Source organism: Manganibacter manganicus (genome assembly GCF_002075885.1).
In the GTDB taxonomy this organism is placed as follows: domain Bacteria; phylum Pseudomonadota; class Alphaproteobacteria; order Rhizobiales; family Rhizobiaceae; genus Mesorhizobium; species Mesorhizobium manganicum.
This window is the reverse complement of the sequence record NZ_MDET01000004.1, coordinates 1-55,799: the sequence shown is the minus strand read 5'-3', so window position 1 is coordinate 55,799 and position 55,799 is coordinate 1. Positions and strand designations below refer to the sequence as shown.

General features: G+C 61.9%; 55 protein-coding genes (1 of these 55 running past the window's edge). 30 read left to right on the top strand and 25 right to left on the bottom strand.

Annotated elements, in window-relative coordinates:
* Positions 1-290, bottom strand: the 5' portion of a protein-coding gene (locus BFN67_RS03880) for a hypothetical protein (RefSeq protein WP_080918301.1). The gene continues 22 nt to the left of window position 1, outside the view; 290 of the gene's 312 nt are visible here — the first part of the coding sequence; its start codon is at positions 288-290; the stop codon falls past the left edge of the window.
* A 154-nt stretch (positions 291-444) separates the two neighbouring features.
* Entirely contained in the window at positions 445-1,338 is an 894-nt protein-coding gene (locus tag BFN67_RS03875) for a branched-chain amino acid aminotransferase (protein ID WP_080918300.1), read from the bottom strand.
* 209 nt (positions 1,339-1,547) lie between these two features.
* On the opposite strand from BFN67_RS03875, the gene BFN67_RS03870 reads away from it, so the two are divergent.
* The 3 genes from BFN67_RS03870 to BFN67_RS03860 are packed head-to-tail and all read left to right on the top strand — an operon-like array spanning position 1,548 to position 4,275.
* Positions 1,548-2,072: a MarR family winged helix-turn-helix transcriptional regulator gene (locus BFN67_RS03870; RefSeq protein ID WP_080918299.1), complete on the top strand. Its 525-nt coding sequence runs from the start codon at positions 1,548-1,550 to the stop codon at positions 2,070-2,072.
* 23 nt (positions 2,073-2,095) lie between these two features.
* Entirely contained in the window at positions 2,096-2,815 is a 720-nt protein-coding gene (locus BFN67_RS03865) for a response regulator (protein ID WP_080918298.1), read from the top strand.
* 47 nt (positions 2,816-2,862) lie between these two features.
* Positions 2,863-4,275, top strand: coding sequence for an ATP-binding protein (locus BFN67_RS03860; RefSeq protein ID WP_080918297.1), 1,413 nt, complete (start codon positions 2,863-2,865; stop codon positions 4,273-4,275).
* 74 nt (positions 4,276-4,349) lie between these two features.
* Here BFN67_RS03860 and BFN67_RS03855 read toward each other — a convergent pair whose 3' ends face one another.
* From BFN67_RS03855 to BFN67_RS03845, 3 genes are all read right to left on the bottom strand, one after another.
* Complete coding sequence (locus BFN67_RS03855) at positions 4,350-4,709, bottom strand: tRNA-binding protein (RefSeq protein ID WP_080918296.1); 360 nt, start codon at positions 4,707-4,709, stop codon at positions 4,350-4,352.
* Positions 4,710-4,714: 5 nt separating this feature from the next.
* Positions 4,715-5,215 carry a type III secretion system chaperone family protein gene (locus tag BFN67_RS03850; protein ID WP_080918295.1) on the bottom strand — a complete coding sequence of 167 codons (501 nt, stop codon included), beginning with the start codon at positions 5,213-5,215 and terminating at the stop codon, positions 4,715-4,717.
* A 322-nt stretch (positions 5,216-5,537) separates the two neighbouring features.
* Entirely contained in the window at positions 5,538-5,840 is a 303-nt protein-coding gene (locus BFN67_RS03845) for an accessory factor UbiK family protein (RefSeq protein ID WP_080918294.1), read from the bottom strand.
* A 124-nt stretch (positions 5,841-5,964) separates the two neighbouring features.
* Here BFN67_RS03845 and lgt point away from each other — a divergent pair, with 124 nt between their 5' ends.
* The 6 genes from lgt to BFN67_RS03815 all read left to right on the top strand — a co-directional run bounded on the left by lgt (position 5,965) and on the right by BFN67_RS03815 (position 11,609).
* Positions 5,965-6,831 (top strand): prolipoprotein diacylglyceryl transferase, encoded by an 867-nt coding sequence (gene lgt / locus BFN67_RS03840; RefSeq protein WP_139789020.1) that lies wholly within the window; start codon positions 5,965-5,967, stop codon positions 6,829-6,831.
* Positions 6,828-7,916, top strand: a complete 1,089-nt coding sequence (locus tag BFN67_RS03835; protein WP_080918293.1) for a class I SAM-dependent methyltransferase — start codon at positions 6,828-6,830, stop codon at positions 7,914-7,916. The genes lgt and BFN67_RS03835 overlap by 4 nt, the downstream gene beginning before the upstream one ends.
* Positions 7,917-7,993: 77 nt before the next feature.
* Positions 7,994-8,782, top strand: coding sequence for a peptidoglycan editing factor PgeF (pgeF, locus tag BFN67_RS03830; RefSeq protein ID WP_080918389.1), 789 nt, complete (start codon positions 7,994-7,996; stop codon positions 8,780-8,782).
* Positions 8,782-9,933: a M24 family metallopeptidase gene (locus tag BFN67_RS03825; protein ID WP_080918292.1), complete on the top strand. Its 1,152-nt coding sequence runs from the start codon at positions 8,782-8,784 to the stop codon at positions 9,931-9,933. The genes pgeF and BFN67_RS03825 overlap by 1 nt, the downstream gene beginning before the upstream one ends.
* Before the next feature lie 52 nt (positions 9,934-9,985).
* Positions 9,986-10,546 (top strand): hypothetical protein, encoded by a 561-nt coding sequence (locus tag BFN67_RS03820; RefSeq protein ID WP_080918291.1) that lies wholly within the window; start codon positions 9,986-9,988, stop codon positions 10,544-10,546.
* Between the two features lie 127 nt (positions 10,547-10,673).
* A complete protein-coding gene (locus BFN67_RS03815) occupies positions 10,674-11,609 on the top strand; it encodes a ribose-phosphate pyrophosphokinase (RefSeq protein WP_080918290.1) in 936 nt (311 codons plus the stop codon).
* 23 nt (positions 11,610-11,632) lie between these two features.
* Here the strand turns inward: BFN67_RS03815 and BFN67_RS03810 are convergent, their stop codons facing one another.
* Positions 11,633-12,454, bottom strand: a complete 822-nt coding sequence (locus BFN67_RS03810; protein ID WP_080918289.1) for an AraC family transcriptional regulator — start codon at positions 12,452-12,454, stop codon at positions 11,633-11,635.
* Between the two features lie 114 nt (positions 12,455-12,568).
* Between BFN67_RS03810 and BFN67_RS03805 the strand changes: the two genes are divergently transcribed.
* The 7 genes from BFN67_RS03805 (at position 12,569) to BFN67_RS03775 (ending at position 18,080) form a co-directional block, all read left to right on the top strand.
* Positions 12,569-13,780, top strand: coding sequence for an MFS transporter (locus tag BFN67_RS03805; protein ID WP_080918288.1), 1,212 nt, complete (start codon positions 12,569-12,571; stop codon positions 13,778-13,780).
* Between the two features lie 222 nt (positions 13,781-14,002).
* Positions 14,003-14,644, top strand: coding sequence for a 50S ribosomal protein L25/general stress protein Ctc (locus BFN67_RS03800; RefSeq protein WP_080918388.1), 642 nt, complete (start codon positions 14,003-14,005; stop codon positions 14,642-14,644).
* Positions 14,645-14,671: 27 nt separating this feature from the next.
* Positions 14,672-15,403 carry an aminoacyl-tRNA hydrolase gene (pth, locus tag BFN67_RS03795; RefSeq protein ID WP_080918287.1) on the top strand — a complete coding sequence of 244 codons (732 nt, stop codon included), beginning with the start codon at positions 14,672-14,674 and terminating at the stop codon, positions 15,401-15,403.
* 84 nt (positions 15,404-15,487) lie between these two features.
* The gene (ychF, locus tag BFN67_RS03790; RefSeq protein WP_080918286.1) at positions 15,488-16,591 is read left to right on the top strand and encodes a redox-regulated ATPase YchF; all 1,104 of its coding nucleotides are present in this window, start codon (positions 15,488-15,490) and stop codon (positions 16,589-16,591) included.
* 99 nt (positions 16,592-16,690) lie between these two features.
* Positions 16,691-16,999: a YMGG-like glycine zipper-containing protein gene (locus BFN67_RS03785; protein WP_080918386.1), complete on the top strand. Its 309-nt coding sequence runs from the start codon at positions 16,691-16,693 to the stop codon at positions 16,997-16,999.
* 149 nt (positions 17,000-17,148) lie between these two features.
* Positions 17,149-17,613 carry a MaoC family dehydratase gene (locus tag BFN67_RS03780; protein ID WP_080918385.1) on the top strand — a complete coding sequence of 155 codons (465 nt, stop codon included), beginning with the start codon at positions 17,149-17,151 and terminating at the stop codon, positions 17,611-17,613.
* Positions 17,610-18,080, top strand: coding sequence for a MaoC family dehydratase (locus BFN67_RS03775; RefSeq protein WP_080918285.1), 471 nt, complete (start codon positions 17,610-17,612; stop codon positions 18,078-18,080). The genes BFN67_RS03780 and BFN67_RS03775 overlap by 4 nt, the downstream gene beginning before the upstream one ends.
* 358 nt (positions 18,081-18,438) lie before the next feature.
* Here the strand turns inward: BFN67_RS03775 and BFN67_RS03770 are convergent, their stop codons facing one another.
* From BFN67_RS03770 to BFN67_RS03745, 6 genes are all read right to left on the bottom strand, one after another.
* Positions 18,439-18,984 carry an adenine phosphoribosyltransferase gene (locus BFN67_RS03770; RefSeq protein WP_080918284.1) on the bottom strand — a complete coding sequence of 182 codons (546 nt, stop codon included), beginning with the start codon at positions 18,982-18,984 and terminating at the stop codon, positions 18,439-18,441.
* Between the two features lie 193 nt (positions 18,985-19,177).
* Positions 19,178-20,041: a cytochrome c1 gene (locus BFN67_RS03765; RefSeq protein WP_080918283.1), complete on the bottom strand. Its 864-nt coding sequence runs from the start codon at positions 20,039-20,041 to the stop codon at positions 19,178-19,180.
* Positions 20,042-20,069: 28 nt separating this feature from the next.
* Complete coding sequence (locus BFN67_RS03760; RefSeq protein WP_080918282.1) at positions 20,070-21,371, bottom strand: cytochrome b; 1,302 nt, start codon at positions 21,369-21,371, stop codon at positions 20,070-20,072.
* Positions 21,372-21,387: 16 nt separating this feature from the next.
* Positions 21,388-21,948 (bottom strand): ubiquinol-cytochrome c reductase iron-sulfur subunit, encoded by a 561-nt coding sequence (gene petA, locus BFN67_RS03755; protein ID WP_080918281.1) that lies wholly within the window; start codon positions 21,946-21,948, stop codon positions 21,388-21,390.
* 356 nt (positions 21,949-22,304) lie between these two features.
* Complete coding sequence (locus BFN67_RS03750) at positions 22,305-24,191, bottom strand: ABC transporter ATP-binding protein (protein WP_080918280.1); 1,887 nt, start codon at positions 24,189-24,191, stop codon at positions 22,305-22,307.
* Positions 24,188-26,074: an ABC transporter ATP-binding protein gene (locus BFN67_RS03745; RefSeq protein WP_080918279.1), complete on the bottom strand. Its 1,887-nt coding sequence runs from the start codon at positions 26,072-26,074 to the stop codon at positions 24,188-24,190. Before BFN67_RS03745 ends, BFN67_RS03750 begins: the two co-directional genes overlap by 4 nt.
* A 419-nt stretch (positions 26,075-26,493) precedes the next feature.
* On the opposite strand from BFN67_RS03745, the gene BFN67_RS03740 reads away from it, so the two are divergent.
* Positions 26,494-26,955 (top strand): tRNA (cytidine(34)-2'-O)-methyltransferase, encoded by a 462-nt coding sequence (locus BFN67_RS03740; protein WP_080918278.1) that lies wholly within the window; start codon positions 26,494-26,496, stop codon positions 26,953-26,955.
* Between the two features lie 117 nt (positions 26,956-27,072).
* On the opposite strand, the gene BFN67_RS03735 is transcribed toward BFN67_RS03740, so the two are convergent.
* Complete coding sequence (locus BFN67_RS03735) at positions 27,073-27,330, bottom strand: hypothetical protein (protein ID WP_080918384.1); 258 nt, start codon at positions 27,328-27,330, stop codon at positions 27,073-27,075.
* 98 nt (positions 27,331-27,428) lie between these two features.
* Between BFN67_RS03735 and hemF the strand changes: the two genes are divergently transcribed.
* On the top strand, positions 27,429-28,343 hold the full coding sequence (gene hemF, locus BFN67_RS03730; RefSeq protein WP_080918277.1) for an oxygen-dependent coproporphyrinogen oxidase: 915 nt from the start codon (positions 27,429-27,431) through the stop codon (positions 28,341-28,343).
* A 103-nt stretch (positions 28,344-28,446) separates the two neighbouring features.
* Positions 28,447-28,632 (top strand): DUF1059 domain-containing protein, encoded by a 186-nt coding sequence (locus tag BFN67_RS03725; RefSeq protein WP_080918382.1) that lies wholly within the window; start codon positions 28,447-28,449, stop codon positions 28,630-28,632.
* Positions 28,633-28,757: 125 nt separating this feature from the next.
* Here BFN67_RS03725 and BFN67_RS03720 read toward each other — a convergent pair whose 3' ends face one another.
* From BFN67_RS03720 to BFN67_RS03710, 3 genes are read right to left on the bottom strand one after another with little or no spacing between them, the layout of a single operon-like run.
* Positions 28,758-30,026: a CCA tRNA nucleotidyltransferase gene (locus BFN67_RS03720; RefSeq protein WP_080918276.1), complete on the bottom strand. Its 1,269-nt coding sequence runs from the start codon at positions 30,024-30,026 to the stop codon at positions 28,758-28,760.
* Entirely contained in the window at positions 30,023-30,667 is a 645-nt protein-coding gene (locus tag BFN67_RS03715; RefSeq protein WP_425349733.1) for a CoA pyrophosphatase, read from the bottom strand. The genes BFN67_RS03720 and BFN67_RS03715 overlap by 4 nt, the downstream gene beginning before the upstream one ends.
* Positions 30,667-31,296 (bottom strand): DUF1285 domain-containing protein, encoded by a 630-nt coding sequence (locus BFN67_RS03710; protein WP_080918275.1) that lies wholly within the window; start codon positions 31,294-31,296, stop codon positions 30,667-30,669. Before BFN67_RS03710 ends, BFN67_RS03715 begins: the two co-directional genes overlap by 1 nt.
* Before the next feature lie 158 nt (positions 31,297-31,454).
* Between BFN67_RS03710 and BFN67_RS03705 the strand changes: the two genes are divergently transcribed.
* From BFN67_RS03705 to BFN67_RS03685, 5 genes are all read left to right on the top strand, one after another.
* The gene (locus BFN67_RS03705; RefSeq protein ID WP_080918274.1) at positions 31,455-32,459 is read left to right on the top strand and encodes an AAA family ATPase; all 1,005 of its coding nucleotides are present in this window, start codon (positions 31,455-31,457) and stop codon (positions 32,457-32,459) included.
* Entirely contained in the window at positions 32,459-33,376 is a 918-nt protein-coding gene (locus BFN67_RS03700) for a DUF58 domain-containing protein (protein ID WP_080918273.1), read from the top strand. Before BFN67_RS03705 ends, BFN67_RS03700 begins: the two co-directional genes overlap by 1 nt.
* Complete coding sequence (locus BFN67_RS03695; protein WP_080918272.1) at positions 33,373-36,192, top strand: DUF4159 domain-containing protein; 2,820 nt, start codon at positions 33,373-33,375, stop codon at positions 36,190-36,192. Before BFN67_RS03700 ends, BFN67_RS03695 begins: the two co-directional genes overlap by 4 nt.
* Positions 36,193-36,196: 4 nt before the next feature.
* Positions 36,197-38,266, top strand: a complete 2,070-nt coding sequence (locus BFN67_RS03690; protein ID WP_080918271.1) for a hypothetical protein — start codon at positions 36,197-36,199, stop codon at positions 38,264-38,266.
* A gap of 126 nt (positions 38,267-38,392) precedes the next feature.
* The gene (locus BFN67_RS03685) at positions 38,393-39,256 is read left to right on the top strand and encodes an aminoglycoside adenylyltransferase domain-containing protein (RefSeq protein ID WP_158083467.1); all 864 of its coding nucleotides are present in this window, start codon (positions 38,393-38,395) and stop codon (positions 39,254-39,256) included.
* A gap of 172 nt (positions 39,257-39,428) precedes the next feature.
* Here the strand turns inward: BFN67_RS03685 and BFN67_RS03680 are convergent, their stop codons facing one another.
* The gene (locus tag BFN67_RS03680) at positions 39,429-39,650 is read right to left on the bottom strand and encodes a hypothetical protein (RefSeq protein ID WP_080918269.1); all 222 of its coding nucleotides are present in this window, start codon (positions 39,648-39,650) and stop codon (positions 39,429-39,431) included.
* Positions 39,651-39,684: 34 nt separating this feature from the next.
* Positions 39,685-40,143 carry a hypothetical protein gene (locus BFN67_RS03675; protein WP_342587433.1) on the bottom strand — a complete coding sequence of 153 codons (459 nt, stop codon included), beginning with the start codon at positions 40,141-40,143 and terminating at the stop codon, positions 39,685-39,687.
* Positions 40,144-40,211: 68 nt separating this feature from the next.
* Between BFN67_RS03675 and BFN67_RS03670 the strand changes: the two genes are divergently transcribed.
* Complete coding sequence (locus BFN67_RS03670) at positions 40,212-40,928, top strand: response regulator (RefSeq protein WP_080918268.1); 717 nt, start codon at positions 40,212-40,214, stop codon at positions 40,926-40,928.
* Positions 40,925-42,331, top strand: a complete 1,407-nt coding sequence (locus tag BFN67_RS03665) for an ATP-binding protein (RefSeq protein ID WP_080918267.1) — start codon at positions 40,925-40,927, stop codon at positions 42,329-42,331. Before BFN67_RS03670 ends, BFN67_RS03665 begins: the two co-directional genes overlap by 4 nt.
* Positions 42,332-42,375: 44 nt before the next feature.
* Here BFN67_RS03665 and choV read toward each other — a convergent pair whose 3' ends face one another.
* The 7 genes from choV to BFN67_RS24270 form a co-directional block, all read right to left on the bottom strand.
* The gene (gene choV, locus BFN67_RS03660; protein ID WP_080918266.1) at positions 42,376-43,557 is read right to left on the bottom strand and encodes a choline ABC transporter ATP-binding protein; all 1,182 of its coding nucleotides are present in this window, start codon (positions 43,555-43,557) and stop codon (positions 42,376-42,378) included.
* Positions 43,554-44,408: a choline ABC transporter permease subunit gene (gene choW, locus BFN67_RS03655; protein WP_080918265.1), complete on the bottom strand. Its 855-nt coding sequence runs from the start codon at positions 44,406-44,408 to the stop codon at positions 43,554-43,556. Before choW ends, choV begins: the two co-directional genes overlap by 4 nt.
* Before the next feature lie 419 nt (positions 44,409-44,827).
* A complete protein-coding gene (locus tag BFN67_RS03650) occupies positions 44,828-45,775 on the bottom strand; it encodes a choline ABC transporter substrate-binding protein (RefSeq protein WP_080918264.1) in 948 nt (315 codons plus the stop codon).
* A gap of 246 nt (positions 45,776-46,021) precedes the next feature.
* On the bottom strand, positions 46,022-47,710 hold the full coding sequence (locus BFN67_RS23865) for a hypothetical protein (RefSeq protein WP_139789018.1): 1,689 nt from the start codon (positions 47,708-47,710) through the stop codon (positions 46,022-46,024).
* A 10-nt stretch (positions 47,711-47,720) separates the two neighbouring features.
* Positions 47,721-49,043 carry an HlyD family type I secretion periplasmic adaptor subunit gene (locus BFN67_RS03635; RefSeq protein WP_080918261.1) on the bottom strand — a complete coding sequence of 441 codons (1,323 nt, stop codon included), beginning with the start codon at positions 49,041-49,043 and terminating at the stop codon, positions 47,721-47,723.
* On the bottom strand, positions 49,040-50,764 hold the full coding sequence (locus tag BFN67_RS03630) for a type I secretion system permease/ATPase (RefSeq protein WP_080918260.1): 1,725 nt from the start codon (positions 50,762-50,764) through the stop codon (positions 49,040-49,042). Before BFN67_RS03630 ends, BFN67_RS03635 begins: the two co-directional genes overlap by 4 nt.
* Positions 50,765-50,848: 84 nt before the next feature.
* Positions 50,849-51,100, bottom strand: coding sequence for a hypothetical protein (locus tag BFN67_RS24270; RefSeq protein ID WP_158083466.1), 252 nt, complete (start codon positions 51,098-51,100; stop codon positions 50,849-50,851).
* A gap of 105 nt (positions 51,101-51,205) precedes the next feature.
* Between BFN67_RS24270 and BFN67_RS24265 the strand changes: the two genes are divergently transcribed.
* The 4 genes from BFN67_RS24265 to BFN67_RS03605 all read left to right on the top strand — a co-directional run bounded on the left by BFN67_RS24265 (position 51,206) and on the right by BFN67_RS03605 (position 55,573).
* The gene (locus tag BFN67_RS24265) at positions 51,206-51,682 is read left to right on the top strand and encodes a hypothetical protein (RefSeq protein ID WP_158083465.1); all 477 of its coding nucleotides are present in this window, start codon (positions 51,206-51,208) and stop codon (positions 51,680-51,682) included.
* A 548-nt stretch (positions 51,683-52,230) separates the two neighbouring features.
* A complete protein-coding gene (gene rpsU / locus BFN67_RS03615; RefSeq protein WP_080918258.1) occupies positions 52,231-52,494 on the top strand; it encodes a 30S ribosomal protein S21 in 264 nt (87 codons plus the stop codon).
* A gap of 123 nt (positions 52,495-52,617) precedes the next feature.
* A complete protein-coding gene (locus BFN67_RS03610) occupies positions 52,618-53,757 on the top strand; it encodes a DUF2333 family protein (RefSeq protein ID WP_080918257.1) in 1,140 nt (379 codons plus the stop codon).
* A 136-nt stretch (positions 53,758-53,893) separates the two neighbouring features.
* On the top strand, positions 53,894-55,573 hold the full coding sequence (locus tag BFN67_RS03605) for a formate--tetrahydrofolate ligase (protein WP_080918256.1): 1,680 nt from the start codon (positions 53,894-53,896) through the stop codon (positions 55,571-55,573).
* The last annotated feature ends 226 nt before the right edge of the window (positions 55,574-55,799 follow it).

Genomic DNA, 55,799 nt, shown 5'->3' with positions numbered 1-55,799 from the left:
ATCGCGCCGACGATGCCGGTCAGGATAGCGCCACCACCCACACCGCCGACGATGTTCTGCAGATTCAGGGAACTACCAAGCCCGCCGACTGCGTCTGCGACGCCACCGGCATCAACAGCCCCGCCACTCATCAAACTGCCGAGAATGGCCGCGCCGCCGACGCCACCTATCGCGCCGCTGATTATCTTAGGAAGTTGTCCCATCGCCGCCTGTTTGATTGCTGCGCCGACGGCTTGGCCGCCGATAATGCCGGTAATGACTTGAACGATGATCGGAAGTAGAGTTTCCATAATGCTAGTCCCTCCATAATCGCCAGCCTCCGAGGCCGACGCTTCATCAGACGCCGTTTCCGATGAAAGTCAAATGAGCGGAAGCTGAAATAAAAGGAGACACCTTAAGACTGTTTGATGCTATGTCTAAGGCGCTGTTCCTACATATATTTTATCACTCCGCAGCAATCGCTTTCGTCGGTTTCACCGTATTCAGATAATCGTCCGTCAAGGTGCTCGTAATATCTCCGACCTCGAATCGGTAAGGACCGATTTCGGCGACCGGCGCGACTTCCGCCGCCGTGCCGGTCAGGAAACACTGCTCGAAACCTTCCAGTTCATCGGGCATGATCGCCCTTTCTTCCACGTCAAGCCCGCGCGCACGGGCAAGGTCAATGACCGTGCGGCGCGTAATGCCATCAAGGAAGCAATCGGCCTTTGGCGTGTGCAACCTGCCATCCTTGACAAAAAAAATGTTGGCGCTGGTCGCTTCCGCCACTTGCCCGCGCCAGTCCAACATCATGGCATCGGCATAACCTTTGGCCTCGGCTGCATGCCTGGAAATCGTACAGATCATATAAAGACCAGCGGCCTTTGCCTTGGACGGCGCGGTTAGTGGATCGGGCCGACGATACTCAGCAATATCGAGTCGCAACCCCTTGAATTTTTGCGCGGGGTCGAAATAGGCCGGCCAAGGCCATGCGGCAATCGCGCAATGGATGCGGCTGTTTTGCGCCGAAACCCCCATTTGATCGCTGCCGCGCCAGGCGATCGGGCGCACATAAGCGTCGTGCAATCCCTGCTCTTCAAGAAGTTTACGACAGGCATCGCCAAGTTGCGCAACCGAATAGGGAATCTGGAAACCGAGAAGACGTGCCGATTCATGCAGTCGTTCTGTATGTTCGGTCAGCTTGAAAATCTCGCCATCATAAGCACGCTCGCCCTCGAACACCGCACTGGCATAGTGCAGGCCATGCGTCAGCACATGAACTCTGGCATCCGCCCATTTGACGAATTCGCCATCCATCCAGATGAGACCTTCAAGTTGGTCAAAGGGAACTGAAACCATGATAACCTCCGGGCAGGCGCCTCTACATGCACGAACCACAAAAATACGGAGCAGGTACCCACGCCGAAAAATTCCGAAACCACGCTCCGGGCTTGCCTTTTCGGTCGCAATCGGCCCTAAAGCTTGCCAAAAATTACGGCGAGTTGAAAATTATGTCAATAATACTGACATAATTTTGAGTTCGACGATTTGTGCTACTCTGGGGAACCATGGCAAAACCATACGACAACGAAGCCGAGCCGATCCGAACCGCCATCACCAACGAAGACGGGATCGATTTCTCGGTTATCGAATTGCTCTTTTTTGCCTATCGCGATTTTACCTCCGATCCTGACGCGATTCTGGCCGACTATGGTTTTGGGCGAGCGCATCATCGTGTGCTTCACTTCGTCAATCGGCGGCCGGGACTGACGGTGGCGGAATTGCTCGACGTCCTGAAGATTACCAAACAGTCGCTCGCGCGCGTCCTCAAACAATTGATCGACACCGGCCATATCGTGCAGATTCAGGGCCCACGCGACCGCCGGCAGCGCGAGCTTTATCCGACAAGGAAGGGTCGAAAACTGGCCCTTGCGCTGGCGAGGCCACAGTCACGCCGCATCCGTGCTGCACTGGAAGATGCAGGTGCCGGTGAACGGGGATCGATCGAGCAATTTCTCAAGGCCATGGTCAATCCCGAACTTAGGGCACAGATCGACATTCTACCGGTAAACGCCGACAATGGCTCACAATAGATACGAACATGTCAGGGAAAAACATGGAAAGCCATGAGCGATCCGACTATTCGCCAGCACCGGATGATGATGCCCCCCATCTGCTGGTCGTGGATGATGACACCCGTATCCGCAATCTGTTGAAGCAATATCTAACCGAAAATGGTTTTCGCGTAACTGTTGCGGGCAATGCCGATGATGCACGACGTAAGCTTGTCGGCCTCGACTTCGATCTTCTTGTGCTCGACATCATGATGCCTGGCGAAAATGGAGTCGACCTGACACGCGCCCTGCGTGGTGAAAAGGACGTACCAATCCTGATGTTGACTGCACTTTCGGAAACCGACAGCCGCATCACCGGCCTCGAAGCCGGCGCGGACGACTATCTGTCAAAGCCTTTCGATCCTCGCGAATTGATCTTGCGCATCAATAACATTCTACGGCGCGGCGGACCTGCCGCGACGCCCAAGGTCGAACAGCTTGTTTTCGGTCCCTATACTTTCCAGATTGCCAAGCGCGAGTTGAAACGTGGCGGCGAAGCCCTGAAGCTTACTGATCGCGAGCAGGAAATCCTGGCGATCTTCGCCTCGCGCGCCGGAGAAACCATTCCACGCCATGAATTGGTCGGTGACGATTCAGAGGTCGGCGAACGAACGATCGACGTTCAGATCAACCGCCTGCGCCGCAAGATCGAGCGCGACCCTTCCAATCCGGTCTGGTTGCAGACGGTGCGTGGTATTGGGTATCGGCTTTCGGTGGAATAGACTACAGGCACGCTCACTGAAGCGAGCGTGCAGCAACTGACAGGCAGATGGCGACAACGGAATTGCAAGGCCCTCAGTCAGCCAGCGTCGGTGGGCGCCTCGCGCGAGCCCTACGAGAATTACGCTACGCATGGCGGCGCTTTTGGCGAAGCGTCTCGCTTTATATGCCGAAACGGCTTTACGCTCGCTCGCTGATCATTGTCATCGCACCAATGTTCCTGCTTCAGTCGGTCGTGGCCTTCGTCTTCATGGAACGCCATTGGCAGACCGTGACATTGCGGCTTTCACAGGCCGTGGTACGCGATATCGCCGCCATCATCGACCTGATGGAGACTTATCCCCACGATGCCGATTACGCCAATATCATCCGCATCGCCCAGGATCGCATGCAGTTGAAGGTGGACCTTCTGCCACCCGATCCCCTGCCGCCGCCCGGTCCCAAACCCTTCTTTTCGATCCTTGACCAGACGCTTTCTTCCGAAATCACACGCCAGATCAATCGCCCATTCTGGCTCGACACGGTTGGCAATTCAAACATCGTCGAACTGCGTATTCAATTGGAGAACAAGGTTCTGCGTGTCTTCGTGCGCCGCAGCCAGGCTTTCGCCTCCAACACCCACATCTTCCTGATCTGGATGGTCGGCACGTCGGTTGTTTTGCTGATGATCGCCATTCCGTTCCTGCGTAACCAGATCCGGCCGATCCTCACACTCGCGGAAGCGGCCGAGAGCTTCGGTAAAGGCAGGCCGATGCCGCGCGACTTCCGGCCGCGTGGCGCAGAAGAAGTTCGCCGAGCCGGCTTTGCCTTCATTCAGATGCGTGAGCGCATCGAGCGCCAGATCGAGCAGCGCACCGCCATGCTCGCCGGCGTCAGCCACGATTTACGGACCATACTGACGCGCTTCAAGCTGCAATTGGCTCTGGCTCGTTCCAAGACCGATATCGAGGCCTTGAATCATGATGTCGAGGACATGCAATCAATGCTCGAAGGCTATCTCGCTTTCGCGCGCGGGGACAATGCAGAAGATACCGAGAATTTCGACCTGCCGGCCTATTTCGACAAACTGGCCGAAGAAGCCAGGCTGCGCAAACGCAAACTGACAACGACGGTGAACGGTGACGGCGAAGTCTTGGTCAGACCGAACGCCTTCGCTCGCCTCCTCTCCAACATCGTCGGCAACGCCTTCCGCTATGCCAGTTCGGTCGAGATCACGGCCGACCACACCAGGGGTTCACTCGTCGTGACCATCGACGATGACGGGCCGGGCATCCCTCAAGCCAAGCGCGAAGAAGTCTTCAAGCCGTTCGTGCGACTGGACGAAGCGCGCAATCTGGATGCCAGCGGCACCGGCCTGGGCCTGTCGATCGCCCGTGACATCGCCCGCAGCCATGGCGGCGACATCACGCTGGATGAAAGCCCTCTCGGCGGTCTAAGGGCCACCATCAAGGTTCCGGCCTGACCGCCGATGCCCGGCGTGGCGAAAAGGAAAACACGCCACGCTCCGGTTCGATAATCGCTCCAACGATCGGCTTCTCAGAACAGCCGCCCGCCATCCGGAACTTTTTGCTCAATGGCACCAAGCACCACTTCGCCCTCCTTATCGGGAAACCCGAGAGTCAGCACTTCGGACATGAATTTTCCGATCTGACGCGGCGGAAAATTCACCACCGCGAACACCTGCCGCCCGATTAACGTCTCCGGCGTGTAGTGCTTGGTTATCTGCGCTGAGGACTTCTTGACACCGAGCGGTGCACCAAAATCGATTTTCAGCTTGATCGCCGGCTTACGCGCGTCCGGAAACGGCTCGGCCTCGACAATCGTGCCCGCGCGGATATCGACCTTGTCGAAATCCGCGAACGTGATCTCCGGCTTGCGTTCACTGCTGCCGCTCATGAGGATCAGGCATTCCCGTAGGTTTCAAACAACACGCTGTTTAGTGCCTCGCGCGCCGATGTGCCTGACCAGACAACAAACTGGAAGGCTTGAAAGTAACATTCACAAGCCTCCAGTGCCGAGGATAAAAGCACCTCGACCTGCTGGCTCGACGGCTCGACACCACCGGCAAGCAACAGTGACTGCCTGAACATGATCGCGCCTTCCTGCTCCCACAAATCGAAATGGCCGAACAGCATCTGCTCGTTGATAAGCGAGAGCAGACGCATGACCTCCAGCGCGCGGTTTTCCGGAACCTTGATGTCGAAGGCACAGGCCAGATGCAGTGCCTCGAAATCTTCCATCCAGGAAAAGGAGACGTGGTAATCCGTCCAGTTTCCGGCGACCGAGATGGATATCTCGTCATCACCGGCGCGCTCGAAGGACCAGTCGTTGTTGTGCGCCACCTGTTCGATGACATCGACCGGATGGATTTCGCGCGAGACTTCGAGTTCGATGAGTTCCATTGAATGCTTCCTGTCGTTCCCTGGAGCGCCGCCACACGCTCCGTGAAGAGGCACGCACAACGAACAATCTGATCTAGAACTCGGACGGTCCGGACTGCTCGACGCAACAACCCATGACCTGACCCCACCGCCCGGCGCATGACCTCTTTCCGAATCATGCAACAAATTCAGTCTATTGATCGAGAGTCGCGTGACCAGCCCAATTTTTCGTGGGGGACCATTCGCATGTGGAAAGTCGCATCGGCGCACAATCGCGCATAGCCGGTAAGCGATTCACGGCAAAGCGCTTTTTACGAATATGCTTTGTGGAAAAGTTTAATGATTATTTTTTTGCGCGCGCTGTCGTAGAGGCCGATTTCGTGTCTTTTCCGCCATATTCGACAAGCTTTTGTTCCAGTTCATCGATGCGTGCGGCAAGTTTGGCGTTCTCTTCGCGCGCCTTTACGGCCATGTCGCGCATCGCCTCGAACTCTTCGCGCTGCACAATGTCCATCGAATTCAGGATCTTTTCCGCCTGACCGCGGAAAGCCGTCTCGACCTCACGCCGAACGCCTTGGGCCGCGCCCGCCGCATCGGTCATCAGCTTGGCGAATTCATCGAGAATGCGGTTCGATCCGGTTGACATGGTAAAACCTCGATTGGATCGCAATGACGTAGTGTCCTGCGGCCTCGAATGCAAGCGCAACGCTATCTTGACCCTGTCAAAACCCTGCCGCATGGTCCGCGCCAAACCGATCCGGAGTTATTCGTTGAGCGACTATCTGCTGCTGCCGCTGGCGGCCCTGCCCTTCCCGAATATCGACCCGGTTATCGTGCATCTCGGCCCTTTGGCAATCCACTGGTATGGCGTCGGCTATATCGTCGGCATCCTGTTCGCCTGGTGGTACGCCAGACGCCTGGTCACAAACCCGAAGCTGTGGGCAGGCGGAGCGCTTCCAATGAAACCGGAAGATCTCGACGACTTCATCGTCTGGGCGGCAATCGGCGTGGTGGTCGGCGGGCGCACCGGCTATGTGCTGTTCTACGATTTGCCTCGCTATCTGGCGAATCCGCTGGACATCTTCGCTGTCTGGCAGGGCGGCATGTCCTTCCATGGCGGCCTCACGGGCACGATCCTTGCCATGGTGCTGTTCGCGCGCTCGCGCGGCATTCGCGCATGGTCGCTGCTCGACGTCGTTGCCGCCGGCGTTCCGGTCGGACTGGGGCTGGTGCGTCTCGCCAATTTCATCAATTCCGAATTGTGGGGCCGGCCAACCGACATGCCATGGGCGGTGATATTTCCCAACGGCGGCCCCTTCCCTCGTCATCCCAGCCAGATTTACGAAGCGCTTCTGGAAGGATTGATGCTGTTTTTGGTGCTGCGTTTTCTCACCCATTCACGGCTGAAATTGAAAACGCCGCGCTTCGTCGGCGGTGCTTTCGTCTGTGGCTACGGCCTGTCGCGCATCTTCGTTGAATTCTTCCGTGAGCCGGATGCGCAACTCGGCTATCTCGCCGGCGGTTGGTTGACCATGGGCATGGTGCTTTCAGCGCCTATGGTGCTGATCGGAGTATGGGCAATGGCCGCGGCCAAACCGGCCACGCCCACAGTTGCGACTGAACAGAAGCCGAAATGACGCCTTTGGGAGCCCGCATCGCAAGGCAGATCCAGGCGACTGGACCGATTTCCGTCAGCGACTATATGGCAATGTGCCTGTTCGATCCGGCGGACGGGTATTACACCACGCGCGAACCGTTCGGCGAGCATGGCGATTTTACCACCGCACCGGAGATCAGCCAGATGTTCGGCGAGTTGATTGCTATCTGGCTTTATCAAACATGGGACGCGCTCGGGCGCCCTACGCCATTGACAGTCGCGGAGATCGGTCCGGGTCGCGGCACGTTGATGAAAGACATGCTGCGCACGTTCGAAAGACTCGATCCGTCCTTTACCGGCGCCATTACCGTCGCTTTGATCGAGACCAGTCCACAGTTGACCGAGGTTCAGAAAGCAACGCTTTCGCAAACCAAGGCCACTCCAAGCTGGCACACGACGATCGAGACGCTGCCGGACGCACCGCTTCTGATTGTCGGCAATGAATTGTTCGACGCCATTCCCATCCGCCAGTTTGTGCGCACGGAAAGCGGTTGGCGCGAACGCATGGTGGCGCTGGACAGCCAAGGGCAACTGGCTTTTTTCTCAGGCGCTGGATCGCTCGATCCCAGCCTCCTGCCTGCGGACGCCTGCAACGCCGCAAGCGGCGCGATCGTCGAACTTGCCCCAGCGCGCACAGCTATGATGACGGCGATTGCAGTACACATTGCCGCCAAAGGTGGCGCCGCGCTGTTCCCCGACTACGGCTATACTGCTCCGGGGGTCGCGGATACCCTTCAGGCAGTACGCCGGCACCGTTATGAGAACGTGCTGGCCAATCCCGGCGAAGCCGATCTCACCGCCCATGTCGATTTCGCCGCACTGGCCGCTGCGGCGAACAATCAAAAACTCTCTACCCATCTCACTACCCAAGGCGAATTCCTGCTTGCCATGGGCCTGCTGGAGCGTGCAGGAAGCCTTGGCGCCCATGCTGATGAAACCGGCCGCGATGAGATTCGCGCGGCGGTCGAGCGCCTAGCCGCGCCGCAGGGCATGGGTGAACTCTTCAAAATTCTCGCGGTTTCACCGCCGGGCGTCTCGCTGCCGCACATCCGATCCGTGAATTGACTTTTCCGCGCCTGCTGCTCCACTCTCCTGCGCGCGAGGCGCTTGACGAAATCATTTGGGAAGACAACAAGGCGGCAATGTTGAATCAGATCAAGCCGGATCCGGTCCGCTCAAGCCTGCTCTCCGATCTTCCTGGCATCCGCCACGGCTATTTCACGCGCGTCGGCGGCGTTTCCGATGGTATCTATCGCGGCCTTAATACGGGTCCCGGTTCCAAAGATGCCTCCGAGTTGGTGACTGAAAATCGTCGTCGAGTCGCGGAATGGATGGGCGTCGCACCTGATCATCTGCTTTCGGCTCACCAGATCCACTCCCCCGACGTGCTGGTGGTGCGCGAGCCTTTTTCCGGCGAGCGCCCCAAGGCCGACGCCCTTGTCACCGACCGGCCAGGCATCGCCGTCAGCGCCTCGACCGCCGATTGCGGCCCGGTTCTGTTTGCCGACAAGCACGCCCGCATCGTCGCTGCCGCTCATGCCGGATGGAAGGGCGCCCTCACCGGCGTGCTCGAAAACACGATTGCGACCATGGTGAGCCTTGGTGCTCGGCGCGAACATATTGTGGCCGTACTTGGGCCTTCGATCAGTTCCAGCAATTATGAAGTCGGCCCCGAGTTCGTCGAGCGTTTCATCGAAGCCGAGCCCGAAAATGCCCGCTTTTTCAAGCCTTCAGCCAGACCCGGCCACGCCATGTTCGACCTCAACCTCTATACGATCGACCGCTTGAAACGCGCCGGCATCAAAGCCGAGGCGCTCGGCCGCTGTACCTATGAGGAAGAAGACCTGTTCTTCTCCTTCAGGCGCGGCACTCATCGCGGCGAGCCGGATTACGGTCGGCAACTCTCGGCAATTGCTCTGGAGACAGTTTGATGGCGCTGCATTTCGAACCTTCCGAATTCGATGCCCGTCGCGACCGGCTGATGATCGATATGGCGGAAAAGAAGCTCGATGCGATCCTGCTCTTCGCCCAGGAAAGCATGTACTGGCTGACCGGTTATGATTCATTCGGCTTCTGCTTTTTTCAATGTCTGGTAGTCAAGGCGGACGGCTCGATGGTGCTGCTCACCCGCTCTGCCGATTTGCGGCAGGCACGCAACACCTCGACCATCGACAATATCGTCTTGTGGACCGACCGCGAGGGCGCCAATCCGGCGATAGACCTGCGCAACCTGCTCAACGAGCTCGATCTTCTCGGCGCACGCATTGGCGTCGAATACGACACGCACGGTCTCACCGCCTTTAACGGCCGCCGCCTCGATGAGCAGTTGCAGACTTTCGGCCAGATCGCCGATGCTTCCGGCATCGTCGGTCGGCTGCGCCTGTTCAAGAGCCCGGCCGAGATCGCCAAAACGGAAAAAGCCGCTGCTCTAGCAGATGACGCGTTGGACGCCGCGCTGCCGCTTATCAAGCAGGGTGGCGACGAGGCCGCGATCCTGGCCGCGATGCAGGGGACGATCCTCGCCGGCGGCGGCGACTATCCCGCTAACGAATTCATCGTCGGCTCAGGCGCCGACGCGCTTCTGTGCCGCTACAAGTCCGGACGCCGCAAACTCAACAAGAATGACCAACTCACGCTGGAATGGGCCGGGGTATATCACCACTATCATGCCGCGATGATGCGCACCGTGCTGACCGGCAAGGTTTCCAAGCGTCATCAGGAATTATTCGAAGCCGCGCGCGACGCCTTGCTGGCCGTCGAAAAGACAATGGAACCCGGCAACACGTTCGGCGACGTGTTCGATGCTCACGCCCGCACCATGGAGGCGCATGGCCTGATCAAGCACCGGCTGAACGCCTGCGGCTATTCGCTTGGCGCGCGCTTCAGTCCGTCATGGATGGATATGCCCATGTTCTACCAAGGCAATCCCGAGCCGATTGCGCCCAATATGACGCTGTTCGCGCATATGATCATCATGGATTCGGAAACCGAGACAGCGATGACGCTCGGGCGCACCTATCTGACCACGGAATCACGGCCGCAATCCCTGTCGCGGCACGATCTCGACCTGATCGCGCAGTGAGAGAAGCCATGCCGGCAATGAAGAAAGGAGCAATTGGGGGGATTGGGCGCGCATGAAACGATCCTATGCGGCGCTGGCAGCCCTGTTCGCGACTCTGAACCTTTCGGCCTGCAACAGTTCGGACGGTGTGCTGGCATCGGCCTCCGGCACACCGTCTGCCCCTTTATCCACCACGCCCGGCGGCATGGCAATGCCTTCACCGACCGGCCCGCAGGTGCCGGCGCATAGCCGCATTCCGCTTAACAAGGTGCGTCTCCAGGTCGCCCCCATTGTCGGGGCGCCTGTCGAGGCTGTTGCGCCGATGACCAAGCAACTGCATGCCCGCCTGAACGAGCGGGGGATAACGCTCGTCAGCAGTACGGACAAGACGACGACCCATATCCTGAAAGGCTATTTTTCGGCGATCACCGAAAGTGGCACGACGACCGTCATCTATGTGTGGGACGTTTACGATCCAGCTGGCAACCGCCTGCATCGCATCAGTGGGCAGCAGAAGGCACTCACCGACGGCAAGGTCGAAGGTTGGGCTGCGGTTTCGGCCGCGACCATGCGGGCCATAGCCGATGCCACCGTCGAGCAATTTTCCGTATGGATGACCGGCAAGGTTGGTTAAGAGTTGTTATCCTTTTTTCCTATTCCAACTGCTTTTTTTGGGATTAGCCGGCGATTCCGGCCCGCGGCGCTTGCAATAGCGTCATAGGGCGGTAAAAGCCCGATACGATTTTCCATCAGGAACGGGCATGAAACTCTTCGCGGGCAATTCCAACCGGGTGCTGGCAGAAGCTGTAGCCCGCTATCTCAACATTCCCCTGGGTAAGGCCAGCGTCCGGCGTTTCGCCGACCAGGAAATCTTCGTCGAGATTCAGGAGAACGTGCGCGGCGAAGACGTCTTCGTCCTCCAGTCCACCTCCTTCCCGACCAACGATCATCTGATGGAACTCCTCATCATGATGGACGCCTTCATGCGCTCCTCGGCACGACGCATTACGGCGGTCATTCCCTATTTCGGCTACGCCCGGCAGGATCGCCGCGCCTCCGGCCGTACGCCGATCTCGGCCAAGCTGGTCGCCAACATGATCACCCGCGCCGGCGCCAGCCGCGTACTGACGCTCGATCTCCACGCCGGCCAGATTCAGGGTTTCTTCGATATTCCCACCGACAATCTGTTTTCCGTGCCGGTGATGGCGCGCGACGTGAAGGCCAAGTACAAGCAGCTTGCCAATGTCATGGTGGTCTCGCCCGACGTCGGCGGCGTCGTGCGTGCCCGCGCGCTCGCCAAGCGGCTCGACGCGCAGCTTGCCATCGTCGACAAGCGGCGCGAACGGCCGGGCGAATCCGAAGTCATGAACGTGATCGGCGACGTCATGGGCAAGGACTGCCTTCTGATCGACGATATCGTCGATTCCGGCGGCACGCTGTGCAACGCAGCCGACGCCCTGCTTGCCAAGGGTGCCACCAGCGTCACCGCCTATATCACGCATGGCGTGCTTTCCGGCGGCGCCACGGCCCGTATCGCCGGCTCGAAACTCCAGGAACTGGTCATCACCGATTCCATCCAGCCGACGCAGAACATCAATGACGCGCCGAATATCCGCGTCATCTCCATTGGCGACCTCCTCGGCGAAGCCATTTCGCGCACCGCATCCGAAGAATCGGTCTCCAGCCTGTTCGACTAAACAAGCGCGCAACTGGGCCTCTTCTATCGGGTTGCGTTCATATAGGCGCGCGGAGCGGCGCCAAGCATGCGCTTGAACATGGTGGTGAAGGCCGGAACGCTGTCATAACCGAGGTCGAGCGCGACACGGGTGATCGGTTCGCCCTCCGCCAATCGTGGTAGTGCTGCAAACAGGCAGGCTTGCTGACGCCAGGTCGATAATGTCAGACCGGTCTGGCGATGAAAAAGCCGCGTGAAGCTGCGACGGCTCAGACCGGCCTGCCGCGCCCACTCATCGATGGTCGCATGCGGCGAGGGCGCCGCCACGAAATTACGGCACAGCGCCGCCAGCCTTGGATCGGTCGGCAACGGCAGGGCCAGTGGCCGCTCCGGCAGATGCGGGACTTCATGCAGCAGAAGCTGCATGATCAGGGCTGCGCGCCCCTCCAGTTCCACGCCCTGCGGCAGCTTTTCCGATTCGATGATCAGGCTGCGCATCAGCGGAGTCACGCCGACCACCCGTAAACTCTCCGGCAAACCCGAAAGTGCGTCCGGCACGACATAGACGGAGCGCATGGCGACGTCGCCAAGCATCTCGACCGAATGGTCCGTACCGGCCGGTATCCACATCGCGTGGTCGGGCGGCACCATCCATCGTCCGTTGATCGTCGTCACAAGTACGACCCCGGTCAACGCGTGCAGAAGCTGGCTGCGGCTATGATGATGACGCGGAACCCGATAGCTGTCCGGATATTCGGTGGGCAGCGTCACCACCGGCTGGTCAGCCTCTTCCACCCAGCGCCAGCGCCCTTCATGCAGCCTAAAAAGCTCGCTGTCAGTCAGCCTCGGTCCGAGCGCATTTTTCATGACAAATAGGCCCACTTGCGAAGGTACTGGATCAAACCACGAAAGTAGTCGCCTCGCAATAAGCCTATAAGCGCTGCCGGCGCGACCACGCCGAAATGCCATGGAGTAGCAATCTTGACCGACACGACAGCCCCGGTCGCCCGGCCCTCGGCGGCGGCAACGACCTTCACCGTCATCCTGGCGGTCAGCTTCTGCCATGGCGTCAACGACATCATGCAGTCGCTCCTGGCTGCCATTTATCCGCTGCTCAAGGACAATTACGGCCTCGATTTCTGGCAGATCGGCCTGCTCACCTTCACCTTCCAGCTCACCGCATCGCTGTTGCAACCGGTGGTGGGTTGGGTGACGGACAAGCGCCCGATGCCCTATTCTCTGCCGTGGGGCATGGCTTCCTCGCTGGTCGGGCTGATCGTGCTGGCGCATGCCGGCCACTATTGGCTGCTTCTGGCCGGCGCTTCGCTGATCGGCATCGGCTCGGCCGTGTTCCATCCCGAATCCTCGCGCATTGCCCGCTTTGCCTCTGGCGGACGTTTCGGGCTGGCGCAATCCCTGTTCCAGGTCGGCGGTAATTTCGGTCAGGCCATGGGTCCGTTGCTCGCCGCCTTCATCGTCGTGCCATTCGGTCAAACCAGCATTTCCTGGTTTGCCGTCGGCTCGCTGATCGGCATTATCGTGCTGTGGCAGGTGGGCGGATGGTACAGCCGCTACCGGGCAGCGGCAGCCAGCCGCAAAACCCAACCTTTCGTCTCGCCGTTCGGACGCCAGCGAGTATTGTGGGCGCTGGTCGTGCTCACGCTTCTGGTCTTTTCCAAGAACGCCTACATTGCCAGCATCTCCAGCTATTACACCTTCTATGCCATCGACAAATTCGGCGTCTCTGTGCAGATGTCGCAAATCATGCTGTTCGCCTTCCTTGGCGCATCGGCGCTCGGCATCCTGATAGGCGGCCCGTTCGGTGACCGCTATGGCCAGAAGGCGATGATCTGGTTCTCGATTGTCGGCGTCCTGCCCTTCACGCTCGCTCTGCCCTACGCCAATTTCGAATGGACCATCGTGCTGACGATACTGATCGGCCTGATCCTGTCATCGGCCTTCTCCAACATCGTCGTCTTTGCTCAGGAACTGGTGCCCGGCCGTGTCGGCATGATCGCCGGCATTTTCTTCGGTTTCGCTTTCGGCATGGGTGGCATCGCCGCGGCGGTCCTCGGCGTGGTCGCCGACGAATGGGGCATCGATTTCGTTTACCGGATCTGCTCGTTTCTGCCCCTCATCGGCCTGCTCACGATCTTCCTGCCCGACATGAAGGCAACGAAGAATGCGATATGAACCGCGAAAGGCGGGCTGGTTCTTGCGCGCCGGCCCGGCTTCCGCTATAGACCCGCCACCCGCGTAGACACCCTTGGAGGCAACGCGGCGGAAAGCCTGATCCCCCGTACGATCCCCCGAAGCGGCTACCGTCTTTCGAACCGGATTGTCGGTGGTTTGAAAGCTTTCGACGTTTGCGGCCGTCAACGCCGCAGGCGCTCCAAAACAATGAAAGGAAATGCCATGAGCCAACAAGCTTACGAGCTGAAGGCCGAGGCGCGCGAACAGGTCGGTAAGGGGTCCGCCCGTGCAGTTCGCCGCAACGGAAAAATCCCCGCCGTGATCTACGGCGACAAGCAGCCTCCCCTGACGATCGCGCTGTCCTACAAGGATATCTTTTACAAGATCCACGGCGGCGGCTTTCTCACCACCATCGCGACCATCGATGTCGACGGCAAGAAGATCCAGGTTTTGCCGAAAGACTATCAGCTCGATCCGGTGAAGGACGTTCCGCTTCACGTCGACTTCCTGCGCGTAAGCGCCAAAACCGAGGTCACGGTCAACGTTCCGGTGCACTTCATCAATGAAGAGAAGTCGCCCGGCATCAAGCGTGGCGGCGTGCTCAACATCGTGCGGCACGAGGTCGAATTCCTTTGCCCGGCCAATGCGATACCGGATTCCATCACGGTCGATCTGACAGGTGTGGAAATCGGCGATTCCATTCACATTTCCGCTGTGACGCTGCCCGCCGGCGTTCGCGCCGTGATCTCCGACCGCGACTTCACCATCGCGACCGTTGCCGGCTCCTCGGCAATGAAGTCGGAGGAAACCGAGGCTTCGGCGGAAGCCGAGGCCCCGGAAGCCGCCGACGGCGAAGAGGAATAAGCGTTTCCGTTTACGGAGGGCCACGCGATGCTGCTCTTTGCAGGTCTCGGCAATCCGGGCGCGAAATATGCCGACAACCGGCACAATGTCGGTTTCATGGCGGCGGACAGCATTGCCCGCCGCCATTCCTTTTCGCCCTGGTCGAAAAAATTTCAGGCCGAGATCACCGAAGGCAGGATCGGTGGTGAAAAGGTGCTGCTCATCAAGCCGCAGACCTTCATGAATCTCTCCGGCCAGGCGGTCGGCGAGGCGCTGCGCTTCTATAAGCTCACCCCTTCCGACGTGACCGTCTTTTACGACGAGATCGACCTTGCTTCCGGCAAGGTGCGGATCAAGCGCGGCGGCGGTTCCGGCGGCCACAACGGCATTCGCTCCATCGACCAGCATATCGGCAAGGACTATCGCCGCGTGCGCATCGGTGTCGGCCATCCCGGTGCCAGAGAGATGGTGCATGGTCATGTGCTCGGCGATTTTTCCAAGGCCGATCGTGAGTGGCTCGACGTGCTTCTGGAAGTGATCGCCGAAGATGCCGGACTTCTCGCTGCCGGTGACGATTCCAGCTTCATGAACCGCGTGACATTGACGTTACGTGAGAAATTGCAACCGACGGGGCCGGATGATACGCCGCCGCCGAAAGCGCCGAAGCCGCCCAAGCAACAGAGCGATGTCCGCCAGGCGCGCCAGCAACAGCTTGCCAGGCTGCCCGAAACCGGCCCGATGGCCGCCATGCTCAAGAAGCTGTTCGGCGGCAAGAGCTGACAACATCCCGAGGGGCTTGACGTTGCTCGGCCCTTTCGCCCATAGCCCTGAACACATTCTCTTTTCTCGACAGGACCGGACAAAATGGGTTTCAAATGCGGCATCGTCGGCCTGCCCAATGTCGGCAAATCGACGCTTTTCAACGCGCTGACCAGGACAGCGGCCGCGCAAGCCGCCAACTACCCCTTCTGCACCATCGAGCCGAACACCGGCGAAGTCGCGGTGCCGGACCCGCGCTTGGACAAGATTGCGGCCACCGCCAAGTCCAAGGATATCATCCCCACCCGCATCTCCTTCGTCGATATCGCCGGGCTGGTGCGCGGCGCCTCGAAGGGTGAAGGGCTCGGCAACCAGTTTCTCGCCAATATCCGAGAGGTCGATGCCATCGTGCATGTGCTGCGCTGCTTCGAGGACGACGACATCACCCATGTCGAGGGCCGCATCAACCCCGTCGCCGACGCGGAAACCGTCGAGACCGAACTGATGCTCGCTGATCTTGAAAGCCTTGAACGCCGCATCGTGCAGATTCGCAAGCGCGCGCAAGGCAAGGACAAGGAAGCCATGGCTGCACTTCCGATGATGGAAAAGGCGCTGGCGCTTCTGCAGGACGGCAAGCCGACCCGCCATCTGCTGAAAGATATAGACGCCGAGGATCTGCGCAGCCTCAAGGGTCTCAACCTGCTTACCTCCCATCCGGTCCTCTATGTGTGCAATGTTGCCGAAAGCGATGCCGCCAAGGGTAACGCGCACACCATGGCCGTGGATGAGATGGCGGCGGCGCAGGGCGCCCGCACCGTTGTCATTTCGGCGGCGATCGAGGCCGAGGTGGCCCAGCTTCCCGACGAGGACGAGCGCGAATTCCTCGCTTCCATGGGCCTAGACGAGCCCGGTTTGGACAAGCTCATCCGCGCCGGCTACGAATTGCTACACCTCATAACCTATTTCACCGCCGGGCCGAAGGAAACACGCGCCTGGACGATCGAGCGCGGCACGAAGGCGCCTCAGGCGGCCGGCGTGATCCACTCCGATTTCGAGCGCGGCTTCATCCGCGCCCAGACCATCGCCTATGACGATTTCATCGCGCTTGGCGGTGAGGTGGCGGCCAAGGAGGCTGGCAAGGCGCGTGACGAGGGCAAGGAATATGTCGTGCAGGACGGTGACATTCTGCTGTTCAGGTTCAACACCTGAGCCGCACCCAATAGCCGAAAGCGGGTGGCTGCCACCCTTCCGCCGCATTGCAGTGCGCAGGAATCGGAGAAGGGGCTCTGGATGGAGAGGAATTTCATCATGAAAACAACCATTGCTGCCGCGATGCTGCTATCGCTTGCATTGGCAGGTTGCGCATCCACACCCCAGCAACAGCGCACGGGAACCGGCGCGTTGCTGGGCGCCGGCGCCGGCGCGCTTGCCGGCCAGGCCATCGGCGGCGATACCAAGAGTACGCTGATCGGCGCCGCCAGCGGCGCTGCCATCGGCGGCATCGTTGGTTCCGCCACTGCGCCACGCGGCGAAGAGATGTGCCGCTATCGGTCAAGTAGCGGGCGCGTCTACACAGCGCCTTGCGACGACCGCTATTACGACAACGGCGGCTATTGACCGAAGGGCATCCGGGGGGACGTTCCCGCCGGATGCCTGTTCTGCCTGCCATCGACATCCGAAAACCACTAGGCCAGGCAAAGTCGGCGCTTGTGCCCGTAAGCCCGTCGATTCACAATCCGCCCGAAGAACCGGACGCGATATCGACGATGAGTACCACGAAGAAATGGGCCTATGAGGACTTTACCGAGGGCCGGACGTTTGACCTTGGCGCGAAGCGCATAAGCGCCGAGGAGATCGTCGAGTTCGCCTCCGAATTCGACGCCCAGCCGATGCATCTCGATGAGGCAGCCGGCAAGGCCAGTCTTCTCGGCGGGCTCGCCGCCTCCGGCTGGCACACCTGCGCCATCTTCATGCGCATGCTTTGCGACGGCTTTCTGCTCGACTCGACCTCGCAGGGGGCGCCCGGCATCGAGCAGGTGAAGTGGAAACGCCCGGTACTGGCCGACGACACGCTCAGCGGCCGCACCGTCATTCTGTCTGCCCGCCGCTCCCGCTCGCGTCCCACCATCGGCCTGGTGTCGATCCGTTCCGAACTTTTCAACCAGAGGGGCGAAAGCGTGTTCGAACAGGAAAATGTCTGCATGTTTTCCAGCCGCGAGGCGCTCGCGTGACACTCGACGAATATTTCGGCATCGGCACCGTCACGACACTCGGCGCGCATCTGTTCGAGGCGGAAGCGATCAAGGAATTTGCCCGCAAATACGACCCGCAGCCCTTCCATGTCGATGAAGCGGCGGCAAAAAACAGCGTCTTCGGCGCGCTCTGCGCGTCCGGCTGGCATACCGCGGCGACCTGGATGAAATACAATCTGGCTACCCGCGCGGCGACCGAGCCGGCCCGCTGGAGCGGACCCGGTCTGATCCCGGTTTTCGGTCCCTCGCCCGGCTTCCGCAACCTGAAATGGCCCAAGCCCGTCTATGCCGGCGAAACCGTCACCTTCACCCGCGCCGGCATCGGACATCGGCCGATCGCCTCCCGGCCGGGCTGGCATATGCTGACCGTGCGCGCCGGCGGCATCGACAGCAAGGGCGACACGGTGATCGCCTTCGACAGCGCCGTGCTGGTGAAAGTGAAATAGGCTGAATGCAGCCGCGTTTTACCAGCGGATAACGCACCCAGCGCCACACTCAGGATGAGGGCGGGGGCGGTGCTTTTTCTTTGAGGCGGCGACATTACACAAACCTCCCTCATCGTGAGGAGGCAGCGTGAGCTGCCGTCTCGAACGACGCACGATTCTAACCGCAGCCGTTCTCACCCCCTGAGCCCGCCCCCCGCGGTTCGAGGCTACGCTGCGCTGCGCACCTCACCATGAGCTAAGGAGCCGGCGCCTCGAAGCACGCACTGCGCAATTTACCGATACAAGGGGCGAGCCTCGAAGGATCCAAACAGGCACGACGGAATCAAGTTCACAGGCTCAGCATGCCCCACACCGCCCTTTAATGGCCCTCGAACGAAATCAGCGTTTGCACCGGAACGCCGAGCGCCTCCAGCTTCTTGCGGCCGCCGAGGTCAGGTAAATCGATGACGAAACAGGCGGCGACGATGTCGGCACCGATCTGGCGAAGCAGCTTGACCGCCGCTTCCGCCGTGCCGCCGGTGGCAATCAAATCGTCGATCAGGATGACCTTCTCGCCGGGCGCCACCCCGTCCTTGTGCATTTCCATCTCGTCCAGCCCATATTCCAGGCTGTAGGCGACACGCACGGTCTCATGTGGCAGCTTGCCCTTCTTGCGGATCGGCACGAAGCCTGCCGAAAGGCGATGCGCCACGGCACCGCCGAGAATGAAGCCGCGCGCCTCGATGCCGGCCACCTTGTCGAGCACGGCATCGCCATACGGCCTGGCCAGTTCATCGATGGCGAGACTGAAGGCCTTCGCGTCGCCCAGAAGCGTGGTGATGTCGCGAAACAATATGCCGGGCTTGGGATAGTCCACAATTGTGCGGATCGCCGCCAGCAGCGTCTCTTCGGTCGAGCGTGTCATTGATGCTCCGTGTCCTGTCACGTCATCGATAAAGCCTTGGCCCGGCAAAGAAAAGCAAAAGCGATGCCGGATTTATCTCCCTTGCCGCCTGCCCGGCATGTTCGCCGATCTTCGCCGGTGACACAGCCCCACCCGGCACGCTGCAACAAAAAGGGCGCCCGAAAGCGCCCTTTTTGATCTAATCGCGCGGCGATCAGTGCGCCACGTCGGACCACACCTTGCGCTTGGTCATATACACCAAGCCGCCAAACAGGATCAGAAACAGCAGGACCCGGAAGCCCGTCTTCTTGCGTTCCTCCATATGCGGCTCGGCCGCCCACATCAGGAACGCTGCAACGTCCTTGGAATACTGGTCGACAGTTTCCGGCGAACCGTCGCTGTAAGTCACTTGCCCGTCCGAGATCGGCGGCGGCATCTTCAACGATACGCCCGCGTCGAAATAGGGGTTGTAATAGGTGCCTTCGGGAATCTTCAGCCCGGCCGGCGGCGTTTCGCCATAGCCGGTGATCAGCGAGTGGATGTAATCGGGGCCGCCCGCGGAATACTGGGTGAAGATATCGAAAACGAACTGCGGGAAGCCGCGTTCAAGGCCGCGTGCCTTGGCCAGCAACGACATGTCGGGCGGGGCAGCCCCACCATTGGAGGCCGCCGCTGCCTGTTCGTTCGGGAACGGCGAGGGAAAATAATCGGACGGCTTGCCAGGACGGTCGAACATGTCGCCATCGTCGTTCGGGCCGTCATGGATGGTGTATTCAGCGGCGAAGGCCTTCACCTGCGCTTCGGAATAGCCAAGCCCTTCGAGCGTGCGGAACGCCACCATGTCCAGCGAATGGCAGGCCGAACAAACCTCCTTGTAAACCTGGAGGCCGCGCTGCAACTGCGCCTTGTCATAGGTTCCGAACGGACCGGAAAAACTCCAATCCATCTCCTGCAATTCCTTCATCGGGAAGTGCGTTGGCTGCGCGGTGGTTGCCTGGGCGCCTTCCTCGGCCGCGATCGCCGCGCCGCCCGCGACGACGAAACCGACCAGTGCCAGCGAGGTGAGAATCTTTTTCATGCCTAAATCCCCTGGATTCTCTTGTCGCTCAGCCCTTGGTTTCCGGCGCGGCCGCGGCCCCTGCCGGATGACCGCCGCCACCCTTGTTCTTTTCCAGCACCGCTTCCGTGATCGAATTCGGCAGACGGCGCGGCGTCTCGATCAGGCCAAGAACCGGCATGACGATCAGGAAGAAAGCGAAGTAGAACAGCGTGCAAAGCTGCGCCATCAGCACATAAGCACCCTCCGCCGGCTGCGAACCAAGCCAGCCAAGCAGGATGGCATCGGCAACGAACAGCCAGAAGAACAGTTTGTACCAGGGCCGATAGACCGCCGAACGCACCTTGGACGTATCCAGCCACGGCACCAGAAACAGCATGGCGATGGCGCCGAACATGGCGAGCACGCCGCCGAGCTTGGAGTTGATCGGCCCGATATTGAAGGTAATCGCGCGCAGGATCGCGTAGAACGGCAGGAAGTACCACTCGGGAACGATGTGCGCCGGGGTCTTCAACGGGTTGGCGACCGTGTAATTGTCCGGATGGCCGAGATAGTTCGGCAGGTAGAAGACGAAATAGGCGAAGATGAACAGGAACACGATCATGCCGAACGCGTCCTTGATCGTCGCATAGGGCGTAAACGCCACCACGTCGGTCTTCGACTTCACCTCGATGCCGGTCGGGTTGTTCTGCCCCACGACATGCAGCGCCCAGATATGCAGCACGACCACACCGGCAATCATGAACGGCAGCAGGTAGTGCAACGAGAAGAAGCGGTTGAGCGTCGGATCGCCAACGGCGAAACCGCCGAGCAGAAGCTGCTGGATCCAGTCGCCGACCAGCGGAATGGCGCTGAAGAAGCCGGTGATGACGGTGGCGCCCCAGAAACTCATCTGCCCCCAGGGCAGCACATAGCCCATGAAGCCGGTCGCCATCATCAAAAGGTAGATGATGCAGCCGAGAATCCACAGAAGCTCGCGCGGCGCCTTGTAGGAGCCGTAATAGAGACCACGAAAAATGTGAATATAGACGGCGACGAAGAAGAACGAGGCGCCGTTGGCGTGCAGATAGCGCAGCATCCAGCCGGAATTCACGTCGCGCATGATCTTTTCGACCGAATCGAAGGCAAGCCCGGTATCGGCCGTGTAATGCATGGCCAGTACGATGCCGGTCAGGACCTGCGCCACCAGCATGATCGACAGGATGCCGCCGAAGGTCCACGCATAATTCAGGTTGCGCGGCACCGGATAGGCGACGAAGCTGTCATGGACCAGCCTCGGCAGAGGCATGCGGGCGTCGAACCAGCGTCCGATCCCGGTTTTCGGCGTGTAGGTCGAGTGTCCCTCGCTCATGACAATATCCCCTGCCTCAGCCGATGCGTACTTTGGAATCGGAAATGAACTCATAAACCGGCACAGCCATATTCTCCGGCGCCGGTCCATGGCGGATGCGCCCGGCGGTATCGTAGACCGAGCCATGGCACGGGCAGAACCAGCCACCATATTCGCCTTCCTGACCGAGCGGGATGCAGCCGAGATGCGTGCACACCTGCACCATCACCATCCAGGCTTCCTTGCCCTTGGCGGTGCGGTTGGCGTCGGTCGCAGGCGCGTCGGACGGAAGATTGGCGTTGCGCGCGATCGGATCCTTGAGATCGCCGAGATTGACCGCTTCGGCGTCCTTCATTTCCTTCTCGGTGCGGTAGCGCACGACCACCGGCTTGCCGCGCCACTTGACCACCAGCGAGGAGCCGGGCTGCAACGAGGAAACATCGACTTCCACGGAAGCCAGGGCCAGCGTCGAGGCGTCCGGCCGCATCTGGTCGATGAACGGCCAGGCAAAAGCGCCCGCGCCGACCACGCCGGCCATGCCGGTGGCGACGTAAAGAAAGTCACGACGGTTGGGATCGTGGGTATCGGTAGCGCTCACGGGTGCATGATCCTTTCGCCTCTTCCTTGCCAAAGGCGAGCTCTTGTCCCCGCTCAATAACACCAACCCGACAGCGCATGGCGATCAGGCTAGCGTATCCCTCCGGCATTTGGCTTCGGTTTATGCGTGAAGCCCGTTTTTGTCCAGTCGCGAGAGAGGATATGGGCAGATTGTCGCGGGCATGGCCGCACATCGGCCGCAAAGCCTTGCTGGCACACGTCAAATCATGCTCGCGGCCTGTTGCAGGCACTTGGTGCCGCGCTGCGCCGGCAAGGCGTTGGGGATATCGTGATCGCGGACGCCGAATCGTCACGCCGCCGCCCGCGCAACAAGCGCCGGGGGCAATCTACACCGATCTATTCCGCTGGCCGGGTTTCCTCCAGCGGGCTTTCCTCATTGAACAGGAAGCCGCCCGACTGGCGTTTCCACAGCCGCGCATAAAGCCCGTCCAGAGTCACAAGTTCATCATGCGTGCCTTCCTCGACGATACGGCCACGGTCGAGCACGATCAGCCGGTCGAGCGCGGCGATGGTGGAAAGCCGGTGCGCAATCGCGATCACGGTCTTGCCCTGCATGAGCCGGGAAAGATTTTCCTGGATCGCCGCCTCGATATCGGAATCCAGCGCCGAGGTCGCCTCGTCCAGAATGAGGATAGGCGCGTCCTTCAGGAAAAGCCGCGCAATGGCGATGCGCTGGCGCTGGCCACCGGAAAGCTTGACGCCGCGCTCGCCGACAAAGGCGTCGTAACCCTCGCGTCCGCGATTGTCCTCGAGCGACAGGATGAACTCGTCCGCCTCCGCGCGTCTTGCCGCCGCCTTCACTTGCGCATCGCTCGCCTCTTCCATGCCGAGTTTGATATTGTCGCGCAGCGAGCGGTGGAACAGCGCCGTTTCCTGGCTGACCACGCCGATATTGGCGCGCAGCGAATTCTGCGTGACGCCGGCAATGTCCTGCCCGTCAATGCTGATATGGCCGCCTTCGAGGTCGTAAAGCCGCAGGATCAGGTTGGCGAGTGTCGTCTTGCCGGCACCCGACGGTCCGATCAGCCCGACCTTCTCGCCCGGCCTGATCGTGAGATTGATGTTTTCGAGCACCCCCGCGCCCTTGCCGTAGTGGAAGCGCAGATCTTGTACATCGATACGCCCGCCGGTCACGCCGAGTTCCCTGGCATCCGGGCTGTCCACCAGGCCGAGCGGCTGCGAGATCAGCGCCTTGGAATTCTCCAGCACGCCGAGATTGCGCAGGATTCCGTTCAACTGCATCATCAGCCGGCCGAGCAGCATATTGAGCCGCAGGACCAGCGACAGCGTAAAGGCGACCGCGCCGACCGTGATACGCCCTTCCAGCCACAGATAGATGGCGAAGCACGCGATCGCCGTGATCATGGCGCCCGACAGCGCCGTCAGCGCCATGCGCACCCCAGTCAATTGCCGTGTGAACGGCTTGAGCGCGGCGAGATAGATGTCGAAGCCGGAGCGGATATAACGGTCGTCGCCATCGGCGGCGAAAAGTTTCAGCGTCTGCACATTGGAATAGGAATCGACGATGCGGCCATTGATCATCGAGCCGGCTTCGGCATTGGCTTCGGCATGCTTGCGGATCGCCGGCAGATAGCGCCGCGCCAGAAGCCCAAAGGCGGCGATCCAGATCGCCACCAGCGCCGCCAGCCGCCAGTCGAGCCCCGCCACCAGCACCAGCGTCGTCACCGTATAGACGACCATGAACCAGACGACCTCGATGAAGCTTTCCATCAGGTCGCCGGTCGCCTGCCCCGCCTGCCACACTTTCGTGGCGATGCGCCCGGCGAAATCGTTCTGAAAGAAGGTGTAGGACTGGCGCGAGACATGCCGGTGCGCCTGCCAGCGTACCAGGTTGAAGAAGCCGGGCACGATGGTCTGTTCGTCCACCAGCGCCGACAGGCCGACAACGACGGTGCGGATGACCAGCACCACCATGACCATGAAGACCAGTTCCCAGCCGGCGACGTGCCAAAGAGTGACCCAGCTTCGCCCGCCTTCCGGCAACTGGTCGAGAATATCGACCAGCCGGCCGACGAAGTAGAACAGTCCGGCCTCCACCAGTGGCGCAATGCCGCCGATGACCAGCATGGCGAAGAAGGCCATGCGCGCCTGCCCGACATAGTGCCATATGAAGCCGATAACCGTCGCCGGTGGCCTGAGTTTCGCCGGCTCCCGGAACGGATAGACCCAGTTCTCGAACCAGCGATAGACTGCGTTCATCACTCCGCCGCTTCTTCCCGCATCTCCAGCTTCATTCTCGCTGCCGGCTCGCTCTGGCCGTCGTCCGGCAGGAAGCCGCCCGACTGCCGCCGCCACAATTGGGCATAGAGCCCGCCCTGCGCAACCAGTTCGTCATGCGTGCCCTGCTCGATGATTTCGCCCTGATCCATCACCACCAGCCGATCCATCGCCGCGATGGTGGAAAGCCGGTGCGCGATGGCAATCACTGTCTTGCCTTCCATCAGCCTGTAGAGGTTCTCCTGGATCGCTGCCTCGACCTCTGAATCCAGCGCCGAAGTGGCCTCGTCGAGAATCAGGATCGGCGCATCCTTCAGCATGACGCGGGCGATGGCGATACGCTGCCGCTGGCCGCCCGACAATTTAACGCCGCGCTCGCCGACATGGGCGTCGAAGCCGGTGCGGCCCTTGGCGTCGGCGAGTTCGGGGATGAAGCCCAGTGCCTCGGCGCGCCGCGCCGCCTCCAGCATCGCCTCCTCGCCGGCATCCGGCCTGCCATAGAGAATGTTTTCGCGCACCGAGCGATGCAGCAGCGAGGTGTCCTGCGTGACCATGCCGATGGCGGCGCGCAGCGAATCCTGCGTCACGTCGGCAATATCCTGCCCGTCGATCAGAATGCGGCCGCTTTCAATGTCATAGAAACGCAGCAGGAGATTCACCAGCGTGGACTTGCCGGCGCCCGAGCGCCCGACCAGCCCGACCTTTTCGCCCGGCTTTATCGTCAGCGACAGGTTCTCGATGACGCCCTTGCCCTTGCCGTAATGGAAGCCCATCCGGTCGAAACGAATCTCGCCACGCTCCACGACGATATCCCTGGCGCCGGGCTTGTCCTCGACCAGCCGCGGCAGCGAAATCGACGAGATACCATCCTGCACCGTACCGATATTCTCGAACAGGCTCGACACCTCCCACATGATCCATTGCGACATGCCGTAGAGGCGCAGCACCAAGCCGACCACCACCGCGACGGCGCCGACGGTCACCACCCCGTTCAGCCACAGGCCGATAGACAGCGCGCCGACGCCGATCAGGAGGGCCGAATTCAGGCCGTAGACGACCATATAGAACTTGCTGATGAGCCGGGCTTGCGCATAGGCCGTCTCCAGGAATTCGGCCATGCCCTGCCGCGCATAGTCGGATTCGCGCCGGCCGTGTGAGAACAGCTTCACCGTCTGGATGTTGGTGTAGCTGTCGACGATGCGGCCCGTCATCATCGAGCGCGCGTCGGCCTGTGCCTGCGATACTTTGCCGAGGCGCGGGATGAAATAGCGCAGCGCCAGGAGATAGCCGGCCAGCCACAGCACCATCGGCGCGGCCAGCCGCCAGTCGGACGAGCCGAGGATGACCAGCATACCGAGGAAATAGACCACGACGTAGTTCAGCACCTCGGCGAACTTGATCACCGTCTCGCGCACGGCCAGCGCTGTCTGCATCAGCTTGGTGGCAATGCGGCCGGCGAACTCGTCCTGGTAGAACGCCATCGACTGGTTGATGAGGTAGCGATGCACCTGCCAGCGTATGCGCATCGGATAGTTGCCGAACAGCGTCTGGTAGGTGTTCAACGACGACAGCACGACCAGCGCGGGCAGCGCCACGCCGACGACCAGCGCCATACCGGCCAGCTTCCACCATTCCGTTTGCAGGAAGGTGTCGCGGTTCTGCGCGGAGAGCCAATCGACGATGTGGCCGAGGAAGCCGAACATCCACACCTCGATCACGGCGATTATGGCCATCAGCACGGCGGCCAGCAGCACGAACGGCCAAGCCGGCCTGGTGAAGTGCCAGCAAAAGGCAATCAGCGTCTTCGGCGGCTCGACGGGCTCGGCAGCAGGAAAAGCATCAAGTCTTCGTTCAAACCAGCTAAACATGGTCTTGTCTCGTCTTGCGGCGCTTGCCCGGCGAACCAGAAGAAATTCGGATCGGGCGGGAGCCGAAGCCCCAAAGCGCGAAAATGGTTTTTCGAATTGAAGTCGGCCGCTTGACGGCCCGTCGCAGACAGATAGGAACGCAATCACAACCGTTCGAGGCCGAAAAGGCCCAGCGCAAACGTCTCGATGATGCCTGTATTCAGGAAAGCGTCGAACCGGTTGCCGTCAGGCGGAGCGCCTGCGAAGTGGGTGGCGCATATATGCGATCGTCACAAATTTCATATCCGCCTCCGTCGGTTCGAGTTGACAATGGGCGCCTCATACACGCATTCGCTGCAAATGACCACCCTGCGGCAGAGCGAACGTGATTGCCCGAAATCCACTGTGACCATCCGGCCACGCGAGACGAGCGCGCCGAAATGACCAGTCCGTTCCGCATCGCTCTCTATCAACCCGATATTGCCGGCAATACCGGCACCATCCTGCGCTTCGCGGCATGCATGGGACTGGCGGTGGATATCATAGAGCCGGCGGGCTTCACGCTGTCCGACCGCAACCTGAGGCGCGCCGGTATGGATTATCTCGAAATGGCAAGCCTCACCCGCCATGCCGACTGGCAGGCCTTTGAAGCGTGGCGCGTGCAAAGCGACCGCAGGCTGGTGCTGCTTTCCACCAAAGCCGCCCGGCCCTATACGGAATTCATCTTCGCCGCCGACGACATCCTGCTTCTGGGCCGCGAATCCGCCGGCGTGCCGGATCATGTCCATAAGGCAGCCGATGAACGGCTGCTCATTCCCATGCATGCGGGCGCGCGCAGCCTCAATGTCGCGCTCGCCACGGCCATGGTTGCGGGAGAGGCGCTACGCCAGCTTGGCGGGTGACTGGACGGTGCATCGGGCGAGACGCCGCCTCTAGTGATCTGCGCAAAGCGGGCGGCGAAAGCATCTGTTTAACGCATGATCTTATTCGAAAAGTCTGCAACTCTTCGGGATCAAGCTCTAATCCGCCGCCGGCAATCGCCTGATGGTGAATTCGATCACGTCGCCCGGACGCTCGAACCAGCTCTCGATTTCGGTCCAGTAGGCCTGCTTGGGCCAGCGTTCGAACCATTCCTGCGCTTTCAGCCGCGCATCCGGGCGAGGCAGCACGAATGTCTCACGCAGGAAGCCGTCGCGCGGCATGCGCTCGCGCTCAGTGCGACCGCGTTCGAGTCTTTTCTTCAGGCCATCCAGCGCGGGCCGTGCCGGGGTGCGCAAAAAAGTCTCCTTGACCCTATCTGCCAACAGATTAGGGATCGCGCGGTAAAAATACGAGTCAAATCGCACCCTCCGCCACCGGTCACGGGAACAGCCCAATGCAGAGACCCGAAATTCCCGCAGGCCTGCCCGCCGACATTGAAGCCCGGAAGGAAAAGGCGCAAAACTGGTTCGAGGCGCTGCGCGACCGCATCTGTGCCGGCTTCGAGGCCATCGAGGATGAACTGACCGGCCCGCATGCGTCATGGGCGGCGGGCCGCTTCGAACAGACCCCGTGGCAACGCGAGGGCGGCGAAGGCGGTGGCGGCATGATGTCGGTGATGCGCGGCCGCGTCTTCGAGAAGGTCGGCGTTCACACTTCGACTGTACATGGTGAGTTCTCGCCGGAATTCCGCGCCCAGATTCCCGGCTCCGATGAAGATCCACGCTTCTGGGCCAGCGGCATCTCGCTGATCGCGCATCCCTGGAACCCCAATGTTCCGGCCGTGCACATGAACACGCGCATGATCGTCACCTCCCGGCAATGGTTCGGCGGCGGCGCCGACCTGACGCCTGTGCTCGACCGGCGCCGCACCCAGGACGACCCCGATTCCATCGCCTTTCACCGCGCCATGCGCTTTGCCTGCGAAAAACACGCCGCAGTGGCCGACTATGACCGGTTCAAGCAATGGTGCGACGAGTATTTCTACCTGCCGCACCGCGACGAGGCGCGCGGCATCGGCGGCATCTTCTTCGACTGGCTGCATTCGGCGGAGGAAAAAGGCGGCTGGAATGCCGATTTCGCCTTCGTGCAGGATGTCGGCCGCTCCTTCATGGTCGCCTATCAGCATATCTTGCGCGGCAACTTCAACGCCAACTGGACCGACGAGGACCGCGAAGAGCAATTGGTGCGGCGCGGCCGCTATGTCGAATTCAACCTGCTCTACGATCGCGGCACGCTGTTCGGCCTGAAGACCGGCGGCAATGTCGCCTCGATCCTGTCGTCCATGCCGCCGCAGGTGAAATGGCCGTAAAGCCCGGTTGAGGCAGGCAGCACGGTTTTTTCGACCCTTCCGCAACCTACGCTCCGGTTTTGTGTTATGCTTGGGATCGATCGAAACAGGCCAGGAGGAAGCCATGAAGGAATTTCATTGCGGATCACTCGTGCCGGGCTGCGAATGGCACACCCGCGCCGAGGAAGAGGCCGAGGTGATGCGCCGCGCCGTCGAGCATATGCGCGAAACGCATGGTGAAACCATCATCCGTGAATCGATGATCGACGCGATCCGCTCGCGTATCGAAAAGGCGCGCGACGCTGCCTGAACAGATTCCTATTGCCTTGTCGTGCCTCTCCACGATGGGGCGGCACGGCACGCCGTTATCTCAAGGTAATCAACACGTTCGGCGTAAAAGCGGAATCGGCATTGCAACCGGAATGCCGGATCATCTCAATCTTGAATCAGTTTCTCAGCTCGCGCCAGCAAACCCGCGCGATCCAGCGCAAAGCCGCTGTCGATCCAAGCCGTTTCCAGCGCCTTCAACTGCCTTCCAAGCCTTGGCCCGGCAGGAACGCCAAGGGCGGTCAAATCCGCGCCCTTGATCGGGAAAACCGGCCTTTGCCATTTCAATGCAAAACCAAGCTGGCGTGACAGGCCGCCGGCTTCAATCAGCGCCGTATCGTCCTGCACGGCGCGCGACCGGGCCGAGACCAGCGCCAGCCGGAGCCGGTCCGTTGTCGCCTGCCTGTCGCCCAGATAGAGCCGTTTTGCCAGCGTGCCTTCGGTCGTCTTTGGCCCTACGGCAGAAGCCAGCGCCCAGCGTTGCAAGCGATTCGCTTCGTCGCCGGAAAACCGCAGCCGCTCGGCCAGCGCCTTCATGCGCGCCGCGTCCGGCGGCACCATCGATTCCAGCCTGAGCATCGCATCGGGCTCCCAGCCGAGCGCGCGCTCGGCCTCTACCAGTCCGTGTATGGCATCGATGCCCCATTTCTCGCTTTCCGGCAGGATACGCGACAGCACGCCCGCCTGGCGCATCCACAACAGCGCGCGGGCGGGATCGGGCGCCGAAAGCAGCTTTTTCAGTTCCGACCAGACCCGCTCTGCCGAAAGTCGGTCCAGCCCTTCTTTCAGCCGCGCGCAGGCTTTCAGCCCTTCGGCATCCGGCCGACCGTCGCCATACCAGGCAAAGAAACGGAAAAAGCGCAGGATGCGCAAATAATCCTCGCGGATGCGGGCTTCCGCATCGCCGATGAAGCGCAGCCGCCGCGCCGCGATATCGGCGACACCGCCGACAAGGTCGATTACCGTGCCGTCGGCCTCCGCATAAAGCGCGTTGATGGTGAAGTCGCGCCGCTCGGCGTCTCTGGCCCAGTCGCGCCCGAACGACACCTTGGCGCGGCGGCCGTCCGTCTCGACATCGGCGCGCAGCGTCGTCACCTCGAACGGCTGCCCGCCGGCCACTACTGTCACCGTGCCGTGCTCGATGCCGGTCGGCACAGGCTTGAGCCCGGCCGCCATGGCGCGACGCATCGTTTCTTCCGGCAAGGTGGTGGTGGCGATATCGACATCGGCGACCGGCTGGCCGAACAGCGCGTTGCGCACCGCGCCACCGGCAATGCGCGCCTGCTCGCCATCTTCGCCCAGCACGGCAAGCAGGCGCTGCAAGTGCCTGTCACGCAACCAATCCGCCCCATCGGCGATCTTCAACGGCTCGCTCACGCATAAAGCCTTTCATAGAGAGTGCGGATGATGCCCGCCGTCACGCCCCAGATGCGCTGCCCGCCATAGGGCATTTCGTAATAGAACCATTCCAGCCCGTTCCACATGCGGCTGTCGCGCCGGTGATTGGCGGCTCCCATCAAGAAGCGCAATGGCACCTCGAAGGCGGCGTCCACCTCGTCGGGATTCAGCGTCAGGTGAAAACCGGGCTGCACGACGCCCAGAACCGGCGCGATGCGATAGCCACTGCCCGAAACATAATCCGGCATACGGCCGAGCACCTCGATGGAGCGGCCGTCGAGCCCGACCTCCTCGAAGGTTTCGCGCAATGCCGCCGCTTGCGGCGTAGCGTCCGTCGCGTCGATACGGCCGCCGGGAAAAGCCACCTCTCCCGTATGATTGCGCAGGGTTTCCGCCCGCTTGGTCAGCAGAACCGTTGCTTCCGCACCGCGGTCGATCACCGGGATCAGCACCGCCGCATCGCGCAGCGGCTTCGCCCCGATCAATCGCGGATGGCCGGGATTGAAACGATGATCGCCATAGTCCTCGCCTTCGCCCTCGCCCGCATGGGCAAGGACGCGGGCGCGAAAATCCTCCGCCGAGAAGACCGGTTCGGCCATTGCGTTCATAAGGGCGTCCATCAGGCGCTCAGCCGTTTCAACCTGTCCACCGGCATGATCGGAAACACCGCGCCACGAGAGCGCACCGCAAATATGGGCGTGCCATCGACCACCACCTCCTCGCCATGTTCGGCGAGTTCATACATCACCGACCGCGCCACAAGTGCGTCCAGCCGCCCGCGCACCAGAAGATAGGGCTTCAGCCCGCCGGTCTCGTCCTCGTCGACAAAGCGCAGCGGATGATCCGGCCCGGCCTCGACCACATCGCCGACATTGGTGCGAAAGGTCATCACCTGATCCTCGCCCTTGCCCGAGACATTCATTTCGACGGCGACGAAGGGCGCGTCCTCGATGCGGATGCCGACCTTTTCCACCGGCGTCACCAGATAGGTGCGGCCGTCTTCATCCTTGCGCAGCACGCTGGAAAAAAGCTGCACCAGCGGCATGCGGCCGATGGGCGTGCCGAGATAGAACCATGTGCCGTCCGCCTTGATTTCCATGTCGATGTCGCCGCAGAAAGCCGGGTTCCAGCGTTCCACCGGGGCCGCGCCCTTGCCGGCGCGCGCGGCGCGCGAAATCAGCGCTGCCAATCCGCCAGCCTCTTTAGCGGAGGAAATGTCGCCTTCACGATGTTCGCGCTGTTCTGTCATTGTCACGAAATAGTCACTGTTGTTGCGCTTGTCAGGCTTGGGTTCGATTTAAGGACCGAGCGGAACAGGTTCAACTGGAACGTAGCTTGTTCTAAGGTCCGCCGACAGGCCCCGTGGAAGCGAATCGCGGTGGCGCCTCTAACCACAAGGATCGACGAATGAGCGTGGTGGTCAAGGAGAGCCCGATGGACGAAAAGGCCATGATCGCCGAGGCCGAGCGCGCGCTGAGCGATATTTCGCATGTCCGCGAAGGCGTCGGCCGGGTGATCTTCGGACAGGAAAGCGTGATCGAGCGCACGCTGGTGGCGCTGCTTGCCGGCGGCCATGCACTGCTGGTCGGCGTGCCAGGCCTTGCCAAGACTAAGCTGGTCGAGACATTGGGCATCGTGCTCGGCCTCGAGACCGGCCGCATCCAGTTCACGCCGGACCTGATGCCCTCCGATATTCTCGGCTCCGAGGTGATGGAGCAGGACGAGAACGGCCGCCGCTCCTTCCGCTTCATCAGCGGCCCGGTCTTCGCGCAATTGCTGATGGCCGACGAGATCAACCGCGCCTCGCCGCGCACCCAGTCGGCATTGCTGCAATCCATGCAGGAATATCACGTCACCGTCGCCGGCCAGCGCTACGACCTGCCTTCCCCCTTCCATGTGCTCGCCACCCAGAACCCGCTGGAGCAGGAAGGCACCTATCCGCTGCCGGAAGCTCAGCTTGACCGCTTCCTGATGCAGATCGACGTGCTTTATCCCGAACTGGAGGCGGAACGGCGCATTCTGGTCGAGACCACCGGCGTCGATCAGGCCACGGCCCGCAACGCGCTTGCCGCCGAGCGGCTGAAGGAAATCCAGACACTGATCCGCCGCATGCCGGTGCCCGAAAGCGTGGTCGAGGCGATCCTCACTTTGGTGCGCTCGACGCGGCCGGGACAAGGCAATGCCGACACCGACAAGCATGTCGCCTGGGGACCGGGGCCGCGCGCCAGCCAGGCATTGATGCTGTGCACCCGCGCCCGCGCGCTTTATGATGGCCGGCTGGCGCCGTCGGTCGATGACGTGCGGGCATTGGCCCTGCCTGTCCTTCAGCACCGCATGTCGCTGACATTTGCCGCGCGCGCCGATGGCATGAGCGTGGGCGATGTGGTGGCGAAGCGCATCAAGGAGATCTGATGGCGAATATCGGCCAGCTCCAGGCTCCGACAATTGCCGGCGAGGCGCTTGCCCGCGGGCGCGGCCATGCCGCGCTGGTGCCTGACCTTCTGGTCGAAGCCCGCCGCATCGTCAACACGGTGATAACCGGCTGGCATGGCCGCAAGAAGCGCGGCATCGGCGAGAATTTCTGGCAGTTCCGGCCCTATGTCGAAGGCGAGGCTGTCAACCGCATCGACTGGCGCCGCTCGGCGCGCGACGACCACACCTATGTGCGCGACCGCGAGTGGGAGGCCGCACACACGGTCTGGCTGTGGGCCGACCCATCACCGTCGATGCTCTATAAGTCCGCCGCCGCGGCCGCCTCGAAACAGGAGCGCGCGCTGGTGCTGGTGCTGGCGGTGGCCGAACTGCTGTCGCGCGGCGGCGAGCGCATCGCATGGCCCGACCTGACCGACCCGTTCACCGCCCGCAACGGCGCCGAGCGCATCGCCGCGCGCCTGGTGCATGCGCCTGAGTCGCAGGCCAAGCCCGACCTTTCCGCCATCCGCCGCTTCGCAGATCTCGTGCTGGTCAGCGATTTCCTCGATCCGGTCGAGGAGACCTTCGCATGGCTCGACGCCCTGGCGCGGCGCGGCGCGCGGGCGCATCTCATCGAAATTGCCGACCCCGCGGAAGAAACCTTCCCCTATGCCGGCCGCACCGAATTCACCGATCCCGAAACTGGCGAAAAACTCACGGCCGGTCGCGCCGAGCGGTTGGCCGACGACTACCGCCGGCTTTATATCGCCCGCCGCGAGGAACTTGCCGCCTGGTGCCGCCGCCGTGGCTGGAGCTTTATCACCAACCACACCGACCGTCCGGCATCGGAGGCGCTGGTGCGTCTGCATATGGCGCTCAGCGCCGATGGCTTTTTGACGAAAGGATCGGCCGCATGAGTTGGCTGCCGCTCTCCTTCGGCGCGCCAATGGTGCTGTGGGGCCTGATCGCCCTGCCCGTCATATGGTGGCTGCTGCGCCTGACGCCGCCCAAGCCGCAGGCGGAGGTGTTTCCGCCGCTGAAAATCCTGGCGCGGGTGCTCAGCCGAGAGGAAACGCCGCAGCAAAGCCCGTGGTGGCTCACTCTGCTGCGCCTGATCCTTGCGGCACTCGTCATCGCCGCCCTTGCCGATCCGGTCTGGAACCCGCGCGAGGCCCTGCCGACCAAGGGCTCCGCGCTGGCGCTGGTCATCGACAATGACTGGGCTTCGGCTCCCGACTGGGACAAGCGTGTCGCCACCGCCGAGCGGCTGATTACCGACGCCGGCAAGAAGGGCGTGCCCGTCATCATCGCCTTCACCTCGGAAAAGCCGAATGCCGAGATCGGTCCGTTCGACGCGACGGCCGCGCTCGACCACCTGCGCGCCGCAAAGCCACGGCCGATCCCCACCGACCGCCCCGCCATCTATGCCCGCGTCGCCCAAAAGCTTTCCGGCATGCCCGACGCCAGCGTCGCCGTGTTGGCCGATGGGCTGGCGGCGAAGGGCGACCGCGAAGCCTTCGACAGCTTGCTTTCGAAAAACGCCGCCAATGTCGTGTGGGCGGTACCGGACAGGCTCGACGCTCTCGTCCTTGCCGATGCGCAAAACGAGGTGGACGGCTTTGCGCTGACTGCCATCCGCGCGCCCGGCGATGTCGCGCCGCGCCAGGTTACAGCCGGCGCCTTCGACGAAAAGGGCAGGCGCATCGCCGACGCCACCCTCAACTTCGCCGCCGGCGCGACCACCGCAACCGGCACGATGAAAGTGCCGTTCGAACTGCGCAACGACTTTTCCTCGATCGCGCTGGACGGCGAGCGGCAGGCCGGCGCGGTGCGCGTGCTCGACGACAGCGCCAAGCGGCGGCGCGTCGGGCTTTTGTCGCAGATCGACGCCGACCAGGCTCAGCCTTTGCTCTCGCCGCTGTTCTACATTCGCCGTGCACTGTCGCCCTTCGCCGATCTGATCGATCCCTCAGGCGCAGATCTCGCCAAATCCATTCCCCAACTCCTGGAACGGAAGCCGGCCATGATCGTCATGGCCGATGTCGGCACCATCCCTCCCGAAACCCGCCAGAAGCTGATCGACTGGGTGGACAATGGCGGCACGCTGGTGCGCTTTGCCGGCTCGCGGCTGGCGGCTGCGGGAAATGACGACGAACTGTTGCCGGTCCATCTGCGTACCGGCGAGCGTTCGCTGGGCGGCGCGCTGTCATGGACCACGCCGCAGCCGCTCAGCGATTTTCCCAGGACCGGGCCGTTTGCCGATCTCGCACCGCCGAAAGATGTCACCGTCAGCCGGCAGGTGCTGGCCGAGCCCGGCCCCGATATCGTCGAGCGCACATGGGCCAACCTTGCCGACGGCACGCCGCTGGTGACGGGTCTGAAGAAGGGCAAGGGCATGCTGGTCCTGTTCCATGTCACCGCCGAGGCGACATGGTCCAGCCTGCCGATTTCCGGCTCCTTCGTGGAAATGCTGCGCCGCATCGTGCAATTGTCGCGCAATCAGGGCGCCGCCACCGTCGAAACCGGGCCGTCAGCGACGGCTCTGGCGCCCTATCGCATGATCGCGGCCGATGGGGCACTGGTGCCGCCTCCCTCCGATGCCCGCCCGCTCCTGCCCAGCCCCGGCCAGCCGGTGACGATCGAAAACCCACCCGGCCTCTACGGCTCGCAAACCGGCGTTTTCGCCCATAACCTGCTCAATGCCAAAAGCACATTGGCCCCCCTGCAGCGCCCGCAGATCGGCGTTCCCGTCACCACCGTCCGTTATGCCTTCGACCAGTCGCGCCACCTCAAGGGCTCGCTCATTGCAGCCGCGATCGTTCTGATGGTGCTGGACACGCTGGCCGTGTTCTGGATAGGCGGCGCCATGGCGCGCTTTCGCCGTCGCCCCGCGGCCGGGGCGACCGCAGCAGCCTTGCTCATCGCGCTCGCCGCGCTTGCTGTCCAGCCGAACCCCGCAAAGGCCGACGATTCCAAACCGGGCGACGAGGCGGCCATCGAGGCCATCGACAAGACCCGTATCGCCTATGTGCTGACCGGCGTGCCGAAGGACGACTCGATCAGCCGCGCCGGCATTGAAGGGCTCAACCGCTTCCTGATCGAAAAGACCGCGCTCGATCCCGGCCCGCCCGCCGGCGTCGATATCGGCAAGGACGAGCTTTCCTTCTACCCGCTGATCTACTGGCCGATCGATCCGGCCGCGCCGATGCCGAGCCAGGCGGCGATCGCGCGTATCGATGCCTATATGAACCAGGGCGGCACGGTGCTGTTCGACACACGCGACCAGTTCTCCAGCAGCATCGATGACGGCAGCGCGAGCCCGGCAACCGGCCGGCTTCGCGACATTCTGGGCAATCTCAACGTGCCGCCGCTGGAGCCGGTGCCGCCCGACCATGTGCTGACCAAGACCTTTTACATCCTGCCGGAATTTCCCGGCCGCTTCACCGGCAGTCCGCTTTGGGTCGAGGCCTCGCCCGACACATCCGGTTCGGAAAGCCGGCCCGTGCGCGCCGGCGACGGCGTCAGCCCGATCCTGATCACCGCCAATGATTTTGCCGGTGCGTGGGCCATCGATGCCAACGGCAACCCGCTTTTGCCGACCGTGCCCGACGACCCCATGCAGAGGGTTTATGCGCTGCGCGCCGGCGTCAACATCATGATGTACATGCTGACCGGCAATTACAAATCCGATCAGGTGCATATACCCGCGCTGCTCGAACGGCTGGGGCAGTAGAATAATGAACTGGTCGCTTGCCTTCGATCCGCTCCTGTCATGGCCGCTTGTCGCGGCGGTGCTGGCGCCGCTCGCCATTCTCGCGCTGGCAGGCTTGTGGCTGCGCCAGCGCGGCGCCTGGCTTCGCGTTCTGGCGCTGGCCGCGCTGGCGGCCGCGCTGGTCAATCCGGTGTTTCTCGACGAGGCGCGCGAGCCGTTGAAAAGCGTCGTCGCGGTGGTCGTGGACCGCAGCCAGAGCCAGGATATCGGCGAGCGCACGAAACAGACAGACGCCGCCCTCGAGGGCGTCAAGGAACGGCTGGCCCGTTTCAAGAATTTCGATGTGCGCGTCGTTGAAACGGGCAAGTCGGGCGCGGCCGAGGAGCGGACCGAAACGCGCCTGTTCGCCGCGCTGGAGAACGCCTTTCGCGACGTGCCGCCCTCCCGCATTGGCGGCGCCGTCATGATTACCGATGGCGAAGTGCATGACGTGCCGGCCGGCGCGCCGGGCTTCGCAGATCCCCTGCATGCGCTGATTACCGGCCATGAGCAGGAGAAGGATCGCCGCATACGCTTCGAAAACGCGCCGCGCTTCGGCCTTGTCGGCAAGCCGCTCGATATGAGTTATCGCGTCATCTCCACCGAGGCGGCCGGCGGGCCGGTCGATGTGCGTATTTCGGTCAATGGCGAGCAGGTCGCCATGGATCGCGCCTTCATCGGCCAGGAAATGCCGCTGCAGGTCACGGTTCCCAATGCCGGGCGCAACATTGTCGAGCTTTCAATTCCCAGGGAAGACGGCGAACTGACCGACATCAACAATCATGCCGTCGCCCTTGTCGATGGCATCCGCGAAAACCTGCGCGTGCTTCTGGTGTCGGGCGAACCGAACGCCGGCGAGCGCACCTGGCGCAATCTGCTGAAATCCGACGCCTCGGTCGATCTCGTCCATTTCACCATCCTGCGCCCGCCGGAGAAGCAGGACGGCACGCCGATCAATGAATTGTCGCTGATCGCCTTCCCGACGCGCGAATTGTTCGTGGACAAGATCGACCAGTTCGACCTGATCATCTTCGACCGCTACCAGCACCGTGACGTGCTGCCGATCCTCTATTACGACTACATCGCCGAATATGTGCAGAACGGCGGCGCGCTGCTGATCGCCGCCGGCCCCGAATATGCCGGCCAGCAGACCATTGCCCGCACGCCGCTGATCGCCGCGCTGCCGGCGCAGCCGACCGGCGAGGTGATCGACAAGGCGTTCTATCCGCGCCTCACCGATCTCGGCAAACGCCACCCGGTCACGCGCGGCCTCGACGGCTCGGCGTCCGAGCCGCCGCATTGGAGCCGCTGGTTCCGCACCATCGGCGTGGAAAATCCGCAGGGTGAAGTGGTGATGAAGGGCGCCGACGACAGGCCGCTGCTCATTCTCGACCGCAAGGGCAAGGGCCGCGTCGGCATGCTTTTGTCCGATCAGGGCTGGCTCTGGGCGCGCGGCTATGAGGGCGGCGGCCCGCATGTCCAGCTTTACCGCCGCATCGCCCACTGGCTGATGAAGGAGCCGGAACTGGAAGAGGAGCGGCTGACCGCCGACGGGCGCGGCATGGTGCTGGAGATTCGCCGCCAGACCATGAGCGACGACCCCGATACGGCTGAGGCGATCACGCCTTCCGGCAAGACCATCACCGTAAAGCTGCAAAAATCCGCACCGGGCGTGTTCACCGGCAGCGCCGAGGTGGGCGAGATCGGCCTTTATCAGGTCGCCAATGGCGATCTCACCGCCCTAGCCCATGTCGGGCCGGTCAACGCGCCGGAATTCACCGACGTCGTCTCGACCCCGGCAAAGCTGAAGCCGGCGACGGATGCCACCGGCGGCAGCGTCCGTCGTCTGGCTGACGGCGGCAGCGGCATCACGCTGCCCTCCATCGTGCCGGTTCGCGCCGCCAGTCAAGCCGCCGGCGACGACTGGATCGGCCTGCGCACGACCGACGACAGCGTGCTCAAATCCGTTTCCCGCGTGCCGCTGTTCGGCGGTTTCCTCGGCCTCGGCCTGCTTTTGCTGGCGCTCGGCGGCATGTGGTATCGTGAAGGCCGGTAAGCCGCGATGCGGGTTGCATGACCCCACGCGAGAAGGCGGCAGGTTCGACAGTCCATTGATCAGGCGCGTTCTGGCCGGAATGGAAACTCTCGACGCTAAGAGAGACGTTGGCTCATTGTTGCCCGGTTGCCGAAAGCGGCCGTTCCACCTACGCATGATCGCAAGTCCTTAATGTTCAACGATCACCCGTGCCGCATGAACGCCCGTACCCACAAGTTGAGTATTCCGCCCGAAGCGATGAGTGCTCTGCCACCCTTGAAGCATCGGCTCGAGTCATCTGTTGTGGCGATCTATCTGCACGGCTCCGCCGCAACCGAAGGGCTGCGCAAGCGGAGCGATGTTGACCTTCTCATGGTCGTAAGCAAGGCGCTGCCTGCTTCGGTACGCGCGCGCCTATCGGCCGACCTGATGACGGTCTCCGGGCTCTATCCGTTCGACCCGATGGGGCGGCGGCCGCTCGAGGTCATAATCGTCCGGTTGGCTGATCTCGAACGGATGCCGTATCCAGCGCGTGCTGAGTTCGTTTACGGTGAATGGTTGAGGGGCGCCCTTGAAGGCGGCGCAGTTCCGCAAGCCGAGGTGAGCCCCGAGTTCACTCTGCTTCTCGCTCAAGCGCGACGGGAAGCGGTGCCCCTGGTTGGCCCGAGCATCGCCGATATGGTTCCGAACATACCTTCAAACGTCATACGCCGGGCAATCGGTGATCTCCTGCCGGAACTTGTCGAGTCTGTCGAAGGGGATGAACGCAATGTGCTGCTGACGCTGGCGCGGATGTGGAGAACCCTCACGACAGGCCAATTCGTTTCCAAAGATGCCGCCGCGGATTGGGCAGGTCCGCAGTTGTCCGATCAAGCGGCAGGAACCCTCGCACTTGCGCGGGGTGCCTATCTTGGTGACGGCGATGACGATCTGCATCTTCGGAGAACGGAAGTAACGCAGACCATCGAGGAGATAAGAGAGCGCATTCTCGCTGTCCTGCGACGTCTCTAATGACGTCGACTATTCTCCTGATCTGCACCAAAAGCCGACCATCCCGCTTCCCACCCCACTACTGTCGCTCAGCAATTTCCATTATCCGGTGAACCTTTCACGCTGCCGAAAAAAGCCACCCGTGCGGCATCGCGCACGAGTGGCTTTTGGCGACATGAAAGTCGCTGAAGGCTCAGGCCTTCGGCGCTTCCTTGACCATCTTCTTCTTGGCTGTGTGTTTGATCTGATGCTTCTTGTGCTTCTTCACCATCTTCTTGGTGTGGACCGGGGCTTTGGTTGCCCGAGCCGTCGTCGTGGCGGCCGCGGTGGTGGCGGCATTCGCGACGCCCATGGCGGGCACCGAGAAGGCGAGAGCGACGCCCAAGCCGAGCGCGGAGAGGAGGGACTTTTTCATGGGTGCTTTCCTTTGTCTCAAGTGGAATCGAGTGTCACGGACCGGGATCGACCGGTTTCACTCCAAGAAGCTTCAAACCATTGGCCAGCGTCCGTATTCCCTGTGCCTGCCTCTTGCTGGCACAGAACCGGTGCGCCTTCTTTTGAAGCGCTTTCGCCCGGACGACTTGCGGCGCCCCGGCATGGGTCTTGATGGCTTCGTCAAGCTGATGACTGAGCCCGTTGCACTGTTCGCTGCGGGACATCACCGCCTTTGCCTCGACCTGGCTTGCGACGACGGATGTGAGCAGGATGCCAAGCAGCGCCCCCATCGATCGTAGCCGGTTTCGTGACATCGTCGGTTCCTGTTTGTCCCGGAGCGGACCCGCCGGCCGGTATTCGGCCGCCGTGGAAAGCGTTATGAGCCGCTTCTCTTTCTCCAGTTTTTCTGGAATGTTGAATTTTGTTTCCGGATTGTTTCTGTCGCGAAGCTTCGTCGCGCCGGCCGCCGCCACGGCTCACATTTGCCGCAAACCGGCCGTTACTGCTCGCTCGGGCAATTCGCATCTCAAGGCACGATTCCGTGAAGCCAGATCCGCATATTCTGATCGTCGACGACGACAGGGGCATCCGTGACCTGCTGCAGGAGTTTTTCCGCAAGCACGGCCTCAGCACTTCCGTGGCCGCCAATGGCGACGAGATGGAAACGCTGATGCGGCGCGGCAAGATCGATCTCGTCATTCTCGACGTCATGTTGCCGGGCCGTAGCGGGCTGGAACTCTGCCGCGACTTGCGCGCCCGGTACTCCACGCCCATCATCATGCTGACAGCCGTCACCGAAACGACCGACCGCGTCGTCGGGCTGGAAATGGGGGCCGACGATTATGTGCCGAAGCCGTTCGATCCACGCGAGCTTCTGGCGCGCATCCGCGCCGTGCTCAGGCGCCAAGGCATGTCGGATGAAAAGCGGGCGCCAACGCGGCAGGTCTACCGCTTCGCCGGCTGGACCATGGATTGCTCGCGCCGGCGGCTGCTGGCGCCGGGCGACGTGCGGGTGGAACTGACGGCCGCCGAATTCAACCTGCTGCACACTTTCGTGCGCTCGGCCCAGCGCGTGCTGACGCGCGACCAGCTCATCGAATTGTCGGGGGGCGAAGGCGGCGTCAATTACGACCGCTCGATCGACATTCTGGTCAGCCGCCTGCGGCGCAAGATGGAGGACGACCCGCGCACGCCGCAACTCATCGCGACGGTGCGCAGCGGCGGCTACCAGTTCCTGCCCGAGACCGCTTCGGAATGAGGCGCGTCCTGCCGCAGACCCTGCCCGGCTGGGTGCTGCTCATCGTCATCGCCGGCCTGCTCGCCAGCCAGGTGGCGACTTTGTTCATCGTCTCGCGCGAACGCACCGCCTCCAGCGACATCGTCGATTATTACCGGCTGAACGACCGCGCTTTCTCGCTGGTGCAACTCATGCACGCCGCGAGCCCGCAGGAGCGCCGGCAGATGGTGACCGGCATGGCCAATTCCAGCTATGCGCTGACCCTCTCCGACAAGTCGGCGGTGGCCTCTCCCATCGCGCAGAACGACCAGCTCGCCGAGCTTGAAGACATTCTGGTTGGCCGGCTGGCGAAATTCGGGATCACCGAAGCGCGTGTCCGGCATGACCGCGCTTCCGACAATGAAAGCTACAAGCACGCCAGGCCGGATTCCGACATTGGCGATGTCGAAAGGGAACTCATGGCCCTGACGGCCAATTTCGCCGAGAGCGGAACGCTGACGGCCTCGATCCGGTTCAGCGACGGGCAATGGCTCAACTTCACCAATCCGATCATCCCTCCCGGCCCGGTTTTCAGCCTCGAAAGCCTGCCGCTCTACATGGTGGTCGCCGGATTGGTCATCATCTCCTCGATCTGGTCGCTGCGCCGGCTCACCGCGCCCTACCGGGTGATGGAAACTGCCGTCCGGCGGCTCGGCGACGACCTGAAAAGCCCGCCGATCCCGGAAACAGGCAGCCGTGAAATCCAGGCGGCGGCACGCGCCATCAACACCATGCAGGCCAGATTGCGGGCCTATGTCGAGGACCGGGAGCATCTGGCGGCCGCGCTGGCGCACGATCTGCGCACGCCATTGACACGCATGCGCCTGCGCCTCGAACTGCTCGGCAATTCGAAACTGCGCAACGCGCTGGCGCACGATCTGGCCGATATCGAGGACATCGCGCGCTCTGTCGTCGATTTCGCCACCTTCGAGGTGACGGACGAAAGCAGCGAACGCATCGACTTCCTCTCATTGGTGGAAGCGATCGCGGACGGAATGGACAGCGTCCATCTCGACAGCAAGGGCACCGGCGCGCGCGAACTGATCTGCATCGCGCGGCCCGTGGCCCTGCGGCGCTGCGTGACCAATCTGGTGCAAAACGCCGTGACCTACGGCAAGGCGGCGCATCTCAGCCTGCGTCGGGACGCCGGCAAGGCGGTGTTGACCATACGTGACGAGGGGCCGGGCATCCCGCAGGCGCAACTCGATGCCGTGTTCAGCCCCTTCGTCCGCGTCGAGCGGTCCCGCAACCGCGAAACCGGCGGCCTCGGCCTCGGCCTCACCATTGCCCGCAACATCGCCCGCGCCGCCGGCGGCGACATCCGCCTTTCCAATCGTCCAGAAGGTGGATTGCAGGCTGACCTCAGCCTGCCGCTGGCGGGCTGAGCAGCCGACAAAAAACAGAGCCGGCATCCATCAAAAAAAACGCCCTATCGGCGCAGCACCGCGCTCAATACGTCGCGGATGCCGATGGCGCCGACAAAGCGCGACTGATCGTCGAACAGGGCGACGGGCGCCGTCTGCGAACGGTGCATCGCCAGCATGACAGCCTTCAGCGACGTGCCGGCCTTGGCCCAATAGACCTGATGCGCATCCTCCGGCAGCGTTTCGATCGGATCGCACGACGCCCAGATTGCCTGTTTGCCGTTGCGCTCGGCCGACGTCACCAAGCTGTTCCTGTCCAGCTTGAAACGTGTCGTATGGCGCCGGTCGAGCCACACCCATCCATCCTCGCCATGGTCGAGATCGCGCTTGTCGCGCATGACGTTCCACGCGGTGAGCACCGAAAGCGGATTCACATTGGCGATAAACTCGCGCACGTAATCGTTGGCGGGCGTCAGCACGATGTCTTCCGGCGCGCCGGTCTGCACGATGTGCCCGCCCTCCATGATGGTGATGTGGCTGCCGATCTTCAGCGCCTCTTCGAGATCGTGGCTGACGAAGATGATCGTCTTCTTCAGTTCCGCCTGCAATTGCAGCAATTCGTCCTGCAGCTTGGTACGGATCAGCGGATCGAGCGCCGAAAACGGCTCGTCCATCAAAAGGATCGGCGCATCGGTGGCGAAGGCGCGCGCCAAGCCGACGCGCTGCTGCATGCCGCCCGAAAGCTCGTGCGCGTATTTCTTGCCCCATTGCTCAAGGCCGACCAGCCGCAACTGCTTTTCCACCCGCGCCTTGCGCTCGGCTTCCGGCACATGCGCCAGTTCCAGCCCGAAGCCGACATTTTCCTCCACCGTGCGCCATGGCAGCAACGCGAATTGCTGGAAGACCATGGCCACCTGCTTCTGGCGGATGGACCGAAGCGTCGTCGCGTTACAGCCGGTAACGTCGACCATGCCCTCGCCCTGCTTGACCATGACATTGCCACGGGCCGGCACGTTAAGCAGGTTCACCGCGCGCAGAAGCGTAGATTTGCCGGAACCGGAAAGCCCCATCAGGACAGAGATTTCGCCCTCATTGACCGTCAGGTTGCAACCGGCACAGCCGAGAACCGCGCCCGTGCGGGCAAGAATGTCGGCGCGGCTGGCGCCTTCATCGATCATCTCCAGGGCGCGGGCCGTGTCGTCGCCGAAAACGATATCGACATTTTTGAACTCGACCGCAGCATTCATTGGTCGGCTCCCGTGCGCACGCGGCTCATACGGTCGAGGATGATGGCCAGGACCACGATCGCCAGTCCGGCTTCGAGGCCAAGCGGAATATTCACCGAATTCAGCGCCCTGACCACCGGCTTGCCGAGGCCGTTCGCGCCGATCAGCGCGGCGATGACGACCATCGACAGCGACAGCATGATGCACTGGGTCAGCCCGGCCATGATGGTCGGCAGCGCCGACGGCAGTTCCACCTTCCACAGCAATTGCCGTTTGGTCGCCCCAAACGCCTCGCCGGCTTCGATCATCGGCTTCGGCACCGACGTGATGCCGAGATAGGTCAGCCGGATCGGCGCGGGCGAGGCGAATATGATGGTGACGATCAGGCCCGGCGCCGCGCCGAGCCCGAACAGGATCAGGACCGGGATCAGATAGACGAAGGTCGGCATCGTCTGCATCAGGTCGAGCACCGGCTGGATATAGCGGTAGGACCGGGCGTTATGCGCGCTCCAGATGCCGATCGGCACACCGATGGCCATGGAGGCGGCAGCCGCCGCGACCACCAGGACCAGCGTCTCCACCGTTTCCTTCCACATGCCCTGATTGATGACGAAAAGAAGCCCGATCACCACGGTGAGCGCCAGTTTCCAGGATTTCTGCAGCCACCACGCCAGCGCGGCGATCAGCAGCACCAGAATGACCGGCGGCACCATCGTCAGAAGGTCGATGAGCGCTTCGAGAAACCAGGTCAGGCCCGCGGCGATGGAATTGAAGAACCAATTGAAATTGGTGGTCAGGAAGGTGAAGAACTCCTTGCCCCAATAGCCGATCGGTATCTTGAAGCTGGCGATCAGTGTCGAAACCGGATCCATGCCCCCACTCACTGGTTCAAAGCCTGACCCGAAAAGCCGCAGGCTATTCGGATAAGATCATGCGTTAAAACAAATGCCTGGAGCGCCGTGCGTTCAACTGAACGCACAAAGGACGCTCCAGCACCTTCAGGGAGCATCGGATAATCCGAAAACCGGCAACCACTTTTCGGTCCGATGCTCTAAGCGCCGTGCGTTCAACTGAACGCACAAAGGACGCTCCAACACTTTGACGGAGCATCGATAATCCGAGAACCGGCAACCACTTTCCGGTCCGATGCTCTGGAGCGGGATGGCGATTAATCGCACGTCATCCTGCCCTGCCGTCCCACCGTGCCGTTCATGGCACCTTTTTCTCCCTGAACAGGGAGAGGGGCGGATGAATTTCCGCCCCTTTCACTTTAATTCCCCAAACCGCGCGCTTACTTGGCGAACGCCGCCTGCACGGCCGCCAGGCCGTCCTTTCCGTCGAAGGTCGTCACGCCTTCCAGCCAGGGGCCGAGCGAATCGGGGTTCTTCTTCAACCATGCGGTGGCGGCAGCGTTGGGCTCGACGCCTCCATCCAGGATCTGTCCCATGATCTCGTTTTCCATCTTGAGCGAGAAGATGAGGTTTGTCAGGAACTTCCCGACATTCGGGCAATCTGTGGTGTAGCCGGCGCGCACATTGGTGTGCACGGTGGCGCCGCCATAGTTGGGGCCGAATACGTCGTCACCGCCGGACAGATATTTCATGTCGATGGTGGAGTTCATCGGATGCGGCTCCCAACCGAGGAAGACCACGTCCTGCTTGGACGGAACCGCCCTGCGCACAGCCGACAGCATGCCGGCCTCGGAGCTTTCAACCAGTTCGAAGTCGCCGAGATCGAACTTGTTGTTCTTGATCATGTCGAGGATCAGGCGATTGCCGTCATTGCCGGCTTCGATGCCATAGATCTTGCCGTCGAGCTTGTCCTTGAACTTGGCGATATCCTGAAAACTCTTGAGCCCCTCGTCATAGGTGTAGGTCGGCACGGCCAATGTATATTTGGCGCCTTCGAGGTTGGTGACGAGGTCTTCCACCGACTTGTCCTCGAGATAAGGCTTGATGTCGGCTTCCATGGTCGGCATCCAGTTGCCGAGGAAAACATCGATGTTCTTGGACTTGAGCGAGGCATAGGTGACGGGCACCGAAAGTACCTGCACGTCCGGCTCATAGCCCAACGCGGTCAGGATCACCGACGCCGTGGCCGTGGTCGAGGTGATGTCCGTCCAGCCGACATCGGAGAAATGCACCGCCTTGCAGCTTTCCGGTTCCGCGGCATAGGCCGCGCTCATGGAAAGCGTGACCGCCAGGCCGAGGCCGGCGACAAAGGACTTCATACGCGACATGGACGTTCTCCCATTGGGTTATTGGCCAAACGGATCTGATGGTCCGCTTTTTTTGCAACCAAACACCATTCTCTTGGAGTTTCAAGCCGCAAGCCTTCGTGAAAGGCGTCGCCGCCTGACCTATCGGCGACATCTCGGGCTTTTTAGCCGCATGAGCTTGTGCCCAAATCCCTTTCAGCGCGCGGGAAAACAAAAGCCCTGCCGTCCTGCGACGGCGGGGCTTTTGGCCGGTTAACGCCAACCGGTTCAAACAAGCATGTTCAGCAATGACCCATGCGAATTGCCAACGTCATGGTGTTCTTCGGTCTCGAAATGCGCCTGGCCGACGAAGTCGACCTTGGGGACGATCACACCGAGAAGGCTGGAGCCCAGATCAAGCACATCGCTCACGCCCGCCAGGCCGCCCGCATCGTCGGATGCCGCAGCCATATCGGTTGCATGAGACGCGCCGGCATCGGCCACGCCTGAGTCGTTTCCATACGACATATCGGAGGCTGCCGCCGGAACTGTGTCGGCATCGCTCGACACTTCGGATGCGAGTTGAACAGGCGCCGGATCGTTTGCGCCATCGCCTCCCAACCCCAGTAATCCTCCCACCAGTCCGGTGACGTCATGCACGACATCTCCCACTGCGTCTGCCGCATCGGACACCACAGTGCCCACCGCGCCGGTCACATCGGACACGGCACCGGCGGCGGTTTGCACAATAGATACGGCATCGTTCGCAATATCGGTCACCGCTTCAACAGGCGAACCATCCGCGGCATCCCCGGACCCTAGGACACCCGCCAGAAGATCGGTAGCGCCATGCACGGCATCTCCCACCGCATCAGTCACACCATCCACGACACCTACGGCGGCATCCGCCACATCGGATACGGCATCGAATGTGGCATCTACGATTGTCGCATCACTTCCCGCATGGTCTCCGGAGCCCAGCACACCTGCCAACAGATCGGTGGCGCCGTCCAGAGCACCGCCTACGGCACCCGTCACACCAGACAGCAGGCCGCCATCGTCCTGCCCACCACCCAAAAGATCATCCACGGTCGAGACGAGATTGGGAACAAGACCGTCGTCTCCGACCAGAATATCCGTTACCGGGGTCAGTACACCATCGAGCGTACCGGTTACGCCGGACAGCAACCCGCCGTCCTGTCCGCCGCCCAAAAGACCATCCACGGTCGCGACGAGATCAGAAACAAGGCCATCCTCGCCAATCAGCGAGCCGACGATGGGATCGAGCACCGGCGAAAGTCCACCCAGCACCGGCGAAAGAAGCCCGTCGCCATCCGGTCCGCCGTCCAGCAGGCCGAGAACGGGTTCCAGAACTCCCGTAACGGTTCCACCGATGCCATCCAGCATCCCGCCGACAAGCTCCCCCGCTCCATCACCGCCCGTTTGACCGCCGAGATGGTCCGTGGAGGGTATTACGGAAGAGCCGGAACCGGCGGCCTCCGACGGCAACGAGGCGGTATGCATGAAATCTATGCCGCCAGCCGCATCCGCCGAAACCGAGCCAGGCTCGCCGCCGTCCTGCGCGGCGGCCTGCACCGGCGCATCCGCATTGGCCGGCGCGGCAGGGCCGTTCACATGAATCTGCGCCTGCGCATTCACGTCGAGCGTATGGGCCGCAGCCTGCTGATGGGCGCCCAGATGCAGGTCGGACGTGGCCGCATGCTCCTGCTGGGCGGCCATGGCGGCCGAACCGTGATCGTCGGCACTATCCGCTCCCGATTGGGCGCTTTCCTCATTAGCCTGCGCCGCATGCGCCTGTTCGTTTTGCAGAAGTTCGATCCCCAGGCCGATGGCCCCGGCAACGATGCTGAACGTGAACGTTCCGTCGGAGCGGGTGTTTGCCCGTTCGATCTCAGCTTTAAGGTCAAGCTGCTCGTTCTTCTGTGAAACGCTTACTTTGCTCTTTGCCGCAGACATGGCCGTTTCCTCACTTTTCGCGAAATGCCAATCCAATTTCATCAAGCAGCGGCCCCAGCAGATAGGAGGCAAGCGTCCTCGATTGGGTCGCGACCACCACTTCCGCCGGCATGCCCGCCTGCAAACCGACTTTCGATTTCTTGACGTCCTCGGGGTCCAGCTTGACGCGCACCGAGAAATAACTCGCGCCGGATGCCGGGTCGGTAATCTTGTCCGCCGAAACGGAAATCACGGTGCCCGTCAATTGCGGCCGCACGGTCCGCGGCACACCTGAAAGACGCACATCCGCGGTAAAGCCGGGCTGGACGTCGTTGATGTCGTACAAGGGCAGGCGCGCCTCGACGATCATCGGGTCGTCCGCCGGCACGATGTCCATCAGCCGGGCGCCGGCCTGCACCACGCCACCCTCGGTGAATATGGACAGCCCGACGATCGCGCCGCCCATCGGGGCACGGATGACCGTCCTGTTCAATACGTCCTGTGCGGCTTCGAATCTCGGAAGGGCTTCGGCGAGCGACGATTGCGTGGTGCGCAACTGCTTGGTGATGTCCATCACGCGGTCGCGCTCCTGCTTCGCAACCGACAGTTCGGCTTCCCCGATCGCCTGCTCGGCTTCGGCGAGATCGGCCACCCTCGAACCCCTGTCGGCCAGCATCTTCGCCGCCATCCGCTCGAGCGCCAGAACCCGCGTCTTGGGGCCGTATCCGGAGGACAGGAGCTTGCGCGCGCCCTTCAACTCCTCCTCGACGGAGTCGTGCTGGCGTGTGAGCCCCAGAATCTGGGCCTTGAGCCCGGCGATCTTCTCCTTCAACTGCGCGACCTTCGAGGTCAGGATTCCGGTTTCGGCTTCATATTGGCGGGAGCGGGCCAACATCACCGCCTGCTCATTGGCAATCGCCTGGCTCATGCCGGCACGTTGCTGGTTTTCCTCGCCGAACGCTTCGAGCGGCGCCGGCCCGGTTCCGTCGCGCTCGCAAATCAGCCGTTCCTGCTGCGCCAGCAGGGCGACGACCTCCGCATTGGCGACATCGAGCTTGGCCCGCGCCTCGGTGTCGTCGAGCTTGAGCAGGACCTGGCCCTGCTCGACATGCTGCCCTTCGTTGACGAGTATCTCGTTGACGACGCCGCCATAGGGATGCTGGACCGATTGCCGCTGCGCTTCGACCTGCAGGCTGCCCTCGGCGATGGCGGCGCTCGACAAGGGCGCTGCGTAGCCCCAGACGACGAACATGAGCACGAAGCCCAGCACAGCCGCGAGCCCCCAAAGCGCCGGCCGCGCCGGGTCATTGTAGCTCAGCCCACCGATCGAGATACGCTGGGCCAAGGTACTCATGCCTGCCCCCCTGCGCGGATCATCAGCCGCCCGATTTCCTCGCGCGACCCGATCCGCTCGACCGCCCCCGACCTCAGGACCAGGACGGTATCCACAACGCGCAGAATGGCCGGCTGGTGCGTGATGACGATAATCGTCGTCCCCTGCGCCTTCATCACCATCAGGGCCTGGCTGAGCGCACTTTCGCCGGTCACGTCGAGATGGGCGTTCGGCTCGTCCAGAACCAAAAGCTTAGGTCTGCCCAGCAGGGCGCGCGCCAGGCCGATGCGCTGCCGCTGCCCTCCGGACAAGCCGAAACCGCCCGGACCCAGCATCGTGTCGTACTGCTTCGGCAAGCCCAGCACCATGTCGTGAATGCCCGCCAGCGTGGCCGCCCTGATCACCTGTTCGATGGGCGCTTCCGTAAACCGCGAGATGTTTTCCCGCACGGTACCGGCAAAAAGCCCGACATCCTGCGGCAGATAACCGGTGATCTGTCCGAACTCCTTGGGATCCCAGTGCGCGTAGTTGAGGCCGCCAAACCAGAGTTCGCCATCCGAGGGCTTCAAGGCCCCGATCATCAGTTTCGCAAGCGTGCTCTTGCCGGACCCGCTCGGGCCGACGATGCCCAGCGCCTCGCCTTCGGCCAGCTTGAAGGAAATATCGGAGAGAATGGATTTGTTGCGTTGGGCCGCCTGATAGGTCAGGCCCTTCACATCGAGCGCGGTCTGCGTGACCGGAACGATGGTCTTGAAATCCGGCGCCGGATTCTCCTCAAGGATATCGCGAACCCGCTTGTAGCCGGCCCTCGCGGCGCCGGCCTGCTTCCATGCCGCGACCGACTGCTCGACCGGCACCAATGCGCGGCCCATCACGATGCTTGCCGCGAAGATGGTTGCCGGGCTCAGCTCGTGATAGATCGCCAGCCAGGCGCCCGCCCCCAGCATGAGCGACTGCAGAAGAATACGGGCAAAGCGGATGCCGGCCGAGATCATGGCGTTGCGGTCGCTGGCGAACGCCTGCTGCCGCAGCATGCCGACCCTGCTGCCCTGCCAATGCTGCTCCACGGCCTGCTGCATGCCCATCGCACTGATGACGTCGGCATGCTGCATGATGTTTTCAGTGAAAACGAAGGATTTCCGCGCCGCCGCCTGGGCCTCCTCCATCGGCTGCCTGGTCATGCGCTCGTTGACGAACGCCAGCCCCAGAAGCAGGGCAGCCCCGACGGTCGCCACGAGACCCAGTATCGGATGAATGAAATAAAGCAGCCCGAGATAAAGCGGAATCCAGGGCATGTCGAAAGCGAAGTAGATGCCCGGTCCGGTGATGAAAGTACGAAAATCATCCAGTTCGCGCAGCGGCTGTGCGCCTTGCGAATAACCCTGCCGCGACGATTTCTGGATCAATGCGGAAAAAACCCGGCCGGCCAGCTTCTGGTCCAGAAGGATGCCGCAGCGGATGAGAATCTGCGCCCGCACCATGTCGAGAACCGCCATGACGAACAGCGCCGCCGCAAGAATGACGGTCAGCATGGCCAGCGTCGTGACATTCTCGCTGAGAAGCACGCGGTTATAGACCTGCATCAGGTATATCGGCGAACTCAGATAAAGAAGATTGATCGCGCTGGAAAAGGCTCCGGAAATTATGAAATAGGTCCGCAGCGTGCGCAACGCAGATGCAATTTCGTTGCCGGATTCCTTTTCGGCAAGCCCAAAAGCAACGGAAGCATCAGCTAAAGCCATCCTAACAGCCACCCGCCTTGCTGTTGCCAGGAATTATTCAGGGGAACAGCGTGAGCCGTCCCCCTGAATTTTCAGTTACTTTGCTTAGAGCAGACCACCGAGCAGCCCGCCGTCACCGAGCAGATCGGGAAGCTGCGTGCCGAGAAGCTGCAGGTCGATCGGATGATCGGGATCAGCAAGAATCGTACCGGTCAGGATCGGGCTGAGGCCATCCGGTCCGGCATCCAAGACCAGCAGGTTGCCGGCGCCATAGGAACCGCTGAGCAGGTCCGCGTCCAACAGGCTGTGCCCGTTGATCTCCGGCAATATCCCGATACCGATTGCACTGTCCTGCATATCGGCGCGAGGCGCCGAATCGAGATCGAGATCGATCAGAGGATTGCCGTGGCCGGGACTATCCGGCGTGTTGAGAACGCTGCCGGTGTCGATCAGCGTATCCCCATGGCTGCCGAGAAGGCCGTTGTCCTCATCGCCGAGGACGCCGCCAAGGATGTCGCCGACGCCGCCGAGAGCGCCATCGGCAAGACCACCGGTTACGCCGCCGAGAAGACCGCCTTCGCCACCGAGAACGCCGCCCAGCAGGCCGCCATCTTCGCCGCCAAGAACACCGCCGAGAAGGCCACCGACCAAGCCGCCATCCTCGCCACCGAGAACGCCACCCAGAAGACCGCCGCCCTCACCACCGAGGACGCCACCCAGCAGGCCACCATCTTCGCCGCCAAGAACACCGCCGAGAAGGCCACCGACCAGGCCGCCATCCTCGCCACCGAGAACGCCACCCAGAAGGCCACCGCCCTCGCCGCCAAGAACACCGCCTACGACGCCGTCGACCAGGCCGCCATCCTCACCACCGAGAACACCTCCCAGGAGACCGCCGTCGTCGCCGCCACCTCCCAGGATACCTGTGAGACTTCCTAACAATGACATGTCCAAGCTCCATTCCTCATGAGAATCTACGATAGGTATGCTATCACCCTTATGATGGGCTTGAAACATCAATTGTACTAAAGATTAACATTCGTATAAATCTATTCCATCAATTTTGATTAAAATTCGGCGCTCATAGCTCTCAATTTCAAACATTACATTTTACAATATTAGGTTTCTATAATATTAAATATTAGACAGATATTGAGCAGCGCGTGGGAATACACATATTTCATAAGGTGCCGCATTGCGGCCTCATTCTCGACCGCGCAATGCCTAATTTCGTACCGGAACCTTTCAGCCCGCGGGGGCATTGGGCCGGCACGAAACGGCGGTCGCAGCCGCAGCGCCTTCGTGGACAGGTCGAATCGGAATTCGGCGACGACGTCGAATGCTGAAGCCATGCAATCCACTGAAAAGACGAAGGAAAACCGTCAAGACGTGCAATATGTGCAGCCAGAGCCTATATGAACGCCCATGCGAAGGGCGCTTTACGTCACGACGCCGATTGAAATCTCCAACGAAAAGAAGGAAGAGCATTGCAGGTTCTCGTACGCGACAACAATATCGACCAGGCACTGAGAGTGCTGAAGAAAAAGATGCAGCGTGAGGGCGTTTTTCGCGAAATGAAAGCGCGCCGCTCCTATGAAAAACCATCCGAGAAGCGCGGCCGCGAAAAGGCCGAAGCCATTCGGCGCTCCCGCAAGGCGGCACGCAAGCTGGCCATTCGCGAAGGTCTGATCGCCGGCCCGCCCAAGAAGCCGCGCCCCGACGCCCGCAGCACCCCCCGCCCCCAGGCCTGAGTTCTACACCCGGTCTTGCCGGAGCGTCAGCGGCTTCATGTTGCCGGCGCTCCCAAAAGCCCTTATCTGATGCCGCACAGGGCGTAGCGCCCCTCTCTTTATGGCCAGAAAGGGTGAGATAGCATGCACGATCCGATCGTGACCTTCGTCGCCCGCCTGTTCCAATGGCTTGGCCGCGGCATCGGCTTTGCTTTCGGCATCGTGCTTTGGCCGTTTATGCGCTTCGGACGCTGGCTTTCCGGGCGCGGCTTGCTGTTGAAGACGGGCTTCGGCGCGCTCGCGATCGTCCTCCTCTGCCTTTACGGCTATTTCTTCTACGTCACCCAATGGTGGACGAATTTCAATCCGGACTATCCGGTCGCATGGATAAATGCGGCTGACACCACGGCTGCCGGCGATCCCGTGCAGCCGGCACCGGAAGCGCAGGCGCCCACCAATGAGGTGACTGCCGCAGCCAGTTGCAAACCATCGGCGATTGCCGCGGTCTCTGCCGACCTGGTCGATTTCAACGTCAACCAGAATGCATGGATTTCGTCCATGCTGGTCTCCAAACTCGGTCTTTTCGGGATAGATTGGCGCAGAACCCCGTTCTTCGACAACAAGGCCGCTTTCCAGCTCGGCATCAATCAGGTGATGCGGCGCACCACCACCGAACTGGTCGACACGCTCGGCCGCGTACGCGGCACCTCCCAGATCGACCAGAACCTGCAGGACGCCCGCACGGCGCTGGCCTGGAACGAGGACGCCTGGTATATCGGCTGGCGCGGCCCGACGCGCCCGACGCCGAGCGTCTATCGCGACGCCATCCGCAAATTGCGCGCCTTCAACGCCAGCCTGGAAAAATGCCAGGCGACATTCGATGCGCGCGCCGACAATCTCATGCAGTTCCTCGACCGCATCGCCAGCGACATCGGCTCCACGTCGGATATTCTGCGCGCCCGCATCGAGGCCTCCAATGCCGGCTGGTTCGACATGCGCGCCGACGACCGCTTCTGGTTCGCCTATGGGCAGCTTTATGCCTATTACGGAATTCTGGTCGCCACACGCTCCGATTTCGCCGCCGTCATCGCCGAGCGCAATCTGACGACGCTATGGACGCGCATGCAAAAACAGTTGCGCAACTCGCTCGACGTTCAGCCATGGATCATCTCGAACGGCAGCGAGTCGAGCTCGTTCTTCCCTTCGCATCTGGCCACCATGGGTTTCAGCCTGTTGCAGGTGCGCTCCAACATCGTCGAGATCAGGTCGGTGCTCGACCGCTGACAAACGGGCCGGGCCGGGCCTGTCGCATTTCGCGCATTACGCGCCTGTTTTGAGACGGCCAAGAGCCCTCTGCGGCGTTTCTATGCACCCCTTTCGAGCGAAGGTCGCTCAAACGGAACCATAATGGGGAGCCTCCATGGCGGAATTCAAGAGCGACATCGAGATAGCGCGCGCAGCGAAGAAGAAGCCGATCCAGGAGATTGGGGCGAAGATCGGGATATCGGACGAGCATTTGCTGCCTTACGGACACGACAAGGCGAAGGTTTCGGCTGATTTCATCAGATCGGTGCAGGGCAAGCCGGATGGCAAGCTGATCCTTGTGACGGCGATCAACCCGACGCCTGCGGGCGAGGGCAAGACGACGACGACGGTTGGGCTTGGCGACGGGCTGAACCGGATCGGCAAGAAGGCCGTGATCTGCATTCGCGAGGCCTCGCTCGGGCCGAACTTCGGCATGAAGGGCGGTGCGGCCGGCGGCGGCTATGCCCAGGTCGTGCCAATGGACGACATGAATTTGCACTTCACCGGCGACTTCCACGCCATCACCTCGGCCCACAACCTGCTTTCGGCGCTGCTCGACAACCACATCTATTGGGGCAACGAGCTTGGCATCGACACGCGCCGGGTGACGTGGCGGCGGGTGATGGACATGAACGACCGGGCGCTGCGCCAGATCGTGTGCTCGCTGGGCGGGGTGGCCAACGGCTATCCGCGCGAGGCCGGCTTCGACATCACGGTTGCCTCCGAAGTGATGGCGATCCTGTGCCTGTCGCGCGATTTGAAGGATCTGGAAAAGCGGCTCGGCGACATCATCGTGGCCTATCGGCGCGACAAGACGCCGGTGTTCGCGCGTGACCTCAAGGCGCCGGGCGCGATGGCGGTTCTGCTCAAGGACGCGCTTCAGCCGAACCTTGTGCAGACGCTGGAGAACAACCCGGCCTTCGTGCATGGCGGCCCGTTCGCCAATATCGCCCATGGCTGCAACTCGGTGATGGCCACGACCACGGCGCTGAAGCTTGGCGAATATGTGGTGACGGAGGCCGGCTTCGGCGCCGACCTGGGTGCGGAGAAGTTTTTTGACATCAAGTGCCGCAAGGCGGGGCTGAAGCCGGCGGCGGCGGTCATCGTGGCGACGGTTCGCGCCATGAAGATGAATGGCGGGGTCAAGAAGGACGATCTGGGTGCGGAGAATGTCGAGGCGGTGAAGAAGGGCTGCCCGAACCTTGGCCGCCATATCGAGAACGTGCACGAGTTCGGCGTGCCCGTGGTGGTGGCGATCAACCACTTCCATTCCGACACCGATGCCGAGATCAAGGCGCTGCAGGATTACGTCAAGACGCTCAATGCCGACGCGATCGTGTGCAGGCACTGGGCCAATGGCTCGGCGGGCGCCGAAGATCTGGCCAAGAAGGTTGTGCAGCTTGCCGAGTCGGGTGCTTCGCAGTTTTCGCCGCTTTATCCGGACGATCTGGGCCTGTTCGACAAGATCGACACCATCGTCAAGCGCGTCTATCGCGGCGAAGGCGCGATTGCCGACAAGAGCGTGCGCGACCAGTTGCACCAGTGGGAAAAGCAGGGTTACGGCAATCTGCCGATCTGCATGGCCAAGACGCAATATTCGTTCTCGACCGACCCGAACCTGCGCGGCGCGCCGACCGGCCATGTGGTGCCGGTGCGCGAGGTGCGGCTTTCGGCGGGTGCCGGCTTCGTGGTGGCGATCTGCGGCGAGATCATGACCATGCCGGGCCTGCCCTCGAAGCCGTCGTCGGAAAACATCCGCCTCAACGCCGACGGCCAGATCGAAGGCCTGAGCTGAGCGGCAAAGGTTCTGCAGATCCGGCGATGGGTCAAATCCCAACAATCGGATTGCAACAATAGACCCAACAATAGCGAAAGGCGCCAATCGGCGCCTTTCCTGCTTTGGCACCCAGTTTTCTGGGCGTTGCCCCTCGATTTTCGGCCCTTCACGCGCCATCAAGGCACCACGCCACATCAGGGAGCCAACAATTGAACAAAACAATCGAACGCATCACAGGCGATAC

Excerpts from the sequence above, each read along its gene's own strand:
- BFN67_RS03650 (WP_080918264.1), bottom strand. The coding sequence starts at position 45,775 with ATGTCGCGTATGAAGTCCTTTGTCGCCGGCCTCGGCCTGGCGGTCACG.
- BFN67_RS03765 (WP_080918283.1), bottom strand. The coding sequence starts at position 20,041 with ATGAAAAAGATTCTCACCTCGCTGGCACTGGTCGGTTTCGTCGTCGCG.
- BFN67_RS03610 (WP_080918257.1), top strand. The coding sequence starts at position 52,618 with ATGCACGATCCGATCGTGACCTTCGTCGCCCGCCTGTTCCAATGGCTT.
- BFN67_RS03860 (WP_080918297.1), top strand. The coding sequence starts at position 2,863 with ATGGCGACAACGGAATTGCAAGGCCCTCAGTCAGCCAGCGTCGGTGGG.
- BFN67_RS03760 (WP_080918282.1), bottom strand. The coding sequence starts at position 21,371 with ATGAGCGAGGGACACTCGACCTACACGCCGAAAACCGGGATCGGACGC.
- BFN67_RS03635 (WP_080918261.1), bottom strand. The coding sequence starts at position 49,043 with ATGAGTACCTTGGCCCAGCGTATCTCGATCGGTGGGCTGAGCTACAAT.
- BFN67_RS03825 (WP_080918292.1), top strand. The coding sequence starts at position 8,782 with ATGGCGCTGCATTTCGAACCTTCCGAATTCGATGCCCGTCGCGACCGG.
- BFN67_RS03810 (WP_080918289.1), bottom strand. The coding sequence starts at position 12,454 with ATGAAAAATGCGCTCGGACCGAGGCTGACTGACAGCGAGCTTTTTAGG.
- BFN67_RS24270 (WP_158083466.1), bottom strand. The coding sequence starts at position 51,100 with ATGCAGGACAGTGCAATCGGTATCGGGATATTGCCGGAGATCAACGGG.
- BFN67_RS03785 (WP_080918386.1), top strand. The coding sequence starts at position 16,691 with ATGAAAACAACCATTGCTGCCGCGATGCTGCTATCGCTTGCATTGGCA.
- BFN67_RS03705 (WP_080918274.1), top strand. The coding sequence starts at position 31,455 with ATGAGCGTGGTGGTCAAGGAGAGCCCGATGGACGAAAAGGCCATGATC.
- pth (WP_080918287.1), top strand. The coding sequence starts at position 14,672 with ATGCTGCTCTTTGCAGGTCTCGGCAATCCGGGCGCGAAATATGCCGAC.
- BFN67_RS03745 (WP_080918279.1), bottom strand. The coding sequence starts at position 26,074 with ATGTTTAGCTGGTTTGAACGAAGACTTGATGCTTTTCCTGCTGCCGAG.
- BFN67_RS24265 (WP_158083465.1), top strand. The coding sequence starts at position 51,206 with ATGGCTGCCGAGAAGGCCGTTGTCCTCATCGCCGAGGACGCCGCCAAG.
- choW (WP_080918265.1), bottom strand. The coding sequence starts at position 44,408 with ATGGATCCGGTTTCGACACTGATCGCCAGCTTCAAGATACCGATCGGC.
- BFN67_RS03605 (WP_080918256.1), top strand. The coding sequence starts at position 53,894 with ATGGCGGAATTCAAGAGCGACATCGAGATAGCGCGCGCAGCGAAGAAG.
- BFN67_RS03665 (WP_080918267.1), top strand. The coding sequence starts at position 40,925 with ATGAGGCGCGTCCTGCCGCAGACCCTGCCCGGCTGGGTGCTGCTCATC.
- ychF (WP_080918286.1), top strand. The coding sequence starts at position 15,488 with ATGGGTTTCAAATGCGGCATCGTCGGCCTGCCCAATGTCGGCAAATCG.
- BFN67_RS03780 (WP_080918385.1), top strand. The coding sequence starts at position 17,149 with ATGAGTACCACGAAGAAATGGGCCTATGAGGACTTTACCGAGGGCCGG.
- BFN67_RS03715 (WP_425349733.1), bottom strand. The coding sequence starts at position 30,667 with ATGGACGCCCTTATGAACGCAATGGCCGAACCGGTCTTCTCGGCGGAG.
- BFN67_RS03700 (WP_080918273.1), top strand. The coding sequence starts at position 32,459 with ATGGCGAATATCGGCCAGCTCCAGGCTCCGACAATTGCCGGCGAGGCG.
- BFN67_RS03690 (WP_080918271.1), top strand. The coding sequence starts at position 36,197 with ATGAACTGGTCGCTTGCCTTCGATCCGCTCCTGTCATGGCCGCTTGTC.
- pgeF (WP_080918389.1), top strand. The coding sequence starts at position 7,994 with ATGTTGAATCAGATCAAGCCGGATCCGGTCCGCTCAAGCCTGCTCTCC.
- BFN67_RS03870 (WP_080918299.1), top strand. The coding sequence starts at position 1,548 with ATGGCAAAACCATACGACAACGAAGCCGAGCCGATCCGAACCGCCATC.
- BFN67_RS03820 (WP_080918291.1), top strand. The coding sequence starts at position 9,986 with ATGAAACGATCCTATGCGGCGCTGGCAGCCCTGTTCGCGACTCTGAAC.
- BFN67_RS03875 (WP_080918300.1), bottom strand. The coding sequence starts at position 1,338 with ATGGTTTCAGTTCCCTTTGACCAACTTGAAGGTCTCATCTGGATGGAT.
- BFN67_RS03865 (WP_080918298.1), top strand. The coding sequence starts at position 2,096 with ATGGAAAGCCATGAGCGATCCGACTATTCGCCAGCACCGGATGATGAT.
- BFN67_RS03815 (WP_080918290.1), top strand. The coding sequence starts at position 10,674 with ATGAAACTCTTCGCGGGCAATTCCAACCGGGTGCTGGCAGAAGCTGTA.
- BFN67_RS23865 (WP_139789018.1), bottom strand. The coding sequence starts at position 47,710 with ATGTCTGCGGCAAAGAGCAAAGTAAGCGTTTCACAGAAGAACGAGCAG.
- BFN67_RS03740 (WP_080918278.1), top strand. The coding sequence starts at position 26,494 with ATGACCAGTCCGTTCCGCATCGCTCTCTATCAACCCGATATTGCCGGC.
- BFN67_RS03835 (WP_080918293.1), top strand. The coding sequence starts at position 6,828 with ATGACGCCTTTGGGAGCCCGCATCGCAAGGCAGATCCAGGCGACTGGA.
- BFN67_RS03845 (WP_080918294.1), bottom strand. The coding sequence starts at position 5,840 with ATGTCAACCGGATCGAACCGCATTCTCGATGAATTCGCCAAGCTGATG.
- BFN67_RS03725 (WP_080918382.1), top strand. The coding sequence starts at position 28,447 with ATGAAGGAATTTCATTGCGGATCACTCGTGCCGGGCTGCGAATGGCAC.
- BFN67_RS03800 (WP_080918388.1), top strand. The coding sequence starts at position 14,003 with ATGAGCCAACAAGCTTACGAGCTGAAGGCCGAGGCGCGCGAACAGGTC.
- choV (WP_080918266.1), bottom strand. The coding sequence starts at position 43,557 with ATGAATGCTGCGGTCGAGTTCAAAAATGTCGATATCGTTTTCGGCGAC.
- BFN67_RS03855 (WP_080918296.1), bottom strand. The coding sequence starts at position 4,709 with ATGAGCGGCAGCAGTGAACGCAAGCCGGAGATCACGTTCGCGGATTTC.
- BFN67_RS03695 (WP_080918272.1), top strand. The coding sequence starts at position 33,373 with ATGAGTTGGCTGCCGCTCTCCTTCGGCGCGCCAATGGTGCTGTGGGGC.
- BFN67_RS03850 (WP_080918295.1), bottom strand. The coding sequence starts at position 5,215 with ATGGAACTCATCGAACTCGAAGTCTCGCGCGAAATCCATCCGGTCGAT.
- BFN67_RS03680 (WP_080918269.1), bottom strand. The coding sequence starts at position 39,650 with ATGAAAAAGTCCCTCCTCTCCGCGCTCGGCTTGGGCGTCGCTCTCGCC.
- BFN67_RS03770 (WP_080918284.1), bottom strand. The coding sequence starts at position 18,984 with ATGACACGCTCGACCGAAGAGACGCTGCTGGCGGCGATCCGCACAATT.
- BFN67_RS03710 (WP_080918275.1), bottom strand. The coding sequence starts at position 31,296 with ATGACAGAACAGCGCGAACATCGTGAAGGCGACATTTCCTCCGCTAAA.
- BFN67_RS03630 (WP_080918260.1), bottom strand. The coding sequence starts at position 50,764 with ATGGCTTTAGCTGATGCTTCCGTTGCTTTTGGGCTTGCCGAAAAGGAA.
- hemF (WP_080918277.1), top strand. The coding sequence starts at position 27,429 with ATGCAGAGACCCGAAATTCCCGCAGGCCTGCCCGCCGACATTGAAGCC.